This is a genomic window from Mangrovicella endophytica (genome assembly GCF_002893625.1).
GTDB classification, from domain to species: domain Bacteria; phylum Pseudomonadota; class Alphaproteobacteria; order Rhizobiales; family Rhizobiaceae; genus Mangrovicella; species Mangrovicella endophytica.
The window spans coordinates 169,512-225,949 of sequence record NZ_PKMZ01000005.1 but is presented as its reverse complement, the minus strand read 5'-3'; the positions used below and the strand labels follow the sequence as shown (position 1 = coordinate 225,949).

Here is a 56,438-nt window from a genome sequence, read left to right as displayed (position 1 = left end):
GGAGCATCGCCGAGGCCATCAACCGCGCCGCCACGGCGATGAAAGGAAACCGCTGATGACCCGCCACATGCCCCCGGTCGAGTTCAAGGGCGACGACGGCGACGATGCCGTCGAGGTTGTGACCAAGAGCCTCGAAACGCTTCAGACCTCGATCGATGATCGCTTCAAGGCAATGGAGACGAAGGCCGACACGTCGAAGCTCGACGAGCGGCTGAAGAAGCTGGAGACGAAGGCCAACCGCCCCGCCGGTGACGGCAAGGAGGAGAAGCCGGAGGACATCGAGAAGAAGGCCTTCAACGGCTACGTCCGCAACGGCCTCCAGAGCCTCGACGACGTCGAGAAGAAGACGCTTGTGGAAGGCACCGCCTCCGCAGGCGGCTATGTGGTCGCGCCGGAGTTCTCGACCCGCGTGCTGCAGGGCATTTCCGAGCAGTCGCCCATGCGCACGATCGCCAACGTCATGTCGATTGGCACGAACGAGATCCTGCTGCCGAAGCTAGTCGGCAACGTCCAACCCGGCTGGGTGACGGAGATTGGCCCGCGCCCTGTGTCCGAACCTTCCTTCGATCAGCAGTCGATCAAGGTCCACGAACAGGCCGTCATCGTGCCGATCTCGCAGCAGCTGCTGGAGGACGCGCTAATCGACCTGGAGGCGTTCGTCCGCAACCACGTCGCTCGCGAAATGGCCAAGCAAGAGGCGGCGGCCTTCGTCAACGGCGACGGCAACGGCAAGCCGAAAGGCTTCCTTGCCGATGCGGCCGATTACCTGAAGATCGATACGAAGGCGGACGGCTCCAAGCTCGTCGACGGCTTGATGGCGCTCTACTACAGCCTGCCGACCGAGTATGCGCGTCGCGCCGTCTGGACGATGAACCGCAAAACGCTGGCGACCATCCGCCTTCTGAAGGATGGCAACGGCGCTTTCATCTGGCAGCCTGGCCTTACCGAAGGTGCGCCCGCTTCGCTCCTCGGCCGACCGATCTACGAGATGGTCGACATGCCGGACCTTGCCGCAGGTGCCTATCCGGTGGCCTTCGGCGACTTCGACACCGGCTATCAGATCGTCGACCGCATCGGCATCCAGACCATGCGAGACGACTACACCGGCGCCGACAACGGCATCGTGAAGATCCGCGCTCGTCGCCGTGTCGGCGGCGCCACCGTCATGCCGGAAGCCATTGCCGTCCTGAAGGGGATCGCGTGATGGCCGGGAAGAGCCAGGCTAAGACGGTCGAAGCCTTCGTCGAGGAGCTTCGCAAGACCAAGGGTGGCGTCACCGTCACCGAGGAGGATGGCGAAACCGTCGTGCGCACCCGCGACGGCGACGTCCACCGCTTCAACGAGACGTGGAAGCCGCACGAAGGCGAGGCGGACTGATGCCGTCTCGCGCTCCTCGTGCCTGCGGTCTCTGCGGTGGCACCCATGCCTATGGGAGCCGGTGCCCGAAGGCCGAGGAGCGCCACAACGAGCGAAAGGCCGTCTCTGACAAGAAGCGGCCGAGCGCCCGTTCCCGCGGCTACACGCCCGAATGGGAGCGCGAGAGGGCGGCTTACCTCGCCGTCTATTCCTCCTGCCGCCGCTGCGGCCAGCCGGCCACCACGGTCGACCACATCACCCCGCACAAGGGCGACAAAGCCCTCTTCTGGGACCGCCGCAACTGGCAGCCCCTCTGCACCTCCTGTCACTCCGGCGCCAAGCAGAGCGAAGAGCGCCGCATCGGAAAGGATTGACCCATGCCGTTCTTCGCAACCGCGGGCTCCAAGGTCTTCATCGGCGGTGCGCTCGACGATAAGAGCGCGGACTATGTCGCGGCCGACTTCACGTCGCAGGCGTGGGTTGAGATCAAGGGCCTGACGCAGATCGGCACCTTCGGCGACACGTCGAACGCCATCACGTCCGACCAGATCGGCGAGAACCGCACGAAGACGATCAAGGGCACCCGCAACGCCGGCACGATCGAGCTGGTGGCGGACATCAACTATGCGGACGCCGGGCAGCTTGCTGCCATCGCGGCCGAGAAGAGCCCGGCTGACTTTGCCATCAAGATCCAGTTCAACGATGCGCCTGCGACTGGCTCCTCGCCGAAGCCTTCGACGCGCATGATGATCGGCAAGGTCATGTCGGCGGCCGAAGCGCTCGACCAGGCCAACAACGCGATGAAGCTCAACATCTCCATCGCGATCAACAGCAACATCGTCCGCACCGTCGCGAGCGCGAGCTGACAACGGCCATGGCGCTCGCCCTCGACGATGTGAAGCTGCATTGCAACGTCATCGGCACGGATGACGACGCAGTGCTGGCGCGCTGCCTGCTCGCCGCCGGCAAGCACGTCGAGGCACAGCTCGGCTTTGCCCTCGACGATGCAGCCGAGTTCCCGACAGGCACGCCAGCGGACGTTGAGCAGGCGGTGCTGATGGTGGCAGCGCACTATTACGAGAACCGCGAGGCGACGCTTGTCGGCGTCGTGGCGCAGGAGCTGCCGCTCGGCGCGCTCGCCATTCTCGCGAACCATCGGCGCTACACCTATGGATGACGGCGGCCTGTCCAAGCTCCAGCGCCGTCTTGCCGCGATACCGCGCGACGTCACGGCCGCCGTGCAGCCCGCCGTCGTCAGGCAGGCTGAGGCCATGGCCGCGACCATGCGGCGCCTGGCGCCGGAGGACACCGGCGACCTGAAGCGTAGCATCGAGGTCACCGCCGGCGGCCACACGACGCCCGCCTATTCGCAGCCGGGCGGATCGATGGCCGTACCGTCGAACGCTGCGGCCGTGACAGTCGGCAATTCCGATGTCCGCTATCCTCACCTCGTCGAGTACGGGACGGCGGAAGCAAACGCACAGCCGTTCTTCTGGCCTTCCGTGCGCCTCCACAACAAGAAGGCGAAGACCGCGATCAAGGGCGCGATCCGCCGCGCCATCAGGAAGCGGGGCGCGTCATGAGCGCCGCCTATGCCGTGCAGAAGGCGATCCGTGGCCGCCTGATCGACACAGCCGCCGTGCTGGCGCTCGTCCCGGCCGACAGCATCCTCGACCGCAACAGCCGACCGGCGCCCGATCCCTCCATCATCCTTGGCGAGGACCAGGAGATCGACGAGGGCGACATCGCACGTCGGACCATCCGCGTCGTCTCCACTCTCCATGTGTGGAAGCGCGAGACCGGCCTTGCTGGCGTGAAGGCGATCAGCGGTGCGATCCGCACCGCCATGCGTGCGGCGCTCCCGCCGATGGATGGCTGGCACTTCGCGGACTGCCGCGTCTCCTCAATCCGGTTCCTCCGCGATCCCGATGGCGAAACGGCGCATGCCGTCGTGACGATCGAGACGCTTGCCGGCGAGGTCGACTGATGCGCGCCGGCAAGCTCGACCGTCTCATCACCATCGACGCCTATGGTCCGGGCGTGCCGGATGGCGGCGGCGGCAGCATCCCGAGCTGGACGCCGATCGCGACCTTGCGGGCGCAGATCATCACGCTTTCGACGGAGGAATTCCTGCGCTCCTATGGCGAGAGCAGCGAGACCGCGATCGTGTTCCGCACCCGCTTCGTCGAAGGCATCCAGACGTCGAGCCGCGTCACCTATGACGGCCGCCGCTTCAACATCAAAGAGGTGAAGGAACTCGGTCGCCGTCAGGGCTTGGAGCTGCGCTGCGAGGAGACCGGCAAATGAGGGGCACGAAGCCGCACCTCGTCCTCATCAACGGCACTGCCGGCGCGTTCCCGCCGCCGCCGGAGTGGCTGTCGGAAGCCGCTAAGCGCGAGTGGAGACGGATGCAGCCCTACCTCGAGGAGCGGAAGATCCTCACCGATATCGATCTCTCCAACCTCGAAAACTACTGCGTAGCGCAGGGCCGTATCCGCGAGTGTGAGGCGGAAATGTCCGGCCTCACCGACCTGAACGTCAAAGCCAAGCTCTGGCGCATGCAAAACCAGGCAATGGCGACGGCGCGGCAGCTCGCAGCCGAACTCGGACTGACGCCGATGGCGCGCTCGCGCCCGATGCAACGCAGCCTCTTTGACGACGGTGAAGATGACCCGCTCGACATATCCTGACTGGATCTATGACGGCTCGCCGATCCCCGACCCACTCGGTTGCGGCGAGCGTGCCGTACGGTTCCTGCGATCGCTGAAGCACCCGAAGAGCGGCAAGGCGTTCCAGCTCGATCCGTGGCAGGAGCGCACCGTTCGCCGGATCTACGGGCCGCGAAAGGAGGATGGCAGCCGCATTGTGCGAACCGTCGTGCTGCTGCTGCCGCGTGGCAACCGCAAGACCAGCCTCGCGGCGGCGCTGGGTCTGCTGCACATGATCGGGCCGGAGCGCGTGCCGGGCGGCGAGGTCATCATGGCCGCGTCGGATCGCAAGCAGGCGAGCATCGGCTACAATGAGGCCAAGGCCCTCTGCCTCGCGCATCCGAAGATCGCCGCGAACATCCGCACCCTCGACTACCGCAATAAGCTGGTTTTCCCGAAGGTCGGCAGCTTCATGGAGGCGATCAGCGCCGACGCCGGCACGCAGCACGGCCGCACGCCCGTCTTCGTGCTCGCCGACGAGCTGCACGCGCATAAGAAGCGCGACCTGTGGGATGTGCTCCGCTCTGGTCTCGTCAAGACGCCCGGCAGCCTCCTCGTCGTCGCCACCACCGCCGGACGCGGCCAGGAGAACATTGCCTGGGACATCGTCAACGATGCCCGCAAGATCGCGCGGGGCGAGGTCGATGATCCGTCCATCCTGCCGGTGCTGTTCGAAGCCACCAAGGATGACGATTGGACGGATGAAGAAGTATGGCGCCGGGTGAACCCCGGCCTCGCGCATGGCTATCCCGACATCGAGGGCCTGCGGCAGATGGCGCTTGAGGGCACCCGGCGCGTCGGCGATCGAGAGGCCTTCCGGCAGCTCAACCTCAATATCTGGCTCGACCACGCCACCGACCCCTTCGTCGAGATGTCGGTCTATGACGAAGGCGGAGGCGAGGTCGATCTCGACGACCTGGAGACATCGCAGGAACCGTGCTGGCTCGGCGTCGACTTGTCGAGCAATTCCGACCTGACTTGCGTCGTCGCAGCCTGGCGCGACGGCGACGGCTACCAGGTGTGGCCGTGGTTCTTCTGTCCGGAGGATCGGCTGCGCGAGCGCGGCGAGCGGGACCAGGTGCCTTATCCCGCCTGGGCGGATGACGGGATGATCATTCCGACGCCCGGCAACGTCGTCGACTTCCGCAAGGTCGAGGATCACATCCGCGAACTCTGCGCCCGTTTCTACGTGCAGGAAGTCGCCTTCGATCCGCATCTCGGCCGCGTGATGATGGCGAACCTCACGGAAGACGGCTTGCCCGTCGTCGAGATGAGGCAGGGCTGGGTCACCATGGCGCCGGCGGTGAAGGAGCTGGAGCGCGCCATCATCGGGCGCCGCTTCCGCCATGGCGGGCACCCCGTGCTGCGCTGGAACGTCGAGAACATCGAGATCCAGACCGACAGCGCCGGCAACCGCATGTTCCACAAGGGAAAGAGCCGCGACCGCATCGACGGCGCCGTTGCTGCGGCCATGGCCGTGGCGCGTGCTGCCGCCGGCGACAGCAACCGTTCAAGCTATGACGGCGACATCGGTCCCGTCGAAGAGTGGGGTTATGCGTGATGTCGAACGTGACTGGTGACGAACGGCTGATCGTGCTCGTCGAGGCTCGCATCCGCGATCTCGAACGCAACATGGCGAAGGCGAGCGCGACCGCCGGGCGCGAGTTCGGGAGCATGCGGCGCAGCAGCAAGAGCGCGACGGCCGCGATGGAACGCGACATGATCCGCTCAACGAGCCGGATCAACCAGGCGCTCGCGGCCAGCTCTACGCGGATCGGCGCCTATGGTCAGAGCATGGTTGCCGTTGGCCGCACGCTCGGCAGCGTCTTCGCCGGCGCGCTCGTCCTGAAGGGCGCGCAGGGCTTCATCGACAGCTCCATCCGCATCACCAATGCTCTGAAGGCAACCGGCCTGGAGGGGAAGGCGCTGTCGGAGGTCTATGAAGGCCTCTACGCCTCGGCGCAGCGCAACTCGACCCCGATCGAGAGCCTGGCGCAGCTCTATAGCCGCGTCGCCCTCAACATGAATGAACTCAACACCAACTCTGGCGAGCTGGTGACCTTCTCCGATACCGTGGCGATGGCGCTTCGCGCCGGCGGCACGTCGGCGCAGGAAGCATCCGGCGCGCTGATGCAGCTCAGCCAGGCGCTCGGCGGCGGCGTCGTTCGTGCCGAGGAGTTCAACTCGATCCTGGAAGGCGCACCCGTCATCGCGCAGGCAGCGGCGACCGGCATCAAGCAGGCGGGCGGATCAGTCGCCGAGCTACGCAAGCTGATGCTGGACGGCAAGATCTCCTCGGAAGCCTTCTTCCGCGGCATCCAGGCCGGTGCACCGATGATTGCCGAGCGGCTGGAGGGATCGCAGCGGACGATCTCCGACAGCTTCACGACCCTGTTCAACTCGCTGAAGGATGCCGCCGGGGAGTTCAACAGCTCGACCAAGGCGGCGAATACCTTCGGCGCGGCGATCGACAACCTCGCCAGGTTCATCGAGCATGTCAGCTTCGACAGCCTCATCACCGAGGTGCAGGGCTACATCGACATCATCAACCGCGCCCTGAACGCCACAGACGACTTCGCCCTGAACCTCAGCCGGATGACCGGCTTGAACAAGATCGGGGAGTACATCGCGAGCACTCAGCTCGGCCAAGCGCTCGACATAAAGAACCCGGTGACCATTCAGGATCGGCTTCGGGCAGACAGCTACGGCAGTGATCCGGCACTCGATGCCCTCATCAAGAAGCGCTACCCGAATGCCGGTAAGTCGGGGCGGCTCAAGCCTCCGGCGGCTGCCCCGTTCAAGCCCATTTCCCTCGACGATTATGCGCCGCCAGCTGACACCGGCGGATCGGGCGGGCGCGGCGACCTTAGTGGCGGTGCCAGTCGGGACCGCGCGGCAGCTCAGGCCGAACGCGAGGCCGAGTCAGTCCGCGACCTCATTGCAGAGCTGGAGCGCGAAAAGGGGCTGATCGGCGCCAGCGATGTCGAGCGCGAGATCAGCAATGCGCTTCGCCAGGCGGGAGCCTCGGCCACCGACGAGCAGAAGGAGAAGATCCGCCAGCTCGTGACCGCCATCGACGAGCAGACGCAGGCACAAGAGCGGCTGAAGGATGCGCAGGAGGCGATGAAGAACGTCGCCTCGGACGCGCTCCACACGATCGCCGACGGCATTCGTGACGGCGCCAGCGCCGGCGAAATCCTCGGCAATGTCCTCGACGATCTCGCATCCAAGCTGATCGACATGGCAATCAACAATCTCGTCGAGAACGCCTTCGGCGGCATGGGTGGCGGCGGTGGAGCTGGCGGCGGCGGATGGCTCGACGCGGCCTTCAAGGCGCTGGGCAGCCTGTTCGGCGGCGGCCGTGCGACCGGCGGCGATGTCGATCCCAGCAAGTTCTACCTGGTCGGCGAGAAGGGGCCGGAGCTGTTTGCGCCCGGCCGCTCCGGCACGGTGCTTCCGAACCATGCGCTGCCGACCAGGCAGGAGCCGATCGGCATGCCGCCAGCCGCACCGGCGGCCGCTCCGCAACAGCAGAACGTCCATGTGTCTGTCGGCGTCGGGATCGACGGTGAAGGCAACTTGCAGGCGTTCGTCCAGGACGTTGCCGGTAACGTCATGCAGTCCGGGCTGACGGCCTACGACAAGGGGTCCTATGGCCGCTTCCGCAAGAACCTCCACGAAACGCAACGTCGCACGGGAATGGCACGATGAGTGACCTTGCACCGCTGGTGCTTCCCGCCGTCGGCTTCGATGCGCAGAGCACGCTCGAGCTATCTCTCAGCGTGTCGCAGTCGCGCTCGGGTGGTCGGCTGACGAACGTCATTGAGTTTGCCGACCCCGTGTGGATCGCAACCATGAAGACGCTGCCGCTCTACAACGCCGATTACAGGCGCGTGCAGACCTGGTTCAACTCGATGCGTGGCGGCATCCGGCCGGTCATCTTCCGCTTGCCGCGCTATGTGCCGGCGGCCCATGCCGGCAACCTGGAGCCGGCGAAACAGGCTGGCACTGTCTCGGCCGTCACCTCTGCAAACGTCGTCTCCGTCATTGGCGTGCATGCCGCACTAATCCTGACGCAGGGCGATTTCGTTTCGTTCCTGACGCCGGCGGGGCGACGCTACCTCGTCCAGGTCGACAAGGTGAACGGCTCCGGCACTTCGCGGACGATCACCTTCGAACCGCCGCTCTCGATCGGCGCTAATATCGACGCTGCAACCGTCTACTTCGATCGAGCGGAGATCCTGATGCGGCCTATCTGGAACTCCTTCAAGCCGGAAACTCCCGGCTATGTCTGCCCGGCTTCGTTCCAGCTCGTGGAAAGTCGCCTGTGATGACGCGAGCAACGGACCGCCTTGAGCGGCAGCTCGTCGCGGCCGTCGTCAGTGATCGGCCGCAGGTGCCGGAGGCTGGACGTCTCGTCTGGCAGTGGTTCGGCGCGCTGCACCGGCGCCGTAGCTTTGGCATGACCGGGCCGCAGCCGATCTCCCATGCCGAGATGGAGGCCTTCGCTCGCGTCGAGAGGCTGCCGCTTCAGCCTCACCATGCGCAGCTGCTCCGCGCCATGGATGATGCCTGGCTTGATCATGCCCGCGACAGCCTCGCGAACCGCTCGGCCGAGGACGGCGTGAAGACGCTGCCGCCGGCGTCGACGCACGCCATCAGCGCCGACCTCTTCGACGCGGTGTTCTGATGGCGAAGAAGGGAAAGAGCGCGCGGCGCAAGCATGGCGGCTTCGCATTCACCGAGTACCGATATGGAACCGCCAAGCCCGTCAGCCTGGCGGGATCAAAGCCGGCCCTCAATGCCGCCGAGCGAGATCGCGTCGTCCAGACTGCCGCCGATCTCCTCCGCGACTGGCGGGATAGCCGATGGGAAGGCGAGGCTTCCGTTCGTCATGGCCTCCGCGTCGGCCTGATCTATAGCGGGCACGGCTGGTATCGCGCGGACGATGCGGCGGCTGACGTGGTGCGCCGCGCCTTTATCCAGCTCGGCCGAGGAAGGGAAACGCGGCCGACGGAAGAGGAAGGCCAACGGTATTTCGTAGAGCCGCGGGAGAATTGCCGCTGGTGCTATGGGCCGATCGACGAAGACGATCTATCCGGCAGCCGCAACCGCCTGTTCTGCTGCGATGAGCATGCCCGGCTGGCTTACATCGAGTGGGATTTCCGGAACGCACTCGCTGGCGACGCCATGCAGCGAGAGGCGTACAGGGCGGTCTATCGGCATCGGCATGTGTCGCGCAGCTGCGAAAACTGCAAAAAGAGCTTCAAGCCGTCGCACGAGAAATCAGAGGCACGGTTCTGCTCGATGCGCTGTTCGGCCGCCAGCCAGCGCGTGGAGATCCCGGAACGGGCTTGCGAGCAGTGCTCGACGATGTTTCGGCCTTCGCTCGGTCGATCCGACGCACGGTTCTGTAGCAAGCAGTGCCAGGGCGCGGCAGCTCGCATCCACCAGCCGAGGCCGTGCCAGTGTTGCGGAACGACCTTTACGCCGAGACAGGCGAGCAACTTCTTCTGCTCCAAGGTCTGCTCGAATTCGACGCGGGACGAGCGGCAGGCCGAATGCCGCTATTGCGGCAGCCTCTTCATGACTACGAGCGCACATGCTGAGTACTGCGACGCTGCGTGCTTCCGCTCGGCCTACCGGGTGCAGACAGGGCGCCTCAAGCGGATCGCGGCGCCGGCGTTCGATTACCTAATGCGGTGCGAAGGCGCCCGAATCACGACGGAGTGGAGAGAGGCAGCTTAGCCGAAAGCTTAGACTTCGTCCCTTCTCGCCTCGATCTCTCTTCCTGGCATCTCTTGTTCTTCGGATATCACCGGCTCAGCTGGTTTATGGCTACCGATTTTATGCGAACCCCTTGCCCGGGTGGACTTTCTTCCAATCCACTCATGCCAAGGTGAACCGTATGTTTCACTCTCAACGAATCGGATCGGCGCTTCATCAATTCGGTCTAGAGCGGACCCGAAGAGCCTTTTCGCGAATGCCGGATCAAGCTTCGCAGCTTCCCTCCGGTAGCCCTCGTAAGCCTTCGCGACGGACGCCTTGAACGAGTAGTCCTCAGCTAAGCGGAATCGGTGGCCGATTTGTTTGGTGGCAATCCAAGCAAACCAAACCGGAGCGGCTAATGATAATGCCGCCATAACCACGTTCAACCAGAGAAGATCAGAAGAGACTCTCTCCACAACCAAGTCGTGCAATGCCAAAAATCTGTAATATCCTATGACTGCGCCGGCACCTAACGCTATGACAAGCAACACTACCCAAACCCACACCGACCTGGCTAATTCGTCTCCCCTCGACTGAAAGGCTTCCCCAAGCCCTTTTGTTGTAGCTGCGCTATAGGCGTCATGGGTGTTGTTTACAAGCTGCTTGGCTTCTGCCTCTTTTTCCTGAATAGATTTGAGCAGTTTATTCACATGCTCCAGAGACGCTGTGACTATGACACTCTCTTTTTCGGCTATCTCCCGCCTGTGAGATATGCGCGCAACAGCTTCACGCAGAGTATCCATGTCGGTCGGTAAAGCTAGGGCGGCTTCGTGAGCTTGATTGATATCGCCGACCTTCATTTTCAGGTCGCCATAATCTTCTTCAAGCTCTTTGATACTACTTTTTATAGATCGCAATCTCTTAGTAAGTTCCTTAGGAAGCTTGCCAGCGTCAGAGAGCACTTCCCAATCAGGCGTAGAGTTCACATAGTAGGAAAAATAGTCTCTGACTGCGTCTAAAACAGCTCTGTATGCCACATAGGCGGGAGCTGCAGTCTGCGAGTTCCAGAGTTGCGTGATCACCTGCGCCTGCACTTGATCAATAGCATCAACGAACACCTTAATAGGCGGCTCATCTGGCAGAAGATCTTCATCGACTGCATCAATCACATCCTTGACGCGATCCGCCATTATTCGCAGGTCATTGCGATCGACTGCCGGCGCTTTCCAGACCCCGGTAGCGCTAAGCATCGTCTGATCGTGAGATACAGTTTCCTTAACCGCATCACGCAGGCGGGCCAGAGCTCCGCTAATTTCTTCTAGCTTCTTCGCCAAATGAGAGCCCTTGATCCATGTCGCACTCCATGTCGCATGGAGCTGCCGAGGCTATCGGGAATCGTCTGGAAATCAAGGGAACTGGATGCAACACCAATGCGACATGATCATATCGCAATCAGCATCTAAGCCATTGAAAAGATTGGTGATCCCGGCGCGATTCGAACGCGCGACCCTCAGATTAGGAATCTGATGCTCTATCCTGCTGAGCTACGGGACCGCCTGGGCCGTAGTCCTAGCGGAATTGCACCGGGCCGCCAAGCGGGATGGGCAGGCACCGGTGGGTTCATGCCTCGGACGTCGCGCCCGAGGCGACGGGTCTAACCGATGAGGCAATAGAGCCCTAGCCTGCCACAGCCTGCAGAGTCGCATCAGACTATTGAGGCCACGCTGCCGCAGTCGGACTGCCGAGACGAACCCTTTGCCGTCTCACCGCACCGCTGAGTCGGCCTGCGCCAGGAGGATGGCGCGGCCGGAGCGGAGGGTCACCTCCACCGGTCCGGTCGCCTCGTTGGACTGGGTGAGGATGGAGGAAAAGGGGATCGCGGCGTCCTCCAGCGGAAAGCGCGCGCCGCGGATCGACAGGCCCGCCAGGTCGGTGAATTTCAGGATCGAGAACTGGGACCCGGCGTCCATAGGAAATCTCTGGCGGCCTGGCAGCAGCGGCCAGGCGTGTTCGCGCCCGTCGAAGAGCTCCACGCTGATGCCCGCTTCGGCATGGCGCAGGGCCAGCACCAGATGGGAGAAGGCATGGTCGCTGCGCGGCCCGCCGCTCGCGCCGACGAGGGTCAGCCGGCTGGCGCCGCGTTCGCGCGCGATGTCGATCGCAAGCTCCCCGTCCGTCTGGTCCTTGTCGCGCGGAAAGGTCTGGCGCGGGACGCCGGCGAAGCCGGCATATTCGGGATCATCACCCGCCGAGTCAAAGTCGCCGACCCAGAGTTCCGGTGTCAGACCAAGGGTCGCGGCATGGCGGATGCCGGCATCGGCGGCGATCACCCGGGCGCCGGTCAGTGTGGCGCGCAGGGCGGTCGTCGCCGTGATCGGCCCGGCCAGCAGCACGGCGAAATGGCTCATCGGCCTGTCCTCTTCATTTGCCGCCGCTCCGCCTCGAAGGCCGCCGCTGCGATACGGCCGCACCAGCCGATGGCGCGGCTGGCGATCGGCACCTTGTCAGCGCGCCGTTCGGCGCATCGCTTTTCGGGCAGCGCGACCGGTCGGCGCCCGCTGCGTCGCATGCCACCCTCGCCCGGGCAACGGCCGACTGCGCCAACCCAGTTGCGTAGCTGCCTGGGTGTCTGCCGCTCTCCACCTTGTAAGCATCGGTCCGCGATCGAGCCTGTCCGGCGCAAGCAGCGCCGAGCGGCGTCGCCAACCAGAAGACGCCGCTTGCCGCCGGGCCGGCAGTAGCATAGGTCTTCGCCTGCTCACACGGGGTGCCCATCCGGGCTGAGAGGCGGCCGACGCCAACCCGCTGAACCTGATCCGGCTCGTACCGGCGGAGGGATTGCGAGCCGTCGCCTGTCGCGACCGCGCCGCCTGACCTCCTTTACCGCGGAGGTCCATCGATGCGCATCGCTCCCCTCGTCCGCTTCGCCCTCGCGGGTGCAGCTCTCGCCCTTGCCGGCCCGGCCACAGCGGCCGAAGGCAGCAAGCCGGTCCTCACCGTCTACACCTATGAGAGCTTCGTGCCCGAATGGGGTCCCGGGCCGAAGATCGAGACGGCCTTCGAGGCCGAGTGCGGCTGCGACCTGCAGTTCGTCGGGCTGGAGGACGGTGTCGCTATTCTCAATCGCCTGAAGCTCGAAGGCGCATCGACCAAGGCCGACGTCGTGCTCGGCCTCACGACCGATCTGGTGCCCGAGGCGAAGGCCACCGGCTTCTTCGCCGACAGCGGCGTCGACCTCAAGCCTTTGACCATCCCCGGCGGCTATGCCGATCCGGTCTTCGTGCCCTACGACTACAGCTATCTCGCCTTTGTCTATGACACGGAGACCGTGAAGAACCCGCCGAGGAGCCTCGATGATCTCGTCGAGGGCGATCCGAACGAGAAGATCGCCATCGAGGATGCCCGCACCTCAACCCCCGGCCTCGGCCTGCTGCTCTGGATGAAGTCGGTCTATGGCGACGAGGCGGACGAGAAGTGGGAGCGTCTGTCGCGCCGCATCCTGACGGTGACGCCCGGCTGGAGCGAGGCCTATGGGCTCTTTACCAAGGGCGAGGTGCCGATCGTCCTCAGCTACACGACCTCGCCCGCCTACCATATGATTGAGGAAAAGACGGAGCGCTATCAGGCGGCCGCCTTCACCGAGGGACACTACCTGCAGATCGAGGTGGCAGGCCGGCTGAACAGCGCCGACCATCCGGCGCTGGCGCAGCGCTTTCTCCAGTTCATGCTGACGCCGCAGGCGCAGGACGTCATCCCGACCACGAACTGGTCGCTGCCGGCCGCCCGGACGGCGTCATCCCTGCCGGAAGCCTTCAGCAAGCTGGTGAAGGTCGAGACGCCGCTGTCGATTGATCCGGAGACCGTCGCCAGGAACCGCCGCGCCTGGACGCAGGAATGGCTCACCGCGGTCGGCAAGTGAGCCGTCGGCGCGACAGACGATGACCGAAGCGGCTGACCGCCAGATGCGGCTGGCAGCGGGCGGTTTAGCCCTGCTGCTGGTAACCGGCTTCCTCGGCGGCGCCTTTGCGACCCTCCTCGGCGTCGGCGGCGAGGCGCCACCATTGCGGGCTCTCGCCTCCGATCCGTATCTGCGCGGCGTCGTCGGCTTTACGCTGCTGCAGGCGAGCCTCTCGGCGCTCCTGTCTGTTGCCGGCGCTGTGCCGCTGGCGCTGGCGCTTCATCGCACGCGCTTCCCCGGCCGCTTCCTCGTCCTGCGGATCTTCCTGCTGCCGCAGGCTCTGCCCGTCCTCGTGGGCGCGCTCGCCATCGTCACGGTCTGGGGGCGCAACGGCATCGTCTCCGATATCCTTGCGGCGACGGGTCTGCCGCGGCTCGACCTCTATGGTTTGCCGGGCATCCTCATCGCCCATGTCTTCTTCAACCTGCCGCTGGCCGCAAGGCTGATGACGGCGCGCCTCGATGAGGTACCCGCGGAGAGCTGGAAGCTGGCGGCACAGCTTGGGCTCCCGCCCCTCTCGCTGTTTCGCATCGTTGAATGGCCGGCGCTGCGCCTCGCCATTCCGGCCGCAGTCAGCCTCGTCTTCATGCTCTGCGTCACCAGTTTCACGCTGGTGCTCGTTCTCGGCGGCGGTCCCGGCGCGACGACGCTGGAGGTGGAGATCTACCAGGCCCTCCATTTCGACTTCGATCCTCCGCGGGCGATCGCGCTGGCACTGGCACAGATCGGCCTCACCGCAGCGGTGCTCGCGATCTCGCTGATGCTCGGCGGAGCGCCGACGGGCGGTTTCACCCTCGGCGCGCAGGCGCGACGCTACGACCGCGGCACGGGCCTGTCCCGGCTTCTCGATGGCGGCGTGCTCCTCCTCGCGCTTCTCTTCATTCTCTCGCCCTTCGCGGCCATCCTGATCGATGGGCTTCGTGCCGATCTGATGCGCCTTGCCGTCGATCCCGTGCTGGGCAGAGCCGCGCTGACCAGCCTGGCCGTCGGCCTCGCCGCGGCGACGCTCTCGCTTGTCCTCGCCCTTTCCATCCTGATGGCGACGACACGGCTGCGGCGGCCATCGAGCCGGCGTCGGAGCGCGGCCAAGAGAATCAGGCGCCTCCTCGCCTCGGCGGGCGACATCGCGGCCGGGCTCGTCCTCGTGGTGCCGCCGATCGTCGTCGGCGCCGGCTGGTTCCTGGCGCTGCGCGGGGTGGCGGACGTCTTCGCCATCGCACCGCTCCTTGTGGTCGCCACCAATGCGGTGATGGCGCTGCCATTTCTTCTGCATATCGTCGGGCCGCCCTTGGCGGCTGCCGACCGCCGCAACGACCGTCTTGCCCGCAGCCTTGGCCTCACCGGCTTCGCGCGCCTGCGCCACGTGGAATGGCCGGAGATCCGCAGCCCGGTCGGTCTCGGCTTCGCCTTTGCCATGGCCCTGTCGCTCGGCGATCTCGGCGCCATCGCGCTCTTCGGCAGTCAGGACTTCATCACCCTGCCCTTCCTCCTGTATGAGCGCATGGGCAGCTATCGCACCCGCGACGCGGCTGGCCTGGCCCTCATTCTCGGGCTGATTTGCCTCGCTCTGATGGTACTTGCCGAGCGCGGCCTACGCCGGCCGGAGCCATCCCGATGAACCGTCCCTTCCTGCATCTCGACGCCGTGCGCTTCCGCTACGACGAACTCGACATGCGCTTCGACTTCGCCGTCGCCGCGGGGGAATGGCTGGCGGTGATCGGCCCGAGCGGCGCCGGCAAATCAACCCTGCTCGACATCGTCGCCGGCTTTCTCCATCCGGACAGCGGCCGCATCGTCATCGGCGGCATTGACCGGACGACAGCACCGCCTGCCGAACGCCCGGTCAGCTTCGTCTTCCAGGAGAACAACCTCTTCGCCCATCTTACCGCTGCCGAGAATGTCGCGCTCGGCCTGTCGCCATCGCTGCGCCTGTCGGCGGATCAGAAGCGGGCCGTGGATGCGGCGCTTGCAGCCGTGGGCCTGTCGGGCTTTGACAGACGGCGGCCGGCCGAGCTCTCCGGCGGCGAGCGCCAGCGCGTGGCCCTCGCCCGCGCCTTCCTGCGCGAGCGTCCGCTGCTCCTTCTCGACGAGCCTTTCGCCGCGCTGGGGCCGGCGCTCCGGCAGGAGATGCTGCAGCTGCTCAAACGATTGCGGGCCGAGCGGACGGGCGGTCCTGCGACCATCCTCATGGTCACGCACCATCCGGAGGATGCGCGCGGCTTTGCCGACCGGGTCGCCTTCGTCGAGAACGGTCAACTGATCGCGATCGGTCCGACCGATGCCGTGCTGTCGCCGGGGCGCGATCCGCATATCGACGCCTATCTCGGCCAATCTGCCGAGGGTTCGCGGCACCTCTGACGCATTTCGGGCCGAATGCCCGTTTAGTCCTCTATCGATTATGGAACTCGGCGCTATTTGCGATCAGTGTGTCGGATCGCCACTTCTGGCCTGAGGCCGTGTCGGCTAGACAGGCGTGACGGCATGACGAGGGGAATTGCAGGCGTGATCAGAGGGGCGGCAAGTGCACGGCTCGACGCCGGCGGCGGCAGCGCTTTGAAGCGGTGGCAGCGGCCTATGCTGCGCGCCGCTGCGAGCCTCCTTGCGCTCAGCGCTGCCGGCTGCACCAGCATCGAGAAGAGCCTCGACGACCTGACGCCGAATGCAGGCAGCGAGGTGCGCACCGGCTATCTGCCCGGCCCGTCGCGCCAGCCGGTGACCTTCGAGAACATCCAGGCTGCCGATCCTCAGTCCTCGATCGCCCGTTCGCAGCATCCGAAGATCCTGGCGGCCTATGGCGGCGCCTATTCGGACCCGAAGCTGGAGCAGGCGCTGGCGGGAATCGTCGGGAAGCTCGCCACCGTCAGCGACGATCCGGCCCGCGCCTACCGGATCACCATCCTGAACTCGCCGAACGTCAACGCCTTCGCGCTGCCGGGCGGGTATCTCTACATCACGCGTGGTCTTCTGGCGCTCGCCAACGACTCGGCCGAGGTCGCCGCGGTGATCGGCCACGAGATGGGCCACGTCACGGCCAATCACGGCATCGAGCGGCAGAAGCGCGAGGAAGCGGCGGAGATCGCCGGCCGCGTCGTCAGCGAAGTGCTGGCGAGCGACGCCGCCGGTCAGGCGGCGCTGGCGCGCGGTCGCCTCAGCCTCGCCAGCTTCTCGCGCCAACAGGAGCTGCAGGCCGACGTCCTCGGCATCCGCCACATCGGCCGCGCCGGCTATGACCCTTACGCCGCCGCCCGCTTCCTGGAGGCGATGGAGGACTACTCGCATATCCGCAATGCCTTCCAGGCGCAGGATGCGAGCCTCGATTTCCTCGCCTCCCACCCGGCCGCCCCGCAGCGCATCGAGCTGGCGCGCCAGCATGCGCGCAATTTCGGCGCACCCGGCGTCGGCGAAGCCGATCGCGACCGTTATCTCGCCGGCATCGACGGCATGCTGTTCGGCGACTCGGCGGTCGAGGGCTATGTCCGCGGCCGGCGCTTCTACCATCCCGGCCTTGGCATCACCTTCGAGGTGCCGGACGGGTTCGTGATCGACAACACGGCGGAGGCCGTGCTTGCGACCGGACCCGGTGACATGGCCATCCGCTTCGACGGCGTCGCCCTGCCGGCGACGACCAGCCTGATCGACTACGTCAACAGCGGCTGGATCGGCGGCCTCGACCCGACGAGCATCCGGCGCGAGAAGATCGGCAATCTCGATGCCGTGTCGGCTCGCGCGCGTGGCGGCGAATATGCCTTCGACGTGACGGTGATCAGGGTTGGCGGGCAGGTCTACCGCTTTCTGACAGCCCTGCCGTTGAGCCTCGCGACCTCCCCGGTCTCCGTCGCCAATCGCGTCGCCGGTTCGTTCCGCCGCCTCACCGAGGCGGAAACGGCGGCGTTGAAGCCGCTGCGAATCCGGATCGTCACGGCGTCGGCCGGCGACACGATCCAGACCCTGTCGAACCGTATGGTCGGCATCGATCGGAAGGCCGAGATGTTCAAGCTTCTCAACGCGCTCGGGACCGGTGCCGTGATCAAGCCGGGCGCCAAGTACAAGATCGTCGCGGAGTAACGAAGGGCTCGCGCCCTTCGAGCCTGCGCCGCTGCAACGAGCAAGGCGTCTCGTGGCGATCCGCTGCCTGACAGCGGTGCGCTCACGCCGTCTGTCGCCGGCATCGCGCCTGAAGCTCATGCTGCACAAACAAATGGCCTCCGTCGACGAAATTTCGGCGAAGGCCATGGCGATGGCGGTTAGTCAGTCGGTCGGCGCCGAGCGCCGCACGATTGTCAGCTCACATAGGCCGCCTGATCGGCATTGGTCTGGAGCAGCGCCGCGCGCAGCTTCTCGAGCGCGCGCGTCTCGATCTGGCGAACGCGCTCCTTGGAGATGCCGAGCTTGGAGCCCAGCGCCTCCAGCGTGGCGCCCTCTTCCTGAAGGCGGCGCTCGCGGATGATCTTCAGCTCGCGTTCGCTGAGGACGTCGAGCGCGCTGTTCAGCCAGGTGACGCGACGCTCGTCATCGATGGAGCTGGACACCATCTCATCCGGCAGCGGATCGGAGGCGACGAGGAAATCCTGACGGTCCGCGCTGCCGGACTCATCGTCGATCAGCGGCGCGTTCAGCGAGGAGTCCGGACCCGACAGGCGCGAATCCATCAGCGCCACATCGCCTTCGGACACCTTCAGGGCGGTCGCGATCTCGCGATACATGGCCGTGCCGGACAGGCTCTCCGACCCTTGGCTGAGGCGGGCCCGCAGCCGGCGGAGGTTGAAGAACAGCGCCTTCTGCGCCGAGGACGTGCCGCCACGCACGATCGACCAGTTGCGCAAGATGTAGTCCTGAATCGAGGCGCGGATCCACCAGGTCGCGTAGGTCGAGAAGCGCACTTCGCGCTCCGGCTCGAACCGGGCTGCAGCTTCGAGGAGGCCGACATGGCCTTCCTGGATAAGGTCGTTCATGGCGAGACCGAAGTGACGGAACTTCGAGGCCATGGAGATGACGAGGCGCATATGGGCGGAGGTGATCTTATGAAGCGCCGCCTGGTCCTGGTTCTCCTTCCAGCGAACGGCGAGTTCGTACTCCTCCTCGCGCTGGAGATAGGGAGCCGCCATGGCGGCTCGGATCATGACACGGCCTGCGGACTGAGACTTCATAGTCAAACCCTCCGATGAACGTTCTGGCGTTGCTGCCGAGAGGCGTCGAGGAGGGCATGACACTCCTGCGCCGGGTCATGTTGCAACGCGGCGTCCGCGGAAACGTTCCCGCAGGGTCAAACTTTTTGCAGCGAAATAGGAGGAAAAAGAAGCGCGGCAAGGCTTGGATCAGAATCGCACAAGCGGCGCAGCTGGAACGCTATCAGCCGTTGTCCGACATGAAAAGGCCGACGCACGAGATCGTGCGCCGGCCATGTTCTTTTCAGGGAGAGCAGTTCCAATCGACCGCCCGCCAGCAGAATGATGGCCTCAGGCGGCCTCTTCCTGATCGGCTTCTTCGCCGACATCGTTCTCGGCAGCCTTCGGACCGCGCTTCGGACCCTTGTTGAGGTTCAGCTCGATCAGCCGTACGGCCTCGGTTTCCGACACCTCATTCACGGCCGCGAGCTCGCGCGCCATGCGGCTGAGCGCAGCCTCATACAGCTGCCGCTCGGAATAGGACTGCTCCGGCTGGCTGTCGGCGCGATAGAGGTCGCGCACCACCTCGGCGATCTGGATCAGGTCGCCAGAATTGATCTTCGCGTCATACTCCTGCGCACGGCGGCTCCACATCGTCTTCTTGATGCGGGCACGGCCCTGCACGACCTTCAGCGAACGCTCGACGAAGTCGGTCTCGGACAGCTTGCGCATGCCGACCGCGTCGGCCTTCGCCACCGGCACCTTCAGCCGCATCTTGTCCTTCTCGAAATCGATGACGAAGAGTTCGAGCTTCATGCCCGCCACTTCCTGCTCTTCGATCGCGACGATCTGGCCGACACCGTGAGCCGGATAAACGATGCTTTCGCCGGTCTTGAAACCCTGACGCTGGGAGGTCTTCTTCTGACTGCTCATACGCTGTTCCAAACTCCCTGTTGTGCCGGGCCATGACAGCCGCTAGACACGGGTGGCGACGCGGGCGACGCCGATGACTACGCAGTCCGCAGGACGGACTGACAATCGGGAAGTCCGAACGACGCTGCTGCCACAGGTGATGGTCACCGGAGCCGGGATGGCTCCGACGTAAGACCGAAGACCTGTTGGAAGAGCATCCTTTCGGGGTGCCTGGAGCGCTATGCCGAGTGGCAAAAATGCCGCAGCGCCCGACTGTCTTCTGCACAATACAGCAATCGGACGCAAAATTCAAGAATTTAGGATGGTTTACTTCCGGTTTCCGCGCTAGCGCGCCGCACCCTCGAACCGGATGATGCGGCGTCTCCTGAAAGACGCCGCATGTCAGTGTCAGTCGCCTTCGCCAGCCTCGGCGGAGAAGTACTTCTCGAACTTGCCGGTCTCGCCGTCACGCTCCTTGGCATCGGCCGGAGCCTCGCGCTTCACCGTGATGTTCGGCCACTTGTCGGCATATTCGGCATTCAGCTGAAGCCACTTGTCGAGGTTCGGCTCGGTGTCCGGCTTGATCGCCTCGGCAGGACACTCCGGCTCGCAGACGCCGCAGTCGATGCACTCGTCCGGATGAATGACGAGCATGTTCTCGCCCTCGTAGAAGCAGTCCACCGGACAGACCTCGACGCAGTCCATGTACTTGCAACGGATGCAGTTGTCGGTGACGACATAAGTCATTGCCAGACCTTCGGCGTTCGACGCCGCGCAACCAAGCGCATGCGGGCGTCTCGGAAAGGAGGTTGCGGCTTGTCGGAGACAGTCAGAGGCCGGGCCGCACAGGGGCCGGAGGTAGACCGCCGCGCGGGGGCTGGCAAGAGCAAAGCATCTTGCAATCGATGCGCCCCACGCAAAGCTATTCCTGCATAACCGCGCTCGCTGGGGCCCTCGCCGGCCCGTCAGTCCATGAGGTCGTCGCGAAGCCGCGACAGCGCCCGGCGCTCCTGCTTCGTCGGCGGGCGAGCGCTTGGCTCGTAGCCCGGAACGGGCGTTCCCTCGTCCGTCTTCGTTGCGCCTGGCGGACGGGGCGGTGACAGGTCCTCGTAAAGCGTCGCCGCCTCGACCGCCGGCCCTCGCCTCGCGCCGCCGTCAACGACTTTCAGCACACGCACCGTGCCATGCAGTGACAGCGTCAGGACATCGCCCGGCCGCACCTGCCGCGCCGGATTGTCGATCTTGTCGCGGTTGATCCGCACGGCTCCGGATTGGACCAGCTTCTGGGCCAGGCTGCGCGATTTAATCGCTCTCGTGAAGAACAGCCATTTGTCGACGCGCTGCCCGCCCTCCGCCATCAGCTCGACCGTGCCTGGGGCAGGCGCCGAAGCGATGAAGACGTCAAACTGCTGGGCTCCTGCGGCTCCAGGATGCTGAGGGCCTCGGCGCTCGACGGCCGGGCGCTGACGCGGCTCGATCCGACGACCGGCCGCAACCTTGCGGCAGCGCCATGCGGATCAAGCCCGCCCCCGATCACTTGCCGAGCTTGTCCTTGAGAGCGGCGAGCTTGGCGAAGGGCGAGTCCGGATCGATCGCGCGCGGCTTTTCGAAACGACGCTGGCCAGCCTCGGCGGCCTTCGACCAGTCGGTGCGCTTGCCCTTGTCGCCGTCGGGACGATTGCCCTTCGGTCCGCCCTTGTCGAAGCGGCGATTGTTGCGCTCGGCCCCGCGGCCGCCTTCGCGATTGTCCGGACGCGCGTCCGCCCGTCCGCCTTCGCCGCCTGCGCCGCCGGCACCGGCCTGACGCTCGGCCGCATCATTGCGTCCGCCGCCCTGCCACGGGCGCTTGCCGCCGCCTTCACCCCGGCCGGGGCCGCCGCGACCGCGCCGCTCGCCCTCACGGGCTTCGCCGGCCTGAGCGCCGGGTGCGCCAGGCGCGCCGGACGCATCGCTGCGTCCACGGCCGCGACCGGCATTGCGGTTGCCGAAGCGCTCGCCGCGATTGCCGCGACCTTCGAAACGCTGCGGGCGCCAGAGCTGCACCAGCTTCGGCTCTGCCGAGGCCGTGGCATCGGCCTGCACTCCTGCCGTCACGGTCTCCGCCGGCGCGTCCGCAGCCGCGGAAGACGCCTCGACCGAAGCGGCCGCGTCGGAGGACGTCGCTGCCGAAATGTCGGCGCCGCCATCGGAAGCCTCTGCGTCCGAAGCTTCACCCGGCACGTCCGAGCCGGATGCCGGCTCGTTCGCCGGGACGCTCTCGGCCACCACCTCGGTAGCAGCCGCATCGGCTTCGGGAGCCTGCGCCTCATCTGCAGCGGCAATCGGCTCTGACGCCTCTGCCGGCTCGACGGACTGCTCCAGCGAAGCCGCCGCGTCATCGAAGCCTGCGGTCTGTTCATCGCCGGGAGCGACAGCAGCATCCTCACCGGATGTCGTGGCGGCATCCTCACCGGATGCAGCCGCCGCCGCGTCACTGCCGCTCTCGCTCGCCGAAGTCGCAGCAGCGGCAGCCTCCGCAGCCTTGGCCGCCTCGGCAGTGCGGGCAGCCTCGTCCTGGCTGGCGATCTTCGCCTCGAAGGCCGTGGCCTCGATCGGCTGGGCACGGTAGCCGAGACCCTTCAGGATCTCGTCCATGTCGTCGGCGGTGGCGCCGAGGATCGACATCATGGCTGGCGTGACGACGAACTGCGACCCGTCGAATGCGCCCTCCGGCCGCTTGCCGCTGCCGGGCTTCCAGGCGAGGGCCGGACGGATCAGGTCCGCCAGCCGCTCCAGGATGTCGACGCGCACGGCGCGCCGGCCGAGCAGACGGTACCCCGCCAGCTGGTAGAAGATCGGATCATAGCTCGTATCGGCGACGGCCGAGGTGCGACCGGTCGCCAGGAGCTGCGTGACGTCGCCGAAGCCGGGCCGGTAGCGGCCGTCATGCTGAATGCCCCAGAGGACGGTCAGGAGATTGGCGGGCGCCGGCTTCACCAGCGCGGGAACGAAGATGTGGTAGGCGCCAAAGCGCACGCCGCAGCGGCGCAGCGCCGCGCGCGCTTCCTGATCCAGCGAGCGGACCTCCTCGGCGATCTCGCGCCGGTGGATCAGTCCGTAGTTCTCATAGAGACGGTAGGCGATACCGCGCGCCGCGCCTTCCAGCGTCTCGGCGGCCTTGAGGTCGGCCAGCGGCTTCAAGATGGTGGAGACCTGGTAGGTCACGAAGCGGTCGGCCCGCGCGGCGACCTTGTCGCGCGCCGGACCGGTGAGTTGCTCGTCGGCGAAGAGGACGACACGCGGCTTCAGCGCATCCTCGGTCCCCGCGAGCGCGGCGACCGGTGCGCCGAGCCAGCGCAGGAGGCCATCGGAGCCGAGCGCGAGGTCGCCGTTCGGCGCATTGGCGAAGCGTTCGGCGCGCTTCTCGAACTCGCCGGCGAGCGCCTTCTGCGCAGCCGCGCGAACCGCCTTGGCGTCCGGACCCTCGGCTTTGGTGTCGGGCGTGAACCGGAAGCCCTGCAGCTCGCCCACATGGTGCCCTTCAACGAGAACCGTGCCGTCGCCGCCGATCTCAGCTTCCATATATGCGTTCTCTCTCAGCCGCTTCATCAGGACGCTTGTCCTGCGATCTACGAAGCGTTTCGTCAACCGTTCGTGAAGAGCGTCTGAAAGGCGGTCTTCGATGTCGCGTGTCTTTTCCTGCCAGTGTGTCGGATCGGCAAGCCATCCCGGCGCGTGCGAAATGTAGGTCCAGGTACGGATTTCGGCGATTCGCTGCGACAGCGTGTCGATGTCGCCTTCCATCCGGTCGGCGCGCTTGACCTGCGCGGCCATGTAATCTTCGGCCACGTGGCCGCGGTCGACAAGGTCGTGATAGATGGTCGCGATGATTTCCGCGTGCTGCGCCGGTGCGATGCGGCGGTAATCCGGGAGCTTGCAGGCCTCCCACAGGAGCTCCACACGCTTTGGCGAAGTCGCCCGTGCGGTGACATCCGGGTCGCGCGACAGAAACTCCAGGGCCCGTTGGTCGACGGCCGGCAGGCAGCGCGCCAGCTCGTCGGCCGGCGGCAGGCGCTCCAGACTCTGCTTCAGCGCGGCGACGGAGGCGAAGTCGAAGTCGCGGCTGCGCCACTGCAGCACCCGCACCGGTGCGAAGGAATGCGCCTCCAGCGCCTCGACCAGCTCCTGCGGCAGCGGGTCGACCTTTCCGGTGACGCCGAAGCTGCCGTCGCGCAGATGCCGTCCGGCGCGACCGGCGATCTGGCCATATTCGGCCGGCGTCAGCTGGCGGTACTGGAACCCGTCGAACTTCCAGTCCTGCGCGAAGGCGACATGGTCGACATCGAGATTGAGGCCCATGCCGATCGCATCGGTTGCGACCAGAAAGTCGACCTCGCCCGACTGATAGAGCTCGACCTGCGCGTTGCGCGTGCGCGGACTCAGCGCACCGAGCACCACCGCCGCCCCGCCCCGCTGGCGCCGGATCACCTCGGCGATGGCATAGACCTCGTCGGCCGAGAAGGCGACGATCGCCGAGCGGCGCGGCAATCGGGTGATCTTGTTCGACCCGGCATAGATGAGGTTCGACAGGCGGGGCCGCGTGACCACAGTCACGCCCTTCAGCAGCCGCTCGATGACACCGCGCATCGTGCCGGCGCCGAGCAGGAGCGTCTCGTCACGTCCGCGCGTATGGAGGATGCGGTCGGTGAAGACGTGGCCCCGCTCGAGATCGGCGGCGAGTTGCACCTCGTCGATCGCCACGAAGGCGACGTTCGGGTCGCGGGGCATCGCTTCCACGGTACAGACGGAGTAGCGCGCGTTCGGCGGCTTGATCTTCTCCTCGCCGGTGATCAGCGCGACGGCGCCGGGTCCGACCCGGTCGCAGACCTTCTGATAGACCTCGCGCGCCAGGAGACGCAGCGGCAGCCCGATGACGCCGGACGAGTGGGCGATCATCCGCTCGATGGCGAAGAAGGTCTTGCCGGTGTTGGTGGGACCCAGCACCGCTGTGACGCCACGGCCATCTGGGAGCCGGGCAGCCTGCGCGGCAGGCAAAAGGTCGTGGCGCACGTCCATCATCTCTCGACATAGATGGGACAAAGCGGCGACAACACCAGCCGCTTCGTTCATGCACAGCTTTCGCTGTCGTTGCGAGCGTCAATGCGTCGCAGAACGGCAAAGGCCCGCCGCAGGGCGACGGGCCTTCCGATCGGTCTGGAATGCGAGCGTCAGCGAACGGCGAGAACGCGGCCCGTGTAGCGGTCGATATCGACACGGATGTCGCGACCACGGCGGTCGGCGCCAAGCACGCGGTACGTGTTGCGCGTGCGAACGACATCGTCGACCTCGCGCACACCTTCGCCGCGAGCGATGCGCACGGCATCGCGCTCCCGCAGCTCGCGCAGCGCACGGCGATCACGGCGATCCTCGCGCCGTTCTTCGCGACGCTCCTCACGGGCGCGCTCGCGCGGATCCACCAGCCGGACGCCGTCGCGGCCGATCTCGAGCGACTGCGCCATGGACGGCGCGGCGGAGGCGAGCGTCGCGACTGTCAGGATGGCGATCGTCAGGGACTTGCGGATCATGGGGTTATTCCTTTCTGCGGTTTCCGATTCTCGGGCGCATCTTGGACGCCAGAACCGGTTCGGTGCCGAAAGGTTCCCTCCGCTCAAACCGCATCGTCGTTGATGATCGGCAGAGCAGTTAACGGCTGAGGAGGATCGATGCGTCTGGGACGATCGGTGCCTCAGAGCATGTACTGGCCGCCATTGGCGGTAAGGGTTGCGCCGGTGATGAAGGACGCGTCGTCCGCCACGAGGAAGAGTACGCAGCGCGCGATCTCCTCCGGCTCGCCCAGCCGGCCGGCCGGAATCTGCGGCAGGATGCGATCCTTCAGCACCTGCGGGTCGATGGCTCTCACCATCTCGGTTGCGACATAGCCGGGGCAGATGGCGTTCACCGTGATGCCGCTGCGCGCGCCTTCCAGCGCCAGAGCCCGGGTGAAGCCGAGGTCGCCGGCCTTAGAGGCGGAGTAGTTCACCTGGCCCGCCTGGCCCTTCTGGCCGTTGATCGAGGAGATGTTGACGATGCGGCCAAAGCGGCGCTCGCGCATGCCGGGCCAGAGCGGGTGCGTCATGTTGAAGAGGCCGTTGAGATTGGTGCCGATGACGGCGCTCCAATCGTCCGGCGTCATCTTGTGGAACATCGCGTCCCGGGTGATGCCGGCATTGTTGACGAGAATGTCGACCGGGCCAAGATCGGCGGCCACGCGCTCTATTCCGTCCCGGCATGCCTCGTAGCTCGACACGTCCCAGCGATAGATGGCGATACCGGTCTCGTCTCGAAAGGCTTCGGCCGCTGCCGCGTTGCCGGCGAAGTTCGCGGCGACGGTGTAGCCGGCCGCCTGGAGCGCTTTCGATACGGCGCCGCCGATGCCCCGGGTTCCGCCGGTCACGATCGCAACCCTGCCCATGGATGCTCCTCCCGACTCTGATACGGCGGGCGGCTTGTTCGCCGCCTCTTGCCGGTCTGCGCTACAGGCGTTCGAGGCACATGGCGATGCCCATGCCACCACCGATGCAGAGCGTCGCCAGACCCTTGCGGGCACTGCGCCGCTGCATTTCAAAGATCAGCGTGTTCAGGATGCGGGCACCGGATGCACCGACGGGATGCCCGATGGCGATGGCGCCGCCATTGACGTTGACGATGGACGGGTCCCAGCCGAGATCCTTGTTCACCGCGCAGGCCTGGGCGGCAAAGGCTTCGTTCGCTTCGACGAGATCGAGATCACCAATGCTCCAGCCCGCCTTTTCCAGCGCGCGGCGGGAGGCGGGAATCGGGCCGGTGCCCATCACCGCCGGATCGACGCCGGCGGTGGCCCAGGACACAATGCGCACCAGGGGCGTCACGCCGCGGCGGTTGGCCTCCTCCTCGCTCATCAGCACCGCAGCCGCCGCGCCGTCATTGATGCCGGAGGCGTTCGCCGCCGTGACCGTGCCTTCCTTATCGAAAGCGGGCCGCAGCTTCTGGACCTTTTCCAGCGTGGTGCCGGGCTTGATGTACTCGTCGGCCTCGACAACCGTGTCGCCCTTGCGGCCCTTGACGGTGAAGGCGACGATCTCGTCCTTGAACCGCCCATCCTTCTGGGCCGCCTCGGCCTTGGTCTGCGAGGCCACCGCGAATTCGTCCTGCTGGTCGCGGGTGATCTGCCACTGGCGCGACACGTTCTCAGCCGTAATGCCCATGTGATAGCCGTTGAAGGCGTCGATCAGACCGTCCTTCAGCATGGTGTCGACCATCTTCAGGTCGCCCATCTTCTGCCCCTGGCGCAGATGCGCCGCATGCGGGGCCATCGACATGGACTCCTGGCCGCCCGCGACGATCACGCGGGCATCGCCCGTGGCGATCTGCTGCATGCCGAGCGCGACGGCGCGCAGGCCCGAGCCGCAGAGCTGGTTCAGCCCCCAGGCGGTCGTCTCCTTCGGACAACCGGCCAGCATCGCCGCCTGACGGGCCGGGTTCTGCCCCTCGCCCGCCGTCAGGATCTGGCCCATGATGACCTCGTCCACCTCGGCGGCCTCAACGCCGGCGCGCGCGAGCGATTCCTTGATCACGGCAGCACCGAGCTGGTGGGCGGGAACGTCGGCAAAGGCCCCGTTGAACGAGCCGACCGGCGTGCGTGCAGCGCCTGCGATGACGATGGATGGGGTCATGCCGCGTTCTCCTCCGAGGCGGCGGCGCCGTTCATGCGGCACCGGCGGACCTGTCTTACCCATGTTGTTGCAGAGGCCTTTGATCGCGTCAAACGCGACGGTGGCGAGCCGCGATGCCGCGGTGCGATGCCCGCACGGCGCCCTCAACGACCGTCGTATGCGGCCGCGTTACCCTCAACATAGCGAAACATTTGGCCCGGCGGGGCTTTTGTGCCAATCATTACTGCGGTGCACAGAGGCCTCGGCAAGAAGAGCGGTCGCACCTGCGAATGCGCACGGTCCTGAGGGTGAGGCATGGCCAAGAACGCGGAAACGACGGTCATCAAGAAGTACGCCAACCGGCGTCTCTACAATACCGGCACGAGCACCTACGTGACGCTCGAGAACCTTGCCGCGATGGTCAAGGGCAACGAGGACTTCGTCGTTCAGGACGCCAAGACCGGCGAGGATATCACCCACTCCGTTCTGACGCAGATCATCTTCGAGCAGGAGAACAAGGGCGGCCAGAACCTGATGCCAATCACCTTCCTGCGGCAGCTGATCCGCTTCTATGGCGATCAGATGCAGATGGTCATCCCCGGCTATCTCGAACATTCCATGTCCGCCTTCGCCAACGAACAGGAGAACTTCCGCAAGGAGGTGAACGGCGCGATGGCGCAATCGCCGATGAAGCTGATGGAAGCGCAGGTGCGGCGCAACACGGAGATGTTCCGCCAGGCCATGGCGATGTTCAATCCGTTCCTCGCCACGCCCGCTACCCGCGAGTCCGGCGAGGCGAACGGAGGGGCGGCGCCAACCTCGGCCAGCGGGACGGCCGATCCGGATGAGCTCGCGGCCATGCGCCAGCAGCTCGCCGACATGCAGCGGCGCCTCGAAGCCATGGACGCCAAGAAGACGCCATAGCGTCCGGCAGAGCGCCGCGGGATTGAAGCAGCGCCTGACCCGACCCAGATCATCCGAGCGAGGCCACGTCCTCCCTCCGCCGCGGCGGAGCTGAAGTCCGGGACGGCCCGGCCCTTCTCTCGGAGGGCTCGATGGCCTGGATCTACCTCGTTGCCGCTGGCATTCTCGAAATCGTCTGGTCCTATGCGATGAAGCAGTCGGACGGCTTCACGCGCGCCGTCCCGACCACGGTCATGGCGGCCGCCATGATCGGCAGCTTCGCTCTCCTGTCGCTGGCGATGCGGATGCTGCCGCTGGGTACGGCCTATACGATCTGGACCGGCATCGGCGCCGTCGGCGCCTTTGTCGTCGGCATCGTCATTCTCGGCGAAGCGGCGACGCCCGCGCGCCTGCTTGCCGCCGCGCTGATCCTGTCCGGGCTGGTTCTGATGAAGCTCTCATCGACGGGGTGAGCCCATCGAAAGCGCGGTGCCGAACCAGAACGCTTCGTCCCCTCAAAATAAAAAAGCCGCGCGAACCGCGCGGCTTTTCCAATGCTCGACGAAAGGCGCAAGAGCCCTCAGCCGTTGTCCTTGACCGCCAGGACCTGCTTGCCGCGATACATGCCGGTCTTCAGGTCGATATGGTGCGGACGGCGCAGCTCGCCCGAGTTCTTGTCCTCGATATAGGTCGGCGCCTTGAGGGCGTCGGCCGAGCGGCGCATGCCGCGCTTGGAGGGCGATGTCTTTCGCTTAGGTACGGCCATTGTCCTGCTCCGTTCGGTCGCGCCCGAACCGGCGGCGGCCGGATGTGCGCATGATGGGGTTCCGCAGCCTGGAGGCCGCGGCGAAGCGGAGGTCCGGCTGCATTCGCGTCCATAGACCGGTGGTCGCCCGAAAGCGTCCAGACCTCGTCGTGACGGGAATTCGCGGCAGCCCATAGCAAATGCGAAGGCCGATGGGAAGGCTGCCGCGACAAATGACTCGGCGGCACCGCCCGACGCTTGGGCGCCAGCGCCAGCCGCCTGCCTCGCCTCAGCTCTTCACGCAGCCGACGTAGTCGCCCGAACCCCGCGCGCGCTTTTCGATCACGCCGGACAGGCGCTTGAGACCGCGCGAGGGTTTGGCGGGATTGCGCGTCGCCGGAGATGGCAGCGTCACGGCGAGCAAGGCGGCTTCCCGCGCCGTCAGCGCAAAGGCCGGCTTATTGAAGTAATGCCAGCTCGCCGCCTCGACGCCATAAATGCCGTCGCCCCACTCGGCGACGTTGAGATAGATCTCCATCAGGCGGCGTTTCGTCCAGATGAAGTCGGCATAGAGCGCCAGAGGCGCCTCCAGCGCCTTGCGCAGATAGGAGCGGCCAGACCAGAGGAAGAGGTTCTTCACCGTCTGCATCGGGATGGTCGAAGCGCCCCTGGTCGATTCGCCCTCCATGGCATCGTCCACGACGGCCCGCATCTGCGTCCAGTCGATGCCGCCATGGAAGCAGTACTGCCCATCCTCGGACATCATCACGGAATGGATCAGCACCGGCGAAATATCGTCGAGCGCGACCCAGTCCCGTTCCACTTTCTGGAAGGTGAAATGATCCGCCAGCATCAGCGTGGACACGGGATGCACGCCGGGGATGGCGTAGACCAGCACCAGGACGATCGGGAGCGAAATGAGAGCGACCACGACGAGGGCGGCAATGCTTAAGGATCGTCGCAGCATCTCGAAATGGGAAGGCTTTCGCAGCACCGGCGGAGCGGACGGAGGATCAAGCTTTTACTTATCGGCGCTAAAGATGGAGCGCAATGGCGACGCGGGGCCGGGACGGACCACCTGCGGCGAGCATGGTGGTCAGCGGGCATCAGCGCCCGGCAGGGATGGAAACGGCACATGCAGGTTCAGGCATTCGAGGCCAAGCTCGCCGAAACGGCCAAGGCCGTAGAAATGGCCCTCGACGACATTCTGGGTTCTCACAAACTCGTCAGCGGCACGCCGCACCGGCTTCTCGGTGCGATGCGCCACGGCGTCCTGAACGGCGGCAAGCGGCTGCGGCCCTTCCTGCTGCTGGAGAGCGCCAAGCTGTTCGGTGGGGATCGCGCCGGCGCGCTGATGGCGGCCGTGGCACTCGAATGCGTCCATTCCTACTCGCTGGTCCATGACGACCTGCCGGCCATGGATGACGACGATCTGCGCCGCGGCCAGCCGACGGTCCACAAGGCCTATGACGAGGCAACCGCGATCCTGGCCGGTGACGCGCTGCTGACGCTCGCCTTCGGGCTCCTGGCCGAGATCGAGACGGCGACCGCCGACAAGCGTGTGGCCCTCGTCGCGCTGCTCGCCCGGCGCGCCGGATCACCCGGCATGGTCGGCGGCCAGATCCTCGACCTCGCGGCGGAAACGGAGAGCCTGTCCGAGCTGGAGATCGCCCGCATGCAGGCGATGAAGACGGGCGCGCTGATCTCGTTTGCCTGCGAGGCCGGTGCCGTTCTCGGCACGGTATCCACCGAAGAGCGGGCGCATATGCGCCGCTTCGGCGACGTCGTCGGTCTCGCCTTCCAGCTGGCCGACGACCTGCTCGACGAGACGGCGAACGCCGCGACGCTCGGCAAGGCCGCCGGCAAGGATCGCGGCAAGGGCAAGAAGACTCTTCCCGCCCTGCACGGCCATGGCTGGACGCGCGACAAGCTCGGCGATCTCGTCGACGAGGCCGAGGAGCTGCTGCAGCCCTTCGGCGAGCGCGGCAGCCTGCTGGCGCAGGCAGCCCGCTTCGCCGCAACGCGCACAAGGTAAAGCTGCGCGGATCGAAGCTCTCAGTTCCGGAAGACGATGCAGGCGCCGCCGGCGCCGCGCAGGCGCGCGCACAGCGTGTCGGCCTCACTGCGGCTATCGGCGCCGATCCGCACCGCCCAGATCGACCGCCGTCCAATACCGTTGCGGTCGCGCATGACGATCGGATCGCGTCCGCCGAGGATGGCGGGGAATCGTCCCTGCAGCCGGCGATAGCTCGCCAGCGCCGCGCTCTGGCGGAAATTGCCGGCGACCTGCACGCCCCATGGCTTCATCGGCGCGCTGGCCGGCGCGGCCGGGCTCGAGCGTGTCGCCATGACCGGCAGCTTGCGGCAGCCCTCGGCGAAGGACAGGCCCTTCGCCAGCGGCCGCGGCTCGACCTCGCGGCCGGCGTCGCGAAACCAGTCGGCCTCGCGGGCGGTGATGGAGCGGACATAGTCCTCCGTCTCCAGCGGCAGCAGCCCGCCATTGGCGAGCCAGCCGCGCACCCGGTTGGGGCCGCCATTATAGGCCGCCGCGGCAAGGCCCCAGTTGCCAAGGTCGGCGCGCAGGTCCCTGAGGTAGAGAGCCGAATGGCGGATCGCCTCGGTCAGGTCGAATGGATCGGCCAGGCCCCGCTCGCGCGCGGTATAGGGCATGAACTGCGCGATGCCGCTGGCGCCGACCGGCGAGACCGCACTGGCATCGAAGCGGCTTTCCTTCCAGATCAGCCGAGCGAAGAAGTCGCGCGGCATGCCGTTGAGATCGGCATGGAACTGGATGAGGTCGCAGATGGTGCCGACATTGCTGCCGGCTGTCGTCGGCTTGCCCGGCTCCGCAGCCGTCAGTTCGGGCGGCGGCTTGGTGGGATAGGCGAGCTCCGGCAGCACGGATCCGTCCGCTGCGAGAGCCGGTGCACCGCCGACAAATAGGATCAGGAGAGCGACGGCAAGACCGAGCCTGCGACGGCCCCTTGCCTGCCGGTGCCCGGCGACCGGCCGTAAACGCCTCACTCGGCTGCCGCCGCGTCCTTCGCTCCGAACCGGCGCTCGATATAGTCGGCGACCATCGCCTGGAACTCTTCGGCGATGCGCGGTCCGCGCAGTGTCACCGCCTTGCGGCCGTCGATGAAGACGGGCGCGGCCGGCGTTTCGCCGGTGCCGGGAAGCGAGATGCCGATGTCGGCGTGCTTGGATTCGCCTGGTCCGTTGACGATGCAGCCCATCACCGCAACGTTGAGGGCTTCGACGCCGGGGTACTTCTCGCGCCAGACCGGCATATTGGTGCGAAGGTCGTTCTGGATCGACTCCGCCAGCTCCTGGAAGACGGTCGAGGTCGTGCGCCCGCAGCCCGGACAGGCCGCGACGATCGGCAGGAACTGCCGGAAGCCCATGACCTGCAGGAGCTCCTGCGCAACCTGCACCTCGCGCGTGCGGTCGCCGCCGGGCTCCGGCGTCAGCGAGACGCGGATCGTGTCGCCGATCCCCTCCTGAAGGAGGATGCCCATCGCGGCCGAGGAGGCGACGATGCCCTTTGTGCCCATGCCGGCTTCGGTGAGGCCCAGATGCAGTGCATGGTCCGTGCGCCGCGACAGGTCGCGATAGACGGCGATGAGGTCCTGCACCTGGCTGACCTTGGCCGACAGGATGATCTTCTCGCGCGGCAGGCCGACCTCTTCCGCCAGCCGTGCCGAATGGAGCGCCGACTGGATGATCGCCTCGCGCGTCACCGCACGGGCCGAGCGCGGCTGCGGCGAAACGGTGTTCTCGTCCATCAGTCGGGTCAGCAGCTCCTGGTCGAGCGAGCCCCAGTTGACGCCGATGCGCACCGGCTTGCCGTAGCGGGCAGCGATCTCGACAATGTCGGTGAACTGCCGGTCCCGCTTGTCCTTGAAGCCGACATTGCCGGGATTGATGCGGTACTTCGCGAGGGCCTCGGCGCAGGCCGGATGATCGGCCAGGAGCTTGTGACCGATGTAATGGAAGTCGCCGACGAGCGGCACGTTGATGCCGAGGCGCTCCAGCCGCTCGCGGATGCGCGGCACGGCCGCAGCGGACTCGTCGCGGTCCACCGTGATGCGGACGATCTCGGAACCGGCGCGGGCGAGCGCCGCGACCTGCGCGACCGTTGCGTCCGCATCCGCCGTATCGGTGTTCGTCATCGACTGGACGACGATCGGGGCGCCGCCGCCGACGACGACGCCGCCGACATCGACGCCGACGGTCGGCCGCCGCGGCATTGGATCGGCATCGACGGGCTCGAACGCAGTCTCGCGATCCATGACGTTCATGATGACGGCTCGGCAGGTGAATATAAGCCGGAGGTGGCGTTTTCCGGCGGCCTTGTCAAATCATCACTGTGCGGTGTCGCAATGATGACAGCTCGCCAAGCTCTACATGCGGTAGGGGCCCTGCCCGTCATCCTCCATTTACCGCGTTTCCGTCGCCGCGGCGCAGGCTCTGGAACTTACTCCCACATTCAACCGTTTTTGAATTCGACAATTCCTGAACGGAGCACGGGACATTCCCATGAGCACGATCCTTCTCGTCATCCTGATCATCGTCCTGATCGGCGCCGTGCCGGCTTGGCCGTATTCGCGCGGTTGGGGTTATGGCCCGTCCGGCATTCTCGGCCTCATCCTCATCGTCGTTCTGATCCTGTTCCTGATGGGTAGGATCTGACGAACATCACTGCACCGCTTGGGGCGGGCGGCGTCGAAGGGCGCCGCCCGCCTTCTTTATAGCCGGGTGCGCCGGTCGGCATCGCGCAGCAGGCCGGCCCCCGCGAACACGATCACCAGGAGCCCGGCCAGCGTCGAGTAGATGGCCGCAAAGCTCACATGCTCGGCGGCAAATCCGATGGCGGACGGCGCCAGCAGGATCCCGCTATAGGCGAAGGCCGACACGATGCTGAGGCCGATGCCCGGCTTCAACCCCGCGACATTGCCAGCGGCGGAAAAGGCGATCGGGACCAGATTCGACAGGCCGATGCCCATTACGGCGAAGCCCGCGATCGCCACACCGTAATGCGGCGCCATGCCGATGATCCCCAGCCCGACCGCCGCGATGACGCTGGCGAACCTGGCCGTGCGCACCGCGCCAAACCGGTCGCGCACCTTGTCGCCGACAAAGCGCAGGATTGCCATCGAGGAGGCACAGGCCGCGAAGGCAAAGCCTGAGGCAAACGTGCTGGCGCCCAGCTCGCGCCGGAGATAGAGCGCGCTCCAGTCGATCGCCGCTCCTTCCGGAATCATCGCGAACAGCGCCAGAATGCCGACGCCGAACGCCGTCAGGAGCGGCGCAAACGAGGTGCCGGCGCCGGTCGCGCCCTCTGGCGTATCCGACCCTGAGTCCCCATGGTCGGTTCGGTCCTCCTGGAGGAAGGGAACGCTGACGATCGTCAGGATCGTCATGGCAACGCCGACGATCAAGGCATGCAGAGGCGCCCCGACGGCCGCGATGATCGGCCCGCCGAGGCCCGCGCCGAGCAGCCCGCCGATGCTCCAGAAGCCATGGCAGGACGACATGATCGCCGTCGGCATGCGCCGTTCCACGCTGACGGCATTGGCATTCATCGCGACATCCATGCCGCCCACGACGAAGCCGAAGATAGCGACAGCGATGGCGGCGGTCACGATGTTCGGCGCCAGCGCAACCAGCGCAAGGACGATCGTGATCAGCGTCTGGAGGATCATCGTCGGGCGACGCGAGCCGACACGCATGATCGCGGCACCCACGAGCGGCATGGCGATGATCGAACCGACGCCGAGGCCGAACACCATCAGGCCGACCGCGGTGCTGGACAGACCAAGGCGCTGCGCCATCACGGGGATCTGCGGCGCCCAGCTCCCTACGACGAAGCCATTGGCCAGGAAGGCCGCTCCGACGGCGAGGCGCATGGGCGGAAACCCGGCAGGTGCCCGCGAGCGGACGGAAATGGTCGTTTCGGTCATGGAAGCAATCCATCGGCCGCAGCGCAGCGGCATCCTTGAGGAAGAAGCGTCATCGTGGGCGTCAGCTTGCGCCGCGGCGCTGCGGGCCGGCCTGCGTTACCGCAACGCCTCGTGAGGAGAACGCCTGTGCCAGTTCGGCCGGACAGTCGGCACCGACGACGAGGTGGGTAAGGCGATCGCAGTCGGCAACGCCGAAGGATGCTGCCGTGCCGAGCTTGTCGGCCGTGGCCGCGACGAGAACGGCGCGGCTCCGTCCCACAAGGAGGCGCTTCAGCTCCGCCTCTTCCTGGCTGAAGGCCGTGACGCCGGCAGCCGGGTCGACACCACAGGCGCCAAGGACATACAGATCCGGCCTGAGCTGCGCGGCCTCGGCCGCGGTGCGGGCACCGAGGCAGCCGCCGGTCGCGGCATCGTAGCGGCCGCCGAGCAGGATGGTATCGGCGCCACGGTCCCCGGCCGCAGTGGCGATGGCCGGTGCGTTGGTGACGATCGTCAGCCTATGGCCCTGCGAGATTCTCGCGGCGATGGCGAGATTGGTCGAGCCGGCATCGATCACCACCGTCGCGCCACGCTTCAGAAGCGGGGCCGCGGCTCCTGCGAGCATGGCCTTTTCGTCCGCCGCGACAGACTGGCGGTGGCTGAGCGAACCATGCTGCGGCGCGGCGCGCAGCGCTCCCCCATAGACGCGCTCGCAGAGGCCGGCTGCTGCCATCTCGCGCAGGTCGCGGCGTATCGTATCCTCCGAGACGGAGAAGAACTTCGCGAGTTCGCCCGCCAGCACACGGCCCTCGTCCTGAAGACGGTCTCTGATCAGAGCCTGGCGTTCCCGGGTCAGAAGCTGCGACATGCGCCGTTACCGCGATCCCTACTGATTCACGTTCATGCACGTTTATGCACGATTGGGTGCAAGGTTCAAGAGGACGGGGAGCGGCAGCCGAACTGGATACGCCACAAACAAAAAGGCCGCCGGAAGAGCCGGCGGCCTTTTGTCATTCAGCACGGTCTCGATGTTCAGGCGGCTGCGAAGACCACCAGCAGATCCTTCGCGTCGATCTGGTCGCCAGCCTTGACGGTGACGCTCTCGATTGTGCCGTCGCGCTCGGCATGCAGCGCCGTCTCCATCTTCATCGCTTCGATGGAGAGGAGCACGTCCCCCGCCTTGACGCTCTGGCCTGCCGCGACCGCGACAGTCGAGACAACGCCCGGCATGGGGGCGCCGACATGGGCGGCGTTGCCCGGCTCGGCCTTGGCGCGCGCAGCGCTACCGGACGCTCCTTGCGTGCGATCCGGCACCTTCACGCGTCTCGGCTGGCCGTTCAGCTCGAAGAAGACCGTGCGCATGCCCTTCTGGTCTGTTTCACCGAAGCCGAGGCAGCGCACCACCAGCGTCTTGCCGCGCTCGATCTCCGCCAGCACCTCGGTGCCAACGTCGATACCGTAGAAGTAGTTCGGCGTCGGAAGCGTCGAGACGGGTCCGTAGAGCTCCTGCGCGGCGGCGAAGTCGGTGAAGACCTTCGGATACATCAGATAGGAGGCAAATTCCTGGTCGCTGACCTTGCGCTCCAGCTTGCCCTCGACCTCGGCCCGCTTGGCGGCAAGGTCGGCATCGGGGATCAGCGATCCCGGCCGGACCGTGATCGGCTTTTCGCCCTTCAGTACCTTCTTCTGCAGCGCCTCAGGCCAGCCGCCGGGCGGCTGCCCGAGATCGCCCTTGAGCATCGAGACCACCGACTCGGGGAAGGCGAGGTCCTTCTCCGGGTTCTCGACATCGGCGACGGTGAGATCCTGGCTCACCATCATCAGCGCCATGTCGCCGACGACCTTGGACGACGGCGTCACCTTGACGATGTCGCCGAACATCCGGTTCACGTCGGCATAGGTCTGCGCCACCTGGTGCCAGCGCGTTTCGAGTCCGAGTGAGCGCGCCTGCTCCTTCAGGTTGGTGAACTGCCCACCCGGCATCTCGTGGAGGTAAACCTCCGAGGCCGGTCCCTTTAGGTCGCTTTCGAAAGCGGCATACTGGTTGCGCACCGCCTCCCAGTAGAAGGAGATCCGCCGGATCGCGTCGGACGAGAGGCCAGGATCACGCTCCGAGCCCGCCAGCGCCTCGACGATCGAGCCGAGGCAGGGCTGCGCCGTGTTGCCGGAGAAGGCGTCCACCGCCGCGTCGATTGCGTCGACGCCGGCTTCCACCGCCGCCAGCACGGTCGCCGCCGAGATGCCGGAGGTGTCGTGCGTGTGGAAGTGGATCGGCAGACCGACCTCCTCCTTCAGCGCCTTGAACAGGACCCGCGCCGCTGCAGGCTTCAGGAGCCCGGCCATGTCCTTGACGCCGAGGATGTGGGCGCCGGCCGCCTCCATCTCCTTGGCAAGCGCCACATAGTATTTGAGATCGTATTTCGGCCGCGCGGAATCGAAGAGGTCCGCCGTGTAGCAGATCGCCCCCTCGCAGAGCTTGCCCGCCTCCCGCACCGCATCCATGGAGACGCGCATGTTCTCCACCCAGTTCAGGCAGTCGAAGACGCGGAAGAGATCGACGCCGCCCTTTGCCGCTTCGGACACGAAGCACTTCACGACATTGTCGGGATAGTTGGTGTAGCCGACGCCGTTGGAGCCTCTGAGCAGCATCTGCAGGAGGATGTTCGGCGCCCGCTCGCGGATCAGCGCCAGGCGCTCCCACGGGTCCTCGGTCAGGAAGCGCATCGCGACGTCGAAAGTCGCGCCGCCCCAGCACTCCAGGCTGAAGAGGTTCGGCAGCGCCCGCGCATAGGCGTCCGCAATGGCGACGATGTCGTGCGTGCGCATGCGCGTCGCCAGCAGCGACTGGTGGCCATCGCGCATCGTCGTGTCGGTGACGAGAACGCGCCGCTGGTCGCGCATCCACTGGGCGAAGCCGTCCGGCCCCAGCGCATCGAGCACCTGCCGCGTGCCGTCCTGCACAGGCAGATTGAAGACGGGCGGCACCGGGCGCGCGTGGTCCGCCGACGGCTTCGGCCGGTTCTTGGTTTCCGGATGGCCGTTGACGGTGACGTCGGCAAGATAGGTCAGGAGCTTGGTCGCGCGGTCGCGCCGCTTGACCTGCTGGAACAGCTCCGGCGTCTCGTCGATGAACCGCGTCGTGTAGCTGTTGTCGCGGAACTTCGGGTGGCCGATGATGGCTTCGAGGAAGGTCAGGTTGGTCGCGACGCCGCGGATCCGAAACTCGCGCAGCGCCCGGTCCATGCGGGCGATCGCCTCCTCGGGCGACGGCGCCCAGGCGGTCACCTTCTCCAGCAGCGGGTCGTAGAACCGCGTGATCACCGCGCCGGAATAGGCAGTGCCGCCGTCGAGCCGGATGCCGAAGCCGGTTGCGCCGCGATAGGCGGTGATGCGGCCGTAGTCCGGGATGAAGTTCTGCTCGGGATCCTCGGTGGTGATGCGGCACTGCAGGGCGTGGCCATGCAAGCGGATGTCTTCCTGGCGCGGCACACCGGATGCGGGCGTCCCGATCGCATGGCCGTCGAGGATGTGGATCTGCGCCTTGACGATGTCGATGCCGGTCACCTGCTCGGTGACGGTATGCTCGACCTGGATGCGCGGATTGACCTCGATGAAATAGAACTTGCCCGTATCGGCATCCATCAAGAACTCGACCGTGCCGGCGCCGACATAGGCTGTCGCCTTGGCGATCTTGCGGGCATAGGCCGCGAGCTCGCGCCGCTGCGCATCGTCGAGATAGGGCGCCGGCGCCCGCTCCACGACCTTCTGGTTGCGGCGCTGGATGGAGCAGTCGCGCTCGAAGAGGTCGACCACGGTGCCGTGCGTGTCGCCCAGGATCTGCACTTCGACATGCCTGGCGCGCTCGACGAGCTTTTCGAGATAGACCTCGTCCTTGCCGAACGCCGCCTTCGCTTCGCGCTTGGCCTCGGTCACCTCGCGCTCGAGGTCGGCTTCCGCGCGGATGGCGCGCATGCCGCGCCCGCCGCCACCCCAGGACGCCTTCAGCATCACGGGATAGCCGATCTCCGCCGCCATGCGGCGCACCTCGGCGAAGTCGTCTGGCAGCGGCTCGGTGGCCGGCACGACGGGTACGCCGATCTCGATGGCGAGGTTGCGCGCGGCGACCTTGTTGCCGAGCCGGCGCATCGTGTCCGGCGACGGGCCGATGAAGGTAATGCCGTTCTCCGCGCAGGCTTCGGCGAATTCCGGGCTTTCCGACAGGAGCCCATAGCCGGGATGGATGGCATCGGCGCCGGCGAGGCGCGCCACGCGCATCACTTCGTCGATCGAGAGATAGCTTTCGATCGGGCCGAGATCACGGGTCAGATGCGGCCCGCGGCCAACCTGATAGCTCTCGTCGGCCTTGAAGCGGTGCAGCGCGAGCTTGTCCTCCTCCGCCCAGATCGCGACGGTCCGCAGCCCCAGCTCGTTGGCGGCGCGGAAGACGCGGATGGCGATCTCGGAACGGTTTGCGACGAGTATCTTTCGTATCGGCAATCCCAAGGCTCCCCCCTTGCCCGGACCGCCATTTCGGCAGCCTCGAATACTGAAGTGTGCGGTGCAAAATGGGTTTTCGCAAGCGCACTCTCCTGGCGGCAGCTTCAGTGCCTCTCCTCGGCTTGGTCAAGCCCTCTCATCGCGATCATCACGGCGATATGGCCCGCCTCTCACGGCGTGGCCCCGCATCTGCCGAAACAGATCGGCCGCGATACAGCTGGCCCATCAGCGCTGTGCTGCCGCGAGTCAACGGACTCACCCGCCGCTGAGCGTCCCGACCGGCAGCATCCGCCTCTCGGCATCGGAGACGAAGCAGAGGTCGAGGAGCTTCTGCACCTCGCTCGCATGGCGGAAGCTCGGCTCGCCATTGATGCCGGAGAGCAGCGCGATGACGAAGCGATCGGCATTGCGCGGCGTCGGCGGGCATTCGATCGGCCGCCAGGTCTGCGTCTCGATGTCAGCGCCGAGACAGGCCGAGAGCGTCGATTCGGTGGTGTTGGACCAGATCTTCAGGGCGCCCATCTCGCCGTGGATCGTCAGGTGCAGATCGTTGGCATAGCCGGTGGCGAAGCGGCTCATATGGATGACGCCGAGCGCGCCATTGGCGAATTCGACCGTCATCGCGCAGGAGTCGTTGGCATCCAGCCTGTAGGCGCCGATCGCCCCGCCCGCCGCCTTGTCGAAGGTCTTCAGCCGCGCCTGCAGCGCCGCCACCTCAAGGCCCGTTCCGAAGGTCGCGAAGTCGAGGATATGGATGCCGATATCGCCGAGGACGCCCTTCGAGCCATGCGCCGAGGAGAGGCGCCACAGCCAGCGCTCGTCTTGGCGCCAGTCACCCCAGTGGCGGCCGGTCAGCCAGCTCTGCAGATAGCTTGCCTCCACGTGGCGCACCGCGCCGATCTCACCGGCATCCACCATCCGCCGCGCCATCTGGATGGCGCTGGCGTTACGATAGGTGAGGTTCACCATATTGACGACGCCGGCCGCCTCGGCCGCCTCCGTCATGGCGAGCGCGTCGGCATGGTCGAGCGCTAGCGGCTTCTCGCAGAACACCGCCTTGCCGGCCGCGATGGCTGCCAGCGTCGTCGCCTTGTGCACGGGATCGGGCGTGGCGTTGATCACCGCGTCGAACTCGCCCCAGGCGAGCGCCGCATCCAGATCGTCGAATACGTTCGGGATGTGATGCATCGCGCCAAAGGCCTTCACCCGCTCGGCATTGACGTCGCAGGCCGCCACCACGGCGCAGCCGGGAATGGCGCCGAAATGCTCGGCATGGCGATGCGCGATGCCGCCGGTCCCGAGGATCAGGAGGCGCGGTATGCCCGGCGCGCCCATGTCGTCGCCGGCTGCGGCATCCATGCTGCCCGGCTCGTCCGCCAGCGTCACCGATAACCCTCTTCGCCGCCCTTGTGCAGCGACGGACCCTTGCGAACGATCGGCTCCGGCGCGCGCTCCACCGGCACGTTCGGCGCAGCGGCGACGTCGACCCAGGCCGGCGCCGGATTATAAGCCCAGCGCACCGCGTTGATCAGCACCTGCCGAATCTGCGGGTGATGGTAGGTCGGATAGGTCTCGTGCCCCGGGCGGAAGTAGAAGATGCGCCCTGCCCCGCTTCCGAAGGTCAGCCCCGAGCGGAACACCTCGCCGCCTTCGAACCAGGAAATGAACACCGTCTCGGCCGGCTCCGGCACGACGAAAGGCTCGCCATACATCTCCTCGTTCGGCAGCTCGATCATCGGCCCGATGCCGCGCGCGATCGGATGGCCGAGTGCCACCGTCCAGATGCGCTCGCGCTCGCCGGCCTCGCGCCAGCGCAGCGAACAGGGTGCACCGGTGATGCGGCGGAAGATCTTCGAAAAATGTCCGGAGTGGAGGACGATCAGTCCCATGCCCTGATGGACGCGGTTCTGCACCCGCTCCACCACCGCATCCGACACCTCGCCATGCGCCTTGTGTCCCCACCAGACGAGCACGTCGGTCTCGTCGAGACGCGCCTGCGGAAGACCGTGCTCGGCCTCCTGCAGCGTCGCCGTACTGGCCGCGATCTCCGGATCGGCGCCGAGCGCCTCCGCAATCGTGGCGTGGATGCCGTCCGGATAGATGCTCCGGACGGCATCATTCTCCCGCTCATGGACAAACTCGTTCCAGACGACGGTGCGAATAGGCATCGGGGGCGTCTCCTCGTTTCTTCGCCGCCGGCTGCAGGCAGCCTCAGCGCGTCATCAGGAAGGCGACCGGCAGGTCCGTCAGCAGCGTGGACAGTCGAATTTCGCCCCCGCCCCCCGCCGACCCGACGTCGCGCCCGACGAGGACGTCGGTGAAATCTGCACCGGCAAGCTCCTTCGGCAGCCGCACAGCCGTGTCGCCCCAGCGCGCTGCGGGAACGGCCGGTGTCTCGGAACCGTCCAGAAGCTGCAGACAGAGCCGCGGCGCCACCACGACCGCCGCAGCGCCATCCGCGCCGATCCGTGCAAAGGCCACGACGTGGCGCGCCATGGCGCCCGTGACCTCCAGCGGGACGTAGCGGCCGGCGGTGAAGAGCGTCGGCACCTCGGCGCGCGCGGCAAGGCCCGCCACCATTACCTTGGCCTTCACGCGGCCATCGCGCCAATGGGCGAGCGCCTCGGCAGCGGACAGGCCGTCCTCGAGCGTCACCGCACGGGCATCGAAGTCGATGGCGCGGCGGTTGTCGGGATCGACGAGGCTGAAGTCGTAGAACTCGCTGCCCTGATAGATGTCCGGAATGCCGGGCGCTGCGAGCTTGACCACCGTCTGCGACAGCGACGTCAGTGCGCCGGCGGCGACGAATCCCTGCGCCTTTGTCCAGAACTCCTTCAGGAAGGCGCCTGACTTTTTCTCGTCCAGCGCCGCTTCCACGAAGCCGGCGAGCGCCGTTTCATAGGCCGCGTCGGGTGCGGTCCAGCTGGTGCGCACCTTCGCCTCGCGGACGGCCTTCTCCATGAAGGTCTTCAGCCGTTCGGCGAGGCTTTCGCGTGCGGCAGCATCCGCAGGATCGAAGTCCGCCGGCAAGACGCCGAGCAGCGACTGGTAGAAGCCCCACTCGGTGGCCGGGTCGGGAGACACCCGATCCTCGCCGATCGTCACGCGATAGGCCGACAGCGCTTCGGCGAATCCGGCAACGAGACCGGCCCAGCGCTCAGGCGCCTCGCTCAGCGTATAAAGCCGCGCCCGCGCATCCTCGCCGCGCTTGGTGTCGTGCGTCGAGGTCGCGAGCAGGCCCTCCGGCTGATCCTCGCAGCGGATCGCCATCGCCTCGTGGAAGTCCTCGACCGTGCCGCCGTAGTGATCCGGCTCGCCACCGACCTCGTTCAGTGCGATCAGGCGGTTGTACTGGTAGAAGACGGTGTCCTCCACCGCCTTGGCCATCACCGCGCCGGTGGTCTGCTGGAAGCGGCGGGTGAAGTTCAGCGCGCCGGCCACGTCCTGCCCATCTTCGAACTCCAGCTTCAGGAGCTTGCCGATGAATTGGATCGGTTCGTCCGCCTCGACCTCCCGGCCGGAGGTCGCAAGCGCCACGGCATCGTCGATGATGGCGACATCCTCGTCCGGCACGCCTTCGACGCCGACATAGGTGCGGTAGACCGGCAGCGCGGCCACGACCTCGACGATGGAGCGGGCGATGGTGTCGTTGCCGAAGTCGCGGCTGGACAGGCCGCGGCTCGCGACTGCGACGGCTTCCCGAGTGAGATAGGCGAGCTCGCCGGCGAGGTTGCGCAGGAAGATCGTGCGCTTCTGCTTCACGATCATCGAACGCAGCGACTCTTCGCGGCCGCGGAAATCCGCATAGGCCGCCGTCATACCCTCTTCCTTGTCGTGGTCGACATAGAGGGTGGAGAGGGCCGAGATGAACTCGTAGCCGGTGGTCCCCTGGATATTCCAGGAGCGGCGGAAGCGCTCCTCGCCCGTCAGGATCTTCTCGACATAGATCGGCGGATCGCGCCGGACCGACTGGAAGGCGCGGCGCAGCTGCTCGAGATAGGCTTTGGGATCGGCGAGGCCGTCGACATGGTCGATGCGGATACCGTCGATCCGCCGCTCGCGGGCGAGCCGGATCATCATGGCATGCGACTGGCTGAACACCCGGCGCAGCTCCTGGCGCACGCCGATGAGGTCGGCGATCTCGAAGAAGCGGCGGTAGCTCAGCTTCTCGCGCGCGGTGCGCCACCAGGCGAGGCGCCAGGCCTGCGCCTCGTGCAGCGCATGAAGGGCGGCACGGTCGGCGTTGATCGTCTCGACCGCCGCTTCCAGCGCGCTGCGGAAGCTGTCGTCATCGAGATGCTCGGCGAAGCGCTCTGTCAGTTCCTCGTGCTCGGCCGGTGTTGCGACAGAGAAGCGCCGCACCAGCCGCTCGCGCTCGTCATGCTCGACGAGCCCGAAAACATGGCCATAGGTGCGCGGGTCGATCGGCAGCTCGTAGCCGGCCGAATCGAAGCGCAGGCGGCAGCGTTCGAGGTCGAGCTTCACCGACAGATCGCCGTCGGCAAGCGCGTCGCCATAGGGCTTGCCGAGGATCGGCACCAGGATCTTGCCGGCCTCCCAGGCGATGTCGAAGGTTTCGGAATAGCGGCTTTCGCTGCCCCAGCGCAGCACGTCCTCCCACCAGGCGTTCTGCGGCGCGACGCCCATATGGTTGGGCACGAAGTCGAGCATCAGGCCGAGATCCTGGCCCGCCAGGGCATCGCTCATCGCCGTGAAGCCCGCCTGCCCGCCGAGGAGTTCGTCAAAGGAGTTGTAGTCGGTGACGTCGTAGCCGTGCGTCGACCCCTGGGACGCCGGAAACACCGGCGAAGCGTAGAGGTGGCTGACGCCGAACCGTTTCAGATAGGGCGCTAGCTCCTGCGCCGTCTCGAAGGTCATCCCTTGGCGGAACTGGAGACGATAGGTTGCGACGATGGGACGGGTCATGCAGTCTCCGGCCGTTCCTCGCGCATGGCAGCAGCGAGACTCTGGAATCGTTGGTTGCTGTCGAGGTCTTCGAGGCGCACGCCCGAGCGGATGCGCCAGTTGGGATATTCGTCGGTCGTTCCCGGCAGATTGGGCTGCTTCTCGGAGCCGACCATGTCGTCGAGCTGCACGGCCAGAAGGTAGGACGGCGTACGCGCCATGAAGCGGTGGATCGCCTCGGCAAGGCTCGTCGGCATATCGTCCGGCAGTGATTCCTCGCCGTCAGCCACCCTGTCGAACTCCTCCGGCAGCACGGCGGCTTCCTTCAGGGCGAGGATCAGCGCGCGGCGGTCGCGTTTGCGCTCTTCCATGTTGCGCTCGGTGGCAGCGCGATCCTGCCGTCCGGTGTCGGCGCGCAGCTGCATGTCGGTTCCCTTCCACCAGCCGGTCAGCGTCGGCAGGTCATGGGTGGAAATGCAGGCGAGCGCCGCCTCGGGATAGGCGGACGGTGCGAGGAAGCCGACATCGCCATGACGCTCGAAGTAGAGGACGCGGTAGGACAGGATGTGCGCCTCGGACATGGCATGCCGGAAGCCGGGCGGAACCGTGCCGAGATCTTCGCCGATGACGAGGCATCCATGCGTCTGCGAGGCCTCCGCAACCGCATCCACCGTGCGGCCGAGCGGGAAGCGCACATAGCCGCCGCCTGTCGCGTCCGACCCCTGCGGAATCCACCAAAGGCGCGCCAAGCCCATCGCATGATCGATGCGGATGGCGCCGGCATTGCGCATCAGCGCATTGAACGACTCGAGCAGCGGCCGGAAGTCGCGTTCCGCCAGGCCTCGCGGCGACAGCGGCGCGATGCCCCAGTCCTGCCCGGACGAGTTGAACATGTCGGGCGGCGAGCCGATCCGCGCGCCGCGAACGGTCAGTTCAGGATCGGCCCAGGTATCGGCGCCATCCGGCGCCACGCCGACGGCAAAGTCGAGATAAAGGCCGATGGCCATGCCTGCGGTCTTGGCGCGCGCTTGGGCGGCGGCGAGCTGGTCCTCGGCCAGATATTGCAGCCACTGATGGAACAGGACGGCGTGCTCGTTGTCGCGTGCGAAGGCTTGCACAGCCTCGCTGCGCGGGTCGCGATACTCCTCCGGCCAGCTATGCCAGCCGGCATATTGGCCACTCGCCACCATGTGCTCGGACAAGGCCTCGAACAAGGCGAAGTCGCGCAGCGCGTCGCCTGCGCCGGCGACGAAGAGCTGGAACGGCTCCTCGCCCAGGATGGCCTCCTTGCGGCGGTCGAAGACCGTCTTCAGCAGCTCGCGTTTCAGCGCGCCAACGGCGGGATAGTCGACGAGATCGCCCTGCACCGCCTCCAGACGAGACGACTGGGTCGTCCTCATCTCTGCGACAAGCTCTGCACCACCCTCCACCGTGTCGATCGCGATGTAGAGCGGGTTGAGGAAACGCCGGCTCGATGGCGAGTAGGGGCTGAAGCGACCGGGGTCGGCGAGGAACAGAGCGTGCAGCGGGTTGACGCCCACGAAGGACGCGCCGGCGCCGGCTGCAATTTCTGCGAGCTTCGCAAGGTCCTCGAAATCGCCGAGGCCGAGGCTGCGGTCGGACCGCAGACTGTAGACCTGGCAAGCCACGCCCCAGGTGCGCCGTTTCACGAAGGGCGGCAGTGAGCAGCTCTTCGTCGCCTGGTCCTGCGCCTCGTCAAAGGAGCCCGGCTCGCCACTGTCGGGATCGACACCGAGGGCCCTCAGCAGCCGCGCCTTCGCATCGTCGGAGATGACATGACGCTCGCCGAGCTCGGAGATGTAGGCGCCTTGGATGCCGTGGCTCTCGGCCAGACGATCGAGCTGTTCACTCATGTGATGAGTCTCCGATCTGCAAGGTCTTCGACAGACGGAACGCCACGGAGGGGCCTGGCAGGACGCCCTTGATTAGGCTCTCGCAGACGCCGTCCTCGTGTTCGAACACAAGTTCGCCGCGGCGCACTTCGTCGGCGGCGATGCCGGATGGCAGCGACCAGGGCTCGTCATCGAGATTGGCGAAGAGCTGCAGGACGGCGCCGCCCGCCAGCGTCCATGAGACGGAAAACGCGTCCGTATCATTGCTGAGGTGGCAGCGGCCGGCGCCGCCTGGGGCGTCCTTCAGCAGCGGCATGATCTTCTCGCGCCGGATCTTCAGGAGCTCGGACACGAACTGCGAATGGCGGCGGTAGGTCGGACGATTGAGCAGATTCCAGTCCACCTTGCACTGGAGGAAGGTGGACTCGCTGTTTGGGTCGGGGATCAGCTCGCGATTGCGCGGATTGTGGAAGGCCGCGAAGTGCTTGAATTCGGCGCGGCGTCCCTCGCGCACGGCATCGCCGAGCTCACCCTGGAAGTCGGTGAAGAAGCAGAAGGGATTGTGCTCGCCATACTCCTCGCCCATGAACATCAGCGGGATCTGCGGCGAGAGCAGCAGGATCGCCTGCAGCATCTCCACCAGGCGCCGCGGCGCGACGTCGGTGAGGCGGTCGCCGAACGCCCGGTTGCCGATCTGGTCGTGGTTCTGGATGAAGTTGACGAAGGCCGTGGGCGGAAGGTGATCGGACGGATAGCCGACCTCCTTGTCGCGATGCTTGGAATATTCGCCTTGGAAGACGAAGCCGGTGGCAAGGCTCTTGGCCATCAGCCGCACGCCGTTGCGCGCGTAGTCCTGATAATAGCCTTCGCTTTCCTTGGTCGCTACGACATGGGCGCAGTGGTGGAAGTCGTCGTTCCACTCACCTGAGACCAACAGCGGCTCGCCGTTCTCCTTGCGCTCGATATGCCAGACGATGTTGCGCGCGTCCTCGGTGGTCAGATGCACGTGACGGTCGGTCACGCGCTGGCGCACCGCGGCGGCGAGTTCTCGCACCAGCGGCTCGTCAGTCATGTCCTCGATGGAATCGATGGCGTCGAGCCGCAACCCGTCCAGCCGATATTCCTCCAGCCAGAACAGGGCATTCTCGATCATGAAGTTGCGCACCGGCGCCTTGTCATAGGCGATGGCCGCGCCCCAGGCTGTATGCATCTCCTCATGGAAGAAGCTGGGCGCGTAGCTCGTGATGTAGTTCCCGTCGGGGCCGAAGTGGTTGTAGACGACGTCGAGGAAGACCATCAGCCCACGCTCATGGGCGGCGTCGACGAGGCGTTTCAGGCCCTCGGGTCCGCCATAGACCGGATGCGGCGCGTAGAGATAGACGCCGTCATAGCCCCAGCCGCGTGACCCGCCGAACTGGGCGATCGGCATCAGCTCGATGGCGGTGATGCCGGTCTTCACGAGGTAGTCGAGCTTTCCGATGATGCCGTCGAAGGTGCCCTCCGGCGTAAAGGTGCCGGTGTGGAGCTCGTAGAACACCGTTTCGTGCCAGGGTCTCCCCTTCCAGTCGGCGGTGCGCCACTCGTAAGCCTTGGGGTCGACCAGTCGCGACAGCCCATGCACGTCCCGCATCTGCGCCCGCGCGGCCGGATCGGGTACGACCTGCTCGCCATTGACGCGGAAGCCGTATCCGCCGCCGACCGCGACCTGGTCGGTGGTCACCGTCCACCATCCCTCCTCCAGACGCTCCATGGGAAGGTAGTCCATAGAGGCATTGTCCTCGCCGCGGCCGATGGCGAGTTCGACCGATTTCACATCCGGCGCCCACAGCCGGAAGCGCGTGCCGTCATTGCCGATTCTGGTTCCCCAGGATGTGTCGTAGGAGAAATGCCTGTCAGTCATGTCTACCCCGTCGATACTGTGCAGCCGTACCAGAACGCCCGCAGCGAACGCGACGCGCAGGTCGTCGGTCGAGCATGGCGCCATGGATGAAGGCAGGCATGCGGGAGCGGCCGCGGCGTGCCGCAGCGTCATCATCCCGATCACCGTCCCAGGCAGTAACTGGAGCGCGCGCTCAGCCTTCAACCACCGAGCGCTGCAGTTTTTTCGCCGCCACGACAATAAATGGCGGGCTCTCGCGCCTTTACGCCGCAGCAGGCTTGGCGGCGTTGCCGCTCCGCCCGTGCCCGATGCGGCCATGCGTCAGATCGTGAATGAAGCGCAGCTTCTCGATCACGCGCTCCGACAGGACGAAGGGATAGAGATCCTGGTGTCCCATGGAGCGATTGAACGAGTTGAGCGCCGTCGCCAGCGGCAGCCACGCATCGGCAATCTGGTCCATCGTCACGGCGTCGTCGAAGACGTCAATGTCGATCTTGGTCGTCAGCAATCCCTGATCATCGACGCGCGGATCGATGACGACGCCCCAGGCATGCCCGGTGTTCAGCGTGTCGACGATGTGGAGGTAGTGCGCCCAGGTCTCGGCAAAATCCTCCCAGGGGTGGGACGCCGCATAGGCTGAGACGAATTCGAGCTGCCAGTCCGGTCGCGCGCCTTCCGCATAATGGCGCTGCAGCGCGGCGTTGTAGTCTTCCTCGTCGTCGCCAAAGATTGCGCGGCATTCGGCCAGCACACCGCCGTCGCGCACCAGCCGGTCCCAGTACCAGTGGCCGATCTCATGCCGAAAATGGCCGAGCAGCGTGCGATAGGGCTCGTTCATCGCGTGCCGGCGCTTCTCGCGCTCGGCATCGTCCGCCTCGATGAGGGCGATGGTGATCAGCCCTTCGTCATGCCCCGTCATGACTGCCTGGTCACTGGACTCGTCGTTCGACAGGAACTCGAAGCCGAGGCCCTCCGGATCCTCCGCACGCGTCACCAGCGGCAGCTTCATGCGCAGCAGCGAATAGAACAGCCGCCGCTTGGCCTGCTCCATCTTCTGCCACAGCGAGACGCGCTCGGTATCGGACAGGTCGGGAATGATCAGGTTGTGCCGGCAGGCGAGGCACAGCGTCTCCTCCCGCTCACCTTCCACCAGCCAGTTGCAGGCGCCGTATTCGTAGTTGGCGCAGTACTTCCACAGCTTGCCGTCGCTATGGGTGCCGACGGATTTCCAGATCCCGTCCTCCGGCTCCAGCGCCAGCATGCGGTTCTGCTTGGGTTCATAGCCAAGGGCATGGCCGCAGCGTTCGCACACGACGTTCTCGAAGAACACGACCTGACGGCAGTTCGGGCAGGAGAAGAGCTTCATCGCTTCGGCCTTTGGGAAACGCGCATGGCTGACCTCACGCTTCATCCCGAGCGCCTGCGGTCGCGCATCAATGCGCAGGGCTCCGCACGGTTCCCTGGCCCGCTGGATGGGGGGGGCCGGATGCAACCTGCGCTGCACGACGGCGCGCTTGCCGCTGCCTCTCGAACCTCTATGGTTCAACCGCAACGCCTGTCGCCGTTCTTGCCGGAAGTATCGATGTCCGTTCTCGCCGCGCTCCACCATGTCACGCATTACCGCTACGACAGACCGGTGCAGCTCGCGCCGCAGGTGATCCGACTGCGCCCGGCACCGCATTCGCGCACGCGGGTGCCGTCCTACTCGCTGAAAGTGACGCCCGAGAACCACTTCATCAACTGGCAGCAGGACCCGTTCGGCAATTACCTCGCCCGCTTCGTCTTTCCCGAAAAGGCGACGGAGTTCCGCATCGAGGTCGACCTCCTCGCCGACATGACGGTCTACAACCCCTTCGACTTCTTCATCGAGGAAGGCGCCGAGACCTGGCCGCTGAACTATGATGAGGTGCTGAAAAGCGATCTGAAGGCCTATCTTGGACCCGAGGCCGCCGGCCCACGCCTCCAGACCTTCCTCGCCGAGCTCGATCGCAGCGAGACCGGTACGACCGACTTCCTCGTCGGGCTGAACCGCAAGCTATCGCAGGACATCACCTACCTCATCCGCATGGAGCCCGGCGTCCAGACGCCGGAGGAGACGCTGGAACGCGGCTCCGGCTCCTGCCGCGACACCTCCTGGCTGCTCGTCCAGATCCTGCGCCATCTCGGTTTCGCCGCCCGCTTCGTCTCCGGCTACCTGATCCAGCTGAAGCCCGACATCGTGGCGCTGGACGGGCCGGCCGGCACCGACCACGACTTCACCGACCTGCATGCCTGGGCCGAGGTCTACATCCCCGGCGCCGGCTGGGTCGGGCTCGATCCGACTTCGGGCCTCCTCACTGGCGAGAGCCATGTGCCGCTGGCGGCAACGCCGCATTACCGCTCCGCCGCGCCGATCAGCGGCGCCGTCGACTATGCCGAGGTCGAGTTCGCCTTCGACATGAGCGTGACGCGCATCGCCGAGCGGCCGCGCGTCTCCTACCCTTTCTCCGATGAAAGCTGGCAGGCGCTCGATGCGCTCGGGCAGGTCGTCGACGCCGAACTGGTGCGCAACGACGTGCGGCTGACGACCGGCGGCGAGCCGACCTTCGTCTCGATCGACGACTTTCAGTCGGGCGAGTGGAATGCCGACGCGACGGGTCCGCAGAAGCGCGGCCTTGCCGACGATCTCATCCGCCGGCTGCGCGAGCGCTTCGCGCCGGGCGGCTTCCTTCATTACGGCCAAGGCAAGTGGTACCCGGGCGAGACGCTGCCGCGCTGGACCTTCTCCCTCTACTGGCGCAAGGACGGCAAGCCGATCTGGCGCAATCCCGACCGCATCGCTCGCGAAAACAGCCGGCGATCGATCACCATCGACGATGCCGAGACGCTGACGCGCGAGATTGCCGCGGGCCTGGATCTCGACACCTCCAATGTCGCACCCGCCTACGAAGACCCGGCCTACTGGCTGCCGCGCGAGGCGCAGCTTCCCGAGAATGTCGACCCGGCCGATCCCAAGCTGGACAATCCCGAGGAGCGCGCAAGGCTGGCCAAGGTTTTCAGCCGGGGCCTTTCGAAGCCGGCCGGCTACGTCCTCCCCGTTCAGGCTTGGCAGTCGCAGGCCCGCCGACGCTGGATGTCGGAGCGCTGGTCGACCCGCCGCGGCAAGCTTCTCCTCGTGCCAGGCGACAGCCCGGTCGGCTATCGTCTGCCGTTGGGCTCGCTGCCCTATATCCCGCCGGCCAAGTTTCCCTATGTCCACCCGGCGGACCCCATGCAGAGCTTTCCGCCTCTGCCGGAGCCCGGCGAATTCGGCCATGGCCGCGATAGCATGCGCGCCGGCGCACAATCCCAGTCGCAGGCATCGCAGGCGCAGGGCCATTTCATCGAGAGCTCTGAACAGCGCCCGGCCGCCTCGACCGATACCGAGATCATCGGCCGGGTTCGCACCGCCATCTCCATCGAGCCCCGGGACGGCACGCTCTGCGTCTTCATGCCGCCGATGGAAGACGTGGAGGCCTATCTCGAGCTTCTCGGCATCATCGAGACGGTCGCGGAGCGGCATGATCTGCCGGTGCAGATCGAGGGCTACCAGCCGCCCTTCGATCCCCGCGTCAACGTCATCCGCGTCGCGCCCGACCCGGGCGTCATCGAGGTCAACGTCCATCCCGCTGCCTCCTGGCGCGAGAGCGTCACCATCACCACCGCCGTCTACGAGGAGGCGCGCGCCTCGCGGCTCGGCGCCGACAAGTTCATGATCGACGGCCGCCATACCGGCACCGGCGGCGGCAACCATGTCGTCCTCGGCGGCGCCACGCCGATCGACTCGCCTTTCCTGCGCCGGCCGGATCTTCTGAAGTCGATCGTCCTCTACTGGCAGCGCCACCCGTCCCTGTCATACCTTTTCTCCGGCCTCTTCATCGGACCGACCAGCCAGGCGCCGCGGGTGGACGAGGCGCGCCATGACCAGCTCTACGAACTCGAGATCGCCATGGCGCAGGTCGCAGGCCCCGGCGAGGCCATGGCGACGCCGCCCTGGCTGACCGACCGGCTGTTCCGCAACCTCCTCATCGACGTCACCGGCAATACCCACCGCTCCGAGATCTGCATCGACAAGCTCTATTCGCCGGACGGCCCGACCGGCCGGCTCGGGCTTGTCGAGTTCCGTGGCTTCGAGATGCCGCCGGACGCGCGCATGAGTCTGGCCCAGCAACTGCTGGTGCGCGCGCTGATCGCCAAATTCTGGAAGAGCCCCGAGACCGGCCGCTTTGCCCGCTGGGGCACCAGCCTGCACGACCGTTTCATGCTGCCAGAGCATGTCTGGCACGACTTCCTCGACATCCTCGGCGATCTCGAACGCGCCGGCTTCCCCTTCCGGCCCGAGTGGTTCGAGGCGCAGGCCGAGTTCCGCTTCCCCTTCTGCGGCCGCATCGAGCGCGAGGGCGTGACGCTGGAGCTGCGCCAGGCCTTGGAGCCCTGGCACGTGATGGGCGAGACAGGGGCCATCGGCGGCACGGTCCGCTTCGTCGATTCCTCCGTCGAGCGCCTGCAGGTGAAGTGCACCGGCTTCGACTCCGACCGCTACCTCGTCACCTGCAACGGCCGCGTCGTGCCGCTGCGGCCATCGAGCGTTGCCGGCGAAGCGGTAGCGGGCGTGCGCTTCAAGGCCTGGCAGCCGGCCTCCGGTCTCCACCCGACGATCCCGGTGCACGCGCCACTCACCTTCGACATCTATGATCGCTGGTCGAAGCGCTCGATCGGCGGCTGCATCTACCATGTCGCCCATCCCGGCGGGCGCAACTACGATACCTTCCCGGTCAACGCCTATGAGGCGGAGGCGCGGCGGCTCGCACGGTTCGAGGAGATCGGCCACACACCCGGCAGCTTCGAGCCGCAGATCGAAATCCCGGACCCGTCCTTCCCGCTGACGCTGGACCTGCGCCGCCCGGCGTCACTCGCCGTCTGAAGGCGAGCGGCGGAGCGAACTCTGATTCCTTCCGCCGCGGGTCCATCAAGGCGCGAACGTAATAGGCGAACTGCTGCCCAAGGTGCTCCTGCAGGAAGTAAATCCTTCACCATGCCGCTAAAGATCGACTGGCTTTAAAGGAACAATCCGCACCTCATCGTCTAGTTTCGCGCCGTTTAAGCAGCGAACAAAGGCGATGCGAGTCGACGTTCCAACCCTCTTCCTCTTGGGAACAGCGATCCTCGGATGGGCGACGCTCATCACGCTGTCCGAGCGGCGCTACCATCCGTCACGGACTCCGATCCTGCGGATCTGGGGGTGGGGCTACGTTCTTCTGGCCCTAGCCTGCGCGATGATGGCCGTGCGGGACGCCTTCCCACCGCTGTTCTTCTTCGGTGTATCGAACAGCCTGGCCGTCGGCGGCTACTTCCTGCTTGCCTACGGGATTGCCCGCTTTGCGAACTATCGCGCTCCGCGCCGGCTGATGGCGCTGGCCTTGTTGGTGCCGGCCGGCTGGCTCTTTGCACCTCTGGCGCTTTCCAACGACCTATGGCTCTCGGCCGGATCGGTGCCGATCGCGGCGCCCTGCCTGGCCGCAGCTTTCATGCTGGCGCGGCTGGACAGGCTGAAGGAGCTGCGGTCGCGCAACATGGCCGCGGCGATCTTCGCCGTGCATGGGACGATCTATGTCCTGCGCGCGGCCGGGCTGCCGATCCTGGCCATCACGGCCGGCCGCGACCTGTTCCCGCTGATCGCGGTCGTGACCATGATCGAAGGCGTGCTCTTTGCCGTCGCGGCGCCGACCGCCCTTCTGGCTCTGGTGCGCGACGAAGGTGAGGAGCGGCTGCGCCAGGCTTCGCAGACGGACTACCTCACCGGCCTCGACAACCGTCGTGCCTTCACGCACAAAGCCGAGGACGTTCTGCACGCCCAGGCGCCTGGCGCTCTGCCTGCAGTGCTGCTCGTCTTCGACCTCGACCACTTCAAGACCATCAACGATCTCCACGGCCATCAGACCGGCGACGACGTCCTGCAGCTTTTCGGCCTCATCCTGCGGACCAAGGCACGCGCCCATGACGTCGTTGCCCGCCTGGGTGGCGAAGAGTTCGCGATGCTGATGCCCGAGACGCCTCTGGCTAAAGCCAAGGAGATTGCGGCGCGTGTCGCAACCAGCCTCAGGGCGCGCTCACCCGCTCTTGCGGGCCTGTCCGAGCCGGTGACCGTCAGCATCGGCATCGCAAGGGCGGACAGAACGGGCACCCTGATCGGCCTCCTCGCCGACGCCGATACGGCGCTCTACCAGGCCAAGCGGCTCGGCCGGGACCGTATCGAATGCGTCGCCCCGCCGCCGTCCAATATCGAGGCAGCCCCGCGTCGGACCGAGCTGCTCGAAGCCGCGGCCTGACCGAGACCCGTGCGCGTCACAGACCAGATGCCGTGGAGCGGCCCGACCTCAGACGGCGCTGGCGCGTTCCAGTTCCGCCTTATCTCCGGCTGACAGCGTCAGCGACGCCGACTTCACGAGGCTCTGCAGCTGACTGTCGCTGGTGGCGCTGGCAATGGGAGCGGTCACGCCCTCGGCCGCCATGACGAAGGCGAGCGCGACCTCGGCCGGCTTGGCGCCGTGCCGGTCCGCAACGGCATCGAGCGCCTTCAGGATCCGGAAGCCGCGCTCGTTCAGGTATTTGCCCATGCCCTCGCCGCGCTGGCTCTTCGAGAGGTCTGCGTCGGAGCGGTACTTGCCGGTCAGGAACCCCGCGGCAAGGCTGAAATAGGTGATGACGCCGATACCTTCCGCGACCACGAGCTCGCGCAGCTCGCCTTCGAAATCGGCCCGGCTGTAGAGATTGTACTCCGGCTGCAGGGTCTCGTAGCGCGGCAGACCCTTCTCCCTGGCGACCTTGAGCGACTCTCGCAGCTGCGATGCCGAGAGGTTCGAGGCGCCGATCGCCCTGATCTTGCCGACCTTCAGCAGGGTGGCATAGGCGCCGAGCGTCTCCTCGTAGGGCACGCTCTCATCCGGCCAGTGCGACTGGTAGAGGTCGATCTGCTCAACCTGCAGACGCTTGAGCGAATCCTCGACCGCCTGGGCGATCCAGCGGGCCGACAGGCCCTTGCGGTCCCCGCCCAGGTCGGATCCGACCTTGGTCAGGATCAGAACCTTGTCGCGCTTGGCCGGGTTGGCCTTCAGCCACTTGCCGATGATCGTCTCGGACTCGCCGCCGCTATGGCCGGGCACCCAAGACGAATAGACGTCCGCGGTGTCGATGGCATTGAAGCCCGCATCGACGAAGCCGTCTAGCAGGCGGAACGACTGGGCTTCGTCCACCGTCCAGCCGAAGACGTTGCCGCCAAAGACGAGCGGCATGATCTGAAGGCCGGTCCGGCCGAGCGGGCGTGGCTGCATATCAGGCTCCCTGTTGCGGGTCGGACGGCGTCGTTGGACGCTGCTCTTGGACGCCGCAAACTCTGCTTTGTTTGAGGAATTGAGGAAGCGCCGCCGCCTGCCTCAAGCACGGCGCTTCCTTGATCCAGCGTCGGACGCTTGCCTCAGCCCTCCAGCGCCAGCACGATCGTGCCGAGCGGCGGCAGGGTCAGCAGCACAGAGTGCGACCGGCCATGCGCACCGACCTCTTCCGTGTCGACGCTGCCCATATTGCCGACATTGGAGCCGCCATAGATCCCGGCATCCGTATTCAACCGCTCCACATAGCGGCCGGCCTGCGGCACGCCGATGCGGTAGTCGTGCCGCGGCACCGGCGTGAAGTTCGAGACGACCAGCACATGCCGCCCCTCCCGATCCTTGCGCAGGAAGGAGATGACGCTCTGCTCGACATCGGACGTATCGACCCACTCGAAGCCGGCAGGGTCGCAGTCGAGCTGATGGAGAGCCGGGATCTCGCGGTAGAGCTGGTTCAGGTCGCGAACCAGCCGCTGCACGCCCTTGTGGTCCTCGTTCTCCAGAAGGTGCCAGTCGAGCGAGAAGTCGTGCGCCCACTCCCGCTCCTGCGCAAACTCGCCGCCCATGAAGATGAGCTTCTTGCCGGGATGAGACCACATGAAGCCGAAATAGGCGCGCAGATTGGCAAACTTCTGCCAGCGGTCGCCGGGCATCTTCCCCAGGAGCGAGCCCTTGCCGTAGACGACCTCGTCATGGCTCAGCGGCAGGACGAAGTTCTCCGAATAGGCATAAACCATGCCGAAGGTCATGTGGTGCTGGTGATAGCGCCGGTTGATCGGCTCTTCCTGCATGTAGTGCAGGGTGTCGTGCATCCAGCCCATGTTCCATTTGAAGTGGAAACCGAGGCCGCCGAGATAGGTTGGCTTCGAGACGTTCGGGAAGGCCGTTGATTC

50 protein-coding genes, 1 tRNA gene and 1 riboswitch (2 of these 52 cut by a window edge) are annotated in these 56,438 nt (G+C 66.2%); of the genes, 25 read left to right on the top strand and 26 right to left on the bottom strand.

Going from position 1 to position 56,438, the window contains the following annotated elements:
- The 15 genes in view from C0R46_RS13840 to C0R46_RS13775 are tightly spaced (at most 8 nt apart) and all read left to right on the top strand, a layout consistent with a single transcriptional unit that may run on beyond the window.
- Window positions 1–56, top strand: the end of a protein-coding gene (locus C0R46_RS13840; protein ID WP_102960222.1) for an HK97 family phage prohead protease. The gene continues 448 nt to the left of window position 1, outside the view; 56 of the gene's 504 nt are visible here — the last part of the coding sequence; its start codon lies beyond the left edge, outside the window; it ends in the stop codon at window positions 54–56.
- On the top strand, window positions 56–1,204 hold the full coding sequence (locus tag C0R46_RS13835) for a phage major capsid protein (RefSeq protein ID WP_102960221.1): 1,149 nt from the start codon (window positions 56–58) through the stop codon (window positions 1,202–1,204). The genes C0R46_RS13840 and C0R46_RS13835 overlap by 1 nt, the downstream gene beginning before the upstream one ends.
- On the top strand, window positions 1,204–1,377 hold the full coding sequence (locus tag C0R46_RS20805; protein WP_157944647.1) for a hypothetical protein: 174 nt from the start codon (window positions 1,204–1,206) through the stop codon (window positions 1,375–1,377). Before C0R46_RS13835 ends, C0R46_RS20805 begins: the two co-directional genes overlap by 1 nt.
- On the top strand, window positions 1,377–1,730 hold the full coding sequence (locus tag C0R46_RS13830; RefSeq protein ID WP_102960220.1) for an HNH endonuclease signature motif containing protein: 354 nt from the start codon (window positions 1,377–1,379) through the stop codon (window positions 1,728–1,730). Before C0R46_RS20805 ends, C0R46_RS13830 begins: the two co-directional genes overlap by 1 nt.
- Window positions 1,731–1,733: 3 nt before the next feature.
- Window positions 1,734–2,222: a hypothetical protein gene (locus C0R46_RS13825; protein WP_102960219.1), complete on the top strand. Its 489-nt coding sequence runs from the start codon at window positions 1,734–1,736 to the stop codon at window positions 2,220–2,222.
- A gap of 8 nt (window positions 2,223–2,230) precedes the next feature.
- Window positions 2,231–2,533 carry a head-tail connector protein gene (locus C0R46_RS13820; RefSeq protein WP_102960218.1) on the top strand — a complete coding sequence of 101 codons (303 nt, stop codon included), beginning with the start codon at window positions 2,231–2,233 and terminating at the stop codon, window positions 2,531–2,533.
- Window positions 2,526–2,939: an HK97-gp10 family putative phage morphogenesis protein gene (locus tag C0R46_RS13815; RefSeq protein ID WP_102960217.1), complete on the top strand. Its 414-nt coding sequence runs from the start codon at window positions 2,526–2,528 to the stop codon at window positions 2,937–2,939. Before C0R46_RS13820 ends, C0R46_RS13815 begins: the two co-directional genes overlap by 8 nt.
- A complete protein-coding gene (locus C0R46_RS13810; RefSeq protein ID WP_102960216.1) occupies window positions 2,936–3,343 on the top strand; it encodes a DUF3168 domain-containing protein in 408 nt (135 codons plus the stop codon). Before C0R46_RS13815 ends, C0R46_RS13810 begins: the two co-directional genes overlap by 4 nt.
- Window positions 3,343–3,663, top strand: a complete 321-nt coding sequence (locus C0R46_RS13805) for a phage head closure protein (RefSeq protein WP_102960215.1) — start codon at window positions 3,343–3,345, stop codon at window positions 3,661–3,663. The genes C0R46_RS13810 and C0R46_RS13805 overlap by 1 nt, the downstream gene beginning before the upstream one ends.
- Window positions 3,660–4,046, top strand: coding sequence for a phage terminase small subunit P27 family (locus C0R46_RS13800; RefSeq protein ID WP_102960214.1), 387 nt, complete (start codon window positions 3,660–3,662; stop codon window positions 4,044–4,046). The genes C0R46_RS13805 and C0R46_RS13800 overlap by 4 nt, the downstream gene beginning before the upstream one ends.
- Window positions 4,024–5,625: a terminase large subunit gene (locus C0R46_RS13795; protein WP_102960213.1), complete on the top strand. Its 1,602-nt coding sequence runs from the start codon at window positions 4,024–4,026 to the stop codon at window positions 5,623–5,625. Before C0R46_RS13800 ends, C0R46_RS13795 begins: the two co-directional genes overlap by 23 nt.
- Entirely contained in the window at window positions 5,625–7,775 is a 2,151-nt protein-coding gene (locus C0R46_RS13790; protein ID WP_102960212.1) for a tape measure protein, read from the top strand. Before C0R46_RS13795 ends, C0R46_RS13790 begins: the two co-directional genes overlap by 1 nt.
- Window positions 7,772–8,395, top strand: a complete 624-nt coding sequence (locus tag C0R46_RS13785) for a hypothetical protein (RefSeq protein WP_102960211.1) — start codon at window positions 7,772–7,774, stop codon at window positions 8,393–8,395. The genes C0R46_RS13790 and C0R46_RS13785 overlap by 4 nt, the downstream gene beginning before the upstream one ends.
- Window positions 8,395–8,754 (top strand): phage tail assembly chaperone, encoded by a 360-nt coding sequence (locus C0R46_RS13780; protein WP_102960210.1) that lies wholly within the window; start codon window positions 8,395–8,397, stop codon window positions 8,752–8,754. The genes C0R46_RS13785 and C0R46_RS13780 overlap by 1 nt, the downstream gene beginning before the upstream one ends.
- Complete coding sequence (locus C0R46_RS13775; RefSeq protein WP_102960209.1) at window positions 8,754–9,812, top strand: hypothetical protein; 1,059 nt, start codon at window positions 8,754–8,756, stop codon at window positions 9,810–9,812. The genes C0R46_RS13780 and C0R46_RS13775 overlap by 1 nt, the downstream gene beginning before the upstream one ends.
- Before the next feature lie 8 nt (window positions 9,813–9,820).
- Here C0R46_RS13775 and C0R46_RS20800 read toward each other — a convergent pair whose 3' ends face one another.
- The 3 genes from C0R46_RS20800 to C0R46_RS13760 form a co-directional block, all read right to left on the bottom strand.
- On the bottom strand, window positions 9,821–11,107 hold the full coding sequence (locus tag C0R46_RS20800) for a hypothetical protein (protein WP_157944646.1): 1,287 nt from the start codon (window positions 11,105–11,107) through the stop codon (window positions 9,821–9,823).
- Between the two features lie 143 nt (window positions 11,108–11,250).
- A tRNA-Arg gene (locus C0R46_RS13765) sits at window positions 11,251–11,327 on the bottom strand.
- A gap of 209 nt (window positions 11,328–11,536) precedes the next feature.
- Window positions 11,537–12,181, bottom strand: coding sequence for a thiamine diphosphokinase (locus C0R46_RS13760; protein ID WP_102960207.1), 645 nt, complete (start codon window positions 12,179–12,181; stop codon window positions 11,537–11,539).
- A gap of 345 nt (window positions 12,182–12,526) precedes the next feature.
- Window positions 12,527–12,629, top strand: a riboswitch (TPP riboswitch).
- Window positions 12,630–12,672: 43 nt separating this feature from the next.
- On the opposite strand from C0R46_RS13760, the gene thiB reads away from it, so the two are divergent.
- The 4 genes from thiB (at window position 12,673) to C0R46_RS13740 (ending at window position 17,796) form a co-directional block, all read left to right on the top strand.
- A complete protein-coding gene (gene thiB / locus C0R46_RS13755) occupies window positions 12,673–13,692 on the top strand; it encodes a thiamine ABC transporter substrate binding subunit (protein ID WP_102960206.1) in 1,020 nt (339 codons plus the stop codon).
- A 19-nt stretch (window positions 13,693–13,711) separates the two neighbouring features.
- A complete protein-coding gene (gene thiP, locus C0R46_RS13750; protein WP_102960205.1) occupies window positions 13,712–15,349 on the top strand; it encodes a thiamine/thiamine pyrophosphate ABC transporter permease in 1,638 nt (545 codons plus the stop codon).
- Window positions 15,346–16,089, top strand: coding sequence for a thiamine ABC transporter ATP-binding protein (gene thiQ, locus C0R46_RS13745; RefSeq protein ID WP_102960204.1), 744 nt, complete (start codon window positions 15,346–15,348; stop codon window positions 16,087–16,089). Before thiP ends, thiQ begins: the two co-directional genes overlap by 4 nt.
- 216 nt (window positions 16,090–16,305) lie before the next feature.
- A complete protein-coding gene (locus C0R46_RS13740) occupies window positions 16,306–17,796 on the top strand; it encodes a M48 family metalloprotease (RefSeq protein ID WP_102960203.1) in 1,491 nt (496 codons plus the stop codon).
- A gap of 215 nt (window positions 17,797–18,011) precedes the next feature.
- On the opposite strand, the gene C0R46_RS13735 is transcribed toward C0R46_RS13740, so the two are convergent.
- The 8 genes from C0R46_RS13735 to C0R46_RS13700 form a co-directional block, all read right to left on the bottom strand.
- Window positions 18,012–18,878 carry an RNA polymerase factor sigma-32 gene (locus C0R46_RS13735; protein WP_102960202.1) on the bottom strand — a complete coding sequence of 289 codons (867 nt, stop codon included), beginning with the start codon at window positions 18,876–18,878 and terminating at the stop codon, window positions 18,012–18,014.
- Window positions 18,879–19,187: 309 nt separating this feature from the next.
- On the bottom strand, window positions 19,188–19,769 hold the full coding sequence (locus C0R46_RS13730; RefSeq protein ID WP_102960201.1) for a CarD family transcriptional regulator: 582 nt from the start codon (window positions 19,767–19,769) through the stop codon (window positions 19,188–19,190).
- Window positions 19,770–20,156: 387 nt separating this feature from the next.
- On the bottom strand, window positions 20,157–20,495 hold the full coding sequence (gene fdxA / locus C0R46_RS13725) for a ferredoxin FdxA (RefSeq protein WP_102960200.1): 339 nt from the start codon (window positions 20,493–20,495) through the stop codon (window positions 20,157–20,159).
- 218 nt (window positions 20,496–20,713) lie between these two features.
- Window positions 20,714–21,109 (bottom strand): RNA-binding S4 domain-containing protein, encoded by a 396-nt coding sequence (locus C0R46_RS13720; protein WP_102960199.1) that lies wholly within the window; start codon window positions 21,107–21,109, stop codon window positions 20,714–20,716.
- A gap of 172 nt (window positions 21,110–21,281) precedes the next feature.
- Window positions 21,282–24,803: a helicase-related protein gene (locus C0R46_RS13715; protein ID WP_425349888.1), complete on the bottom strand. Its 3,522-nt coding sequence runs from the start codon at window positions 24,801–24,803 to the stop codon at window positions 21,282–21,284.
- 152 nt (window positions 24,804–24,955) lie between these two features.
- Window positions 24,956–25,312, bottom strand: coding sequence for a PepSY domain-containing protein (locus tag C0R46_RS13710; RefSeq protein ID WP_245413579.1), 357 nt, complete (start codon window positions 25,310–25,312; stop codon window positions 24,956–24,958).
- A 161-nt stretch (window positions 25,313–25,473) separates the two neighbouring features.
- Window positions 25,474–26,199: an acetoacetyl-CoA reductase gene (phbB, locus tag C0R46_RS13705; protein WP_102960197.1), complete on the bottom strand. Its 726-nt coding sequence runs from the start codon at window positions 26,197–26,199 to the stop codon at window positions 25,474–25,476.
- Window positions 26,200–26,260: 61 nt separating this feature from the next.
- Entirely contained in the window at window positions 26,261–27,439 is a 1,179-nt protein-coding gene (locus C0R46_RS13700) for an acetyl-CoA C-acetyltransferase (protein ID WP_102960196.1), read from the bottom strand.
- 294 nt (window positions 27,440–27,733) lie between these two features.
- Between C0R46_RS13700 and phaR the strand changes: the two genes are divergently transcribed.
- A complete protein-coding gene (gene phaR / locus C0R46_RS13695; RefSeq protein WP_102960195.1) occupies window positions 27,734–28,342 on the top strand; it encodes a polyhydroxyalkanoate synthesis repressor PhaR in 609 nt (202 codons plus the stop codon).
- Window positions 28,343–28,473: 131 nt separating this feature from the next.
- On the top strand, window positions 28,474–28,794 hold the full coding sequence (locus C0R46_RS13690) for a DMT family transporter (RefSeq protein WP_102960194.1): 321 nt from the start codon (window positions 28,474–28,476) through the stop codon (window positions 28,792–28,794).
- Window positions 28,795–28,901: 107 nt separating this feature from the next.
- Here the strand turns inward: C0R46_RS13690 and rpmF are convergent, their stop codons facing one another.
- Window positions 28,902–29,087 (bottom strand): 50S ribosomal protein L32, encoded by a 186-nt coding sequence (gene rpmF, locus C0R46_RS13685; RefSeq protein ID WP_102960193.1) that lies wholly within the window; start codon window positions 29,085–29,087, stop codon window positions 28,902–28,904.
- Window positions 29,088–29,355: 268 nt separating this feature from the next.
- The gene (mtgA, locus tag C0R46_RS13680; protein ID WP_102960276.1) at window positions 29,356–30,033 is read right to left on the bottom strand and encodes a monofunctional biosynthetic peptidoglycan transglycosylase; all 678 of its coding nucleotides are present in this window, start codon (window positions 30,031–30,033) and stop codon (window positions 29,356–29,358) included.
- 168 nt (window positions 30,034–30,201) lie between these two features.
- Here mtgA and C0R46_RS13675 point away from each other — a divergent pair, with 168 nt between their 5' ends.
- Window positions 30,202–31,101: a farnesyl diphosphate synthase gene (locus C0R46_RS13675; protein WP_102960192.1), complete on the top strand. Its 900-nt coding sequence runs from the start codon at window positions 30,202–30,204 to the stop codon at window positions 31,099–31,101.
- A gap of 20 nt (window positions 31,102–31,121) precedes the next feature.
- On the opposite strand, the gene C0R46_RS13670 is transcribed toward C0R46_RS13675, so the two are convergent.
- Both C0R46_RS13670 and ispG read right to left on the bottom strand, forming a co-directional pair.
- Entirely contained in the window at window positions 31,122–31,967 is an 846-nt protein-coding gene (locus tag C0R46_RS13670) for a transglycosylase SLT domain-containing protein (RefSeq protein WP_342586515.1), read from the bottom strand.
- A gap of 119 nt (window positions 31,968–32,086) precedes the next feature.
- A complete protein-coding gene (gene ispG / locus C0R46_RS13665) occupies window positions 32,087–33,367 on the bottom strand; it encodes a flavodoxin-dependent (E)-4-hydroxy-3-methylbut-2-enyl-diphosphate synthase (RefSeq protein ID WP_245413578.1) in 1,281 nt (426 codons plus the stop codon).
- Between the two features lie 238 nt (window positions 33,368–33,605).
- Here ispG and C0R46_RS13660 point away from each other — a divergent pair, with 238 nt between their 5' ends.
- Complete coding sequence (locus C0R46_RS13660) at window positions 33,606–33,758, top strand: DUF3309 domain-containing protein (RefSeq protein ID WP_198598330.1); 153 nt, start codon at window positions 33,606–33,608, stop codon at window positions 33,756–33,758.
- Between the two features lie 56 nt (window positions 33,759–33,814).
- Here the strand turns inward: C0R46_RS13660 and C0R46_RS13655 are convergent, their stop codons facing one another.
- The 9 genes from C0R46_RS13655 to C0R46_RS13615 all read right to left on the bottom strand — a co-directional run bounded on the left by C0R46_RS13655 (window position 33,815) and on the right by C0R46_RS13615 (window position 49,508).
- Entirely contained in the window at window positions 33,815–35,029 is a 1,215-nt protein-coding gene (locus C0R46_RS13655; RefSeq protein WP_102960190.1) for an MFS transporter, read from the bottom strand.
- 61 nt (window positions 35,030–35,090) lie between these two features.
- Entirely contained in the window at window positions 35,091–35,876 is a 786-nt protein-coding gene (locus tag C0R46_RS13650; RefSeq protein ID WP_102960189.1) for a DeoR/GlpR family DNA-binding transcription regulator, read from the bottom strand.
- A 164-nt stretch (window positions 35,877–36,040) separates the two neighbouring features.
- Complete coding sequence (pyc, locus tag C0R46_RS13645) at window positions 36,041–39,505, bottom strand: pyruvate carboxylase (RefSeq protein ID WP_102960188.1); 3,465 nt, start codon at window positions 39,503–39,505, stop codon at window positions 36,041–36,043.
- A 255-nt stretch (window positions 39,506–39,760) separates the two neighbouring features.
- Window positions 39,761–40,840, bottom strand: coding sequence for a Gfo/Idh/MocA family protein (locus tag C0R46_RS13640; protein ID WP_102960273.1), 1,080 nt, complete (start codon window positions 40,838–40,840; stop codon window positions 39,761–39,763).
- 47 nt (window positions 40,841–40,887) lie between these two features.
- Window positions 40,888–41,673 (bottom strand): ThuA domain-containing protein, encoded by a 786-nt coding sequence (locus C0R46_RS13635; protein ID WP_102960187.1) that lies wholly within the window; start codon window positions 41,671–41,673, stop codon window positions 40,888–40,890.
- A gap of 43 nt (window positions 41,674–41,716) precedes the next feature.
- Window positions 41,717–44,431, bottom strand: a complete 2,715-nt coding sequence (gene treY, locus C0R46_RS13630) for a malto-oligosyltrehalose synthase (protein WP_102960186.1) — start codon at window positions 44,429–44,431, stop codon at window positions 41,717–41,719.
- Window positions 44,428–46,284: a 4-alpha-glucanotransferase gene (gene malQ / locus C0R46_RS13625; protein ID WP_102960185.1), complete on the bottom strand. Its 1,857-nt coding sequence runs from the start codon at window positions 46,282–46,284 to the stop codon at window positions 44,428–44,430. Before malQ ends, treY begins: the two co-directional genes overlap by 4 nt.
- Complete coding sequence (treZ, locus tag C0R46_RS13620) at window positions 46,277–48,163, bottom strand: malto-oligosyltrehalose trehalohydrolase (protein WP_102960272.1); 1,887 nt, start codon at window positions 48,161–48,163, stop codon at window positions 46,277–46,279. Before treZ ends, malQ begins: the two co-directional genes overlap by 8 nt.
- A gap of 241 nt (window positions 48,164–48,404) precedes the next feature.
- Complete coding sequence (locus tag C0R46_RS13615; RefSeq protein ID WP_102960271.1) at window positions 48,405–49,508, bottom strand: zinc-binding metallopeptidase family protein; 1,104 nt, start codon at window positions 49,506–49,508, stop codon at window positions 48,405–48,407.
- A 216-nt stretch (window positions 49,509–49,724) separates the two neighbouring features.
- On the opposite strand from C0R46_RS13615, the gene C0R46_RS13610 reads away from it, so the two are divergent.
- Both C0R46_RS13610 and C0R46_RS13605 read left to right on the top strand, forming a co-directional pair.
- Window positions 49,725–53,084, top strand: a complete 3,360-nt coding sequence (locus C0R46_RS13610; protein WP_102960184.1) for a transglutaminase family protein — start codon at window positions 49,725–49,727, stop codon at window positions 53,082–53,084.
- Between the two features lie 196 nt (window positions 53,085–53,280).
- Complete coding sequence (locus C0R46_RS13605; RefSeq protein WP_102960183.1) at window positions 53,281–54,489, top strand: GGDEF domain-containing protein; 1,209 nt, start codon at window positions 53,281–53,283, stop codon at window positions 54,487–54,489.
- Between the two features lie 48 nt (window positions 54,490–54,537).
- On the opposite strand, the gene C0R46_RS13600 is transcribed toward C0R46_RS13605, so the two are convergent.
- The gene (locus tag C0R46_RS13600) at window positions 54,538–55,491 is read right to left on the bottom strand and encodes an aldo/keto reductase (protein ID WP_102960182.1); all 954 of its coding nucleotides are present in this window, start codon (window positions 55,489–55,491) and stop codon (window positions 54,538–54,540) included.
- Between the two features lie 143 nt (window positions 55,492–55,634).
- Window positions 55,635–56,438: the final stretch of a 1,4-alpha-glucan branching protein GlgB gene (gene glgB / locus C0R46_RS13595; protein WP_102960181.1), read on the bottom strand. Its footprint extends 1,425 nt past the window's final position; only the last 804 of its 2,229 coding nucleotides appear in the window; the start codon falls outside the window, past its right edge; its stop codon occupies window positions 55,635–55,637.

What these genes read in the sequence shown, in the direction of transcription:
- thiQ (WP_102960204.1), top strand. Translation starts at nt 15,346, where the DNA reads ATGAACCGTCCCTTCCTGCATCTCGACGCCGTGCGCTTCCGCTACGAC.
- C0R46_RS13635 (WP_102960187.1), bottom strand. Translation starts at nt 41,673, where the DNA reads ATGCCTATTCGCACCGTCGTCTGGAACGAGTTTGTCCATGAGCGGGAG.
- C0R46_RS13690 (WP_102960194.1), top strand. Translation starts at nt 28,474, where the DNA reads ATGGCCTGGATCTACCTCGTTGCCGCTGGCATTCTCGAAATCGTCTGG.
- mtgA (WP_102960276.1), bottom strand. Translation starts at nt 30,033, where the DNA reads ATGCTGCGACGATCCTTAAGCATTGCCGCCCTCGTCGTGGTCGCTCTC.
- C0R46_RS13675 (WP_102960192.1), top strand. Translation starts at nt 30,202, where the DNA reads ATGCAGGTTCAGGCATTCGAGGCCAAGCTCGCCGAAACGGCCAAGGCC.
- C0R46_RS13735 (WP_102960202.1), bottom strand. Translation starts at nt 18,878, where the DNA reads ATGAAGTCTCAGTCCGCAGGCCGTGTCATGATCCGAGCCGCCATGGCG.
- C0R46_RS13785 (WP_102960211.1), top strand. Translation starts at nt 7,772, where the DNA reads ATGAGTGACCTTGCACCGCTGGTGCTTCCCGCCGTCGGCTTCGATGCG.
- C0R46_RS13825 (WP_102960219.1), top strand. Translation starts at nt 1,734, where the DNA reads ATGCCGTTCTTCGCAACCGCGGGCTCCAAGGTCTTCATCGGCGGTGCG.
- phbB (WP_102960197.1), bottom strand. Translation starts at nt 26,199, where the DNA reads ATGGGCAGGGTTGCGATCGTGACCGGCGGAACCCGGGGCATCGGCGGC.
- treZ (WP_102960272.1), bottom strand. Translation starts at nt 48,163, where the DNA reads ATGACTGACAGGCATTTCTCCTACGACACATCCTGGGGAACCAGAATC.
- C0R46_RS13795 (WP_102960213.1), top strand. Translation starts at nt 4,024, where the DNA reads ATGACCCGCTCGACATATCCTGACTGGATCTATGACGGCTCGCCGATC.
- thiP (WP_102960205.1), top strand. Translation starts at nt 13,712, where the DNA reads ATGACCGAAGCGGCTGACCGCCAGATGCGGCTGGCAGCGGGCGGTTTA.
- C0R46_RS13830 (WP_102960220.1), top strand. Translation starts at nt 1,377, where the DNA reads ATGCCGTCTCGCGCTCCTCGTGCCTGCGGTCTCTGCGGTGGCACCCAT.
- rpmF (WP_102960193.1), bottom strand. Translation starts at nt 29,087, where the DNA reads ATGGCCGTACCTAAGCGAAAGACATCGCCCTCCAAGCGCGGCATGCGC.
- treY (WP_102960186.1), bottom strand. Translation starts at nt 44,431, where the DNA reads ATGACCCGTCCCATCGTCGCAACCTATCGTCTCCAGTTCCGCCAAGGG.
- C0R46_RS13660 (WP_198598330.1), top strand. Translation starts at nt 33,606, where the DNA reads ATGAGCACGATCCTTCTCGTCATCCTGATCATCGTCCTGATCGGCGCC.
- C0R46_RS13730 (WP_102960201.1), bottom strand. Translation starts at nt 19,769, where the DNA reads ATGAGCAGTCAGAAGAAGACCTCCCAGCGTCAGGGTTTCAAGACCGGC.
- C0R46_RS13820 (WP_102960218.1), top strand. Translation starts at nt 2,231, where the DNA reads ATGGCGCTCGCCCTCGACGATGTGAAGCTGCATTGCAACGTCATCGGC.
- C0R46_RS13790 (WP_102960212.1), top strand. Translation starts at nt 5,625, where the DNA reads ATGTCGAACGTGACTGGTGACGAACGGCTGATCGTGCTCGTCGAGGCT.
- C0R46_RS20805 (WP_157944647.1), top strand. Translation starts at nt 1,204, where the DNA reads ATGGCCGGGAAGAGCCAGGCTAAGACGGTCGAAGCCTTCGTCGAGGAG.
- C0R46_RS13800 (WP_102960214.1), top strand. Translation starts at nt 3,660, where the DNA reads ATGAGGGGCACGAAGCCGCACCTCGTCCTCATCAACGGCACTGCCGGC.
- C0R46_RS13700 (WP_102960196.1), bottom strand. Translation starts at nt 27,439, where the DNA reads ATGACCCCATCCATCGTCATCGCAGGCGCTGCACGCACGCCGGTCGGC.
- phaR (WP_102960195.1), top strand. Translation starts at nt 27,734, where the DNA reads ATGGCCAAGAACGCGGAAACGACGGTCATCAAGAAGTACGCCAACCGG.
- C0R46_RS13710 (WP_245413579.1), bottom strand. Translation starts at nt 25,312, where the DNA reads ATGATCCGCAAGTCCCTGACGATCGCCATCCTGACAGTCGCGACGCTC.
- C0R46_RS13815 (WP_102960217.1), top strand. Translation starts at nt 2,526, where the DNA reads ATGGATGACGGCGGCCTGTCCAAGCTCCAGCGCCGTCTTGCCGCGATA.
- C0R46_RS13835 (WP_102960221.1), top strand. Translation starts at nt 56, where the DNA reads ATGACCCGCCACATGCCCCCGGTCGAGTTCAAGGGCGACGACGGCGAC.
- C0R46_RS13775 (WP_102960209.1), top strand. Translation starts at nt 8,754, where the DNA reads ATGGCGAAGAAGGGAAAGAGCGCGCGGCGCAAGCATGGCGGCTTCGCA.
- ispG (WP_245413578.1), bottom strand. Translation starts at nt 33,367, where the DNA reads ATGAACGTCATGGATCGCGAGACTGCGTTCGAGCCCGTCGATGCCGAT.
- C0R46_RS13740 (WP_102960203.1), top strand. Translation starts at nt 16,306, where the DNA reads ATGCTGCGCGCCGCTGCGAGCCTCCTTGCGCTCAGCGCTGCCGGCTGC.
- C0R46_RS13805 (WP_102960215.1), top strand. Translation starts at nt 3,343, where the DNA reads ATGCGCGCCGGCAAGCTCGACCGTCTCATCACCATCGACGCCTATGGT.
- C0R46_RS13605 (WP_102960183.1), top strand. Translation starts at nt 53,281, where the DNA reads ATGCGAGTCGACGTTCCAACCCTCTTCCTCTTGGGAACAGCGATCCTC.
- C0R46_RS13655 (WP_102960190.1), bottom strand. Translation starts at nt 35,029, where the DNA reads ATGACCGAAACGACCATTTCCGTCCGCTCGCGGGCACCTGCCGGGTTT.
- C0R46_RS13810 (WP_102960216.1), top strand. Translation starts at nt 2,936, where the DNA reads ATGAGCGCCGCCTATGCCGTGCAGAAGGCGATCCGTGGCCGCCTGATC.
- C0R46_RS13715 (WP_425349888.1), bottom strand. Translation starts at nt 24,803, where the DNA reads ATGGACGTGCGCCACGACCTTTTGCCTGCCGCGCAGGCTGCCCGGCTC.
- C0R46_RS13600 (WP_102960182.1), bottom strand. Translation starts at nt 55,491, where the DNA reads ATGCAGCCACGCCCGCTCGGCCGGACCGGCCTTCAGATCATGCCGCTC.
- malQ (WP_102960185.1), bottom strand. Translation starts at nt 46,284, where the DNA reads ATGAGTGAACAGCTCGATCGTCTGGCCGAGAGCCACGGCATCCAAGGC.
- C0R46_RS13615 (WP_102960271.1), bottom strand. Translation starts at nt 49,508, where the DNA reads ATGAAGCTCTTCTCCTGCCCGAACTGCCGTCAGGTCGTGTTCTTCGAG.
- fdxA (WP_102960200.1), bottom strand. Translation starts at nt 20,495, where the DNA reads ATGACTTATGTCGTCACCGACAACTGCATCCGTTGCAAGTACATGGAC.
- C0R46_RS13640 (WP_102960273.1), bottom strand. Translation starts at nt 40,840, where the DNA reads ATGGGCGCGCCGGGCATACCGCGCCTCCTGATCCTCGGGACCGGCGGC.
- C0R46_RS13650 (WP_102960189.1), bottom strand. Translation starts at nt 35,876, where the DNA reads ATGTCGCAGCTTCTGACCCGGGAACGCCAGGCTCTGATCAGAGACCGT.
- C0R46_RS13610 (WP_102960184.1), top strand. Translation starts at nt 49,725, where the DNA reads ATGTCCGTTCTCGCCGCGCTCCACCATGTCACGCATTACCGCTACGAC.
- thiB (WP_102960206.1), top strand. Translation starts at nt 12,673, where the DNA reads ATGCGCATCGCTCCCCTCGTCCGCTTCGCCCTCGCGGGTGCAGCTCTC.
- C0R46_RS13780 (WP_102960210.1), top strand. Translation starts at nt 8,395, where the DNA reads ATGACGCGAGCAACGGACCGCCTTGAGCGGCAGCTCGTCGCGGCCGTC.
- C0R46_RS13760 (WP_102960207.1), bottom strand. Translation starts at nt 12,181, where the DNA reads ATGAGCCATTTCGCCGTGCTGCTGGCCGGGCCGATCACGGCGACGACC.